This is a genomic window from Sphingomonas psychrotolerans, assembly GCF_002796605.1.
Lineage (GTDB): Bacteria > Pseudomonadota > Alphaproteobacteria > Sphingomonadales > Sphingomonadaceae > Sphingomonas > Sphingomonas psychrotolerans.
In genome coordinates this window covers 1,261,214-1,318,884 of record NZ_CP024923.1, presented here as the reverse complement: position 1 = coordinate 1,318,884, position 57,671 = coordinate 1,261,214, and the positions used below count along the sequence as shown (strand labels likewise).

The window sequence follows — 57,671 nt, the reverse complement described above, 5'->3', positions numbered from 1 at the left end:
GCCGGTGTCGTCGCCGGCCCGCTCGGACAGTCGATCACGACCGCGCAGCCCTATCTCGACCCCGCATATGCGAGCATTCCGGCCAATTGCCGGTTCGGCGCCAACGGCAACGGCGTCCGCCCGGCGGCCTGCACGGCGTTGACCACGGCCCAGGCCGCAGCGGCCGGCGCTGCGCTGGTCGCGGCGACCGGCGGCTCGGGCCTGATCACCCGCACGACCGAATATCGCATCGATCGCTTCGGCGTGATCTCCGCGCTCAACCTGGATCTCGGCGCGCACAATATCGAGATCGGCGGCTGGTTCGAGCACAACAGCACGACGCAGTGGCGTCGCTGGTACGGCGTAAACGTCAACGATCCCGCGTCGAGCACACCCTATATTCGGCCGCTCGAGGCAGCGCAGCCGCTCTTCACCCAATATCAGGGCGAGGCCCGCGTCAATCAGCTGCAACTCCATGTTCAGGACAGTTGGCAGGTTTTCGATCCTCTGCGTGTCCAGTTCGGGTTCAAGACCAGCGCGCAATGGGCCAATGGCTGGTTCCCGGTGCAGCCCAAAGCAGGCTCGCTCTCCGGGCTCGCGGGCGGACTGCCCCAGGGCAAGATCGACACCAAGAACTGGTTCCTGCCCGCGATCGGAGCGACCTGGGACTTCAACGGCCATGAGCAGGTCTATTTCAACGTCCAGAAGAACCTGCGCCAATATCAGGCCTATCTGGCCGGCGGGGGCGGCCCATGGTTCACAGGCAGCCAAGCGGCGTTCAATGCCTTCGCCGGCGAGGGCAAGCCCGAGAGCAGCTGGACCTATGAAGGCGGCCTTCGCACCAGCCGCAGCTTCGCGGAAGACGTCAGCCTCAACGCGCAGATCAACTATTACCACGTCGTCTTCAATAACCGCCTGCTCGCCATCTCGACCAATCCGGGCGGCATCGCCGGCGGCGGCATCACCGGTGGCACCTCGATCCTCGTCAATGTCGGCGACGTCCATACGGACGGCGTCGACCTCGCCTTCACGCTGCGTGTCGGTGCCTTCTCGCTCTACAATGCGACGTCGTACAATCTGTCGAAATATCAGAGCGACTATACCTCGACCGCCTCGGGAATCGGCGCTGCCACAGGCACCTGCATCGGCGGCTATCTCGTCACCGCCGGCGTGGTGCCGACCTGCGGCAAGCAGCTGCCTGGCACGCCGAAATGGATGAACAAGACCGTCGCGACGCTGTCTCTCGGCCCCGTCGAAGCGCAGGTGATCGGCGATTATGTGGGCCGACGCTACGCCACCTTCACCAACGACGCGAGCGTACCTTCCTACTTCCTCACCTCACTCCGTCTCGCCGCGCGGATGCCGGACAACATCCTTCCGCTGCGCAAGGCCGAGGTCGCACTCAACATCACGAACCTGGCCGACAAAAAGGGGATATCCACGCTGTCGATCGGTTCGGCTACCAACGGCTATTCGGCCTATCCGATCGCACCTCGACAGTGGTTCGTGACACTGTCCGGAGCGTATTGAAATTGCGGTAAAGGCGCGCGTGGGCCGGCCGGCGACGCGCTGGTCGTGCGCCGCGCCCGTCTCGGGCTGGCGCGATGCCTGAAAGCACGAGCCTGAGCGGGTGAACCTGCGGCAGCTTACCGCGCCGCGCCTGGTAGCTGCCGGTCGGGTTGCGGCCCACTTTCGGTCATCGAGCTTCACAGCCGCTTAGCACCCAAACGCGCGTTTTTGTTCAGCACTAGGGTGCGCAATTTTTTCCGCCGGCCCTTACATCATGAGATTGTAGCAATCGGAGCGGAGGGGGGGCGCAATGGAATCCTCCATCGGGCAGACGATCAAGCGGCTTCAGCGCGCCCTTCAACGCCGAGGCGTGTCGCGCGAGGATTCGGAGGATCTGATCCAGGAAGCGTATCAGCGCCTTGAGATTTACCGGCGCGACAAGCCGGTCGACCATGCGGAGGGTTTCCTCGTGCGCACCGCGATCAACCTGTCGATCGACGCCGTGCGCAAGCGGCGGCGCGCCAATCACGCCGACGAGCCGATCGAATCGCACATAATCGTCGATGAATCGCCTTTGCCTGATGAGGTTTATGCCTCGCGCAGACGTCTAGACAGGTTGAACGAAGGTTTCGCCGCACTCGATCCGATCACGCGACAAATGATCCGGGCGCAGCGCATGGAGGGGTTGAGCGTTGCGGCGATCGCTGCGCAACATCGCTTGAGCATGAGTGCCGTCGAGAAGCGACTCGCCAAGGGAATATTGTTTCTGGTGAATTGGATGGAGGGTTGGTGAGCCGGGTAGAAGCGCCCGAGACGCAGCACGACCGGCGCCAGCAGGCGCGGGCCGAAGCGGCCTTGTGGGTCGCGCGTGGGAACGCTTCGGATCCGACCATTTCGCCCGGGCTCGACGCATGGCTGGGCAACGATCCGCTGCGCGCCGACGCGCTTGGCCGGACGCTGGGCGTGTGGGACGAACTCGGCCAGGTCCTGCCCGACTGGAAGCGCGATGGGCCGGTGGTCGCGCCGGCCGCCCCGGTGGCGCGGCGCCGGGTGGCGGCGATGGCCAGCCTCGCCTGCGCGTTGCTGATCTGCGTGCTGAGCCTCAGTTGGTATTTGTCGCCGACGGTCTATCGCACGGGCGTCGGCGAACGGCGCGTCTTGGCGCTGGCGGACGGCACCCGCGTCACGCTCAACACCGGATCCGAACTGCAAGTGTTCCGACAGGGCAGCGAACGACGCTCGACACTGGTCAGCGGCGAAGCCATGTTCGACGTCGCGCACGATCCCGAACATCCGTTCGTCGTCGAGGCGGCGGGACGCTATGTCCGCGCGCTCGGGACCTCGTTCATCGTTCGCAACGACGCGCAGCGGCTCGACGTCACCTTGCTGACCGGCTCGGTCGATGTCGGCAGCATCGCCAACGCCGCAACCCGGCCGGTGCGGCTGACCCCCGGCGAACGCTATCGCGGCACTGGAACCTCGGCACCTTCGCTCGATCGGCCCAAGCTCGACATGGTCACTGCCTGGCGCCATGGCGAACTGGTACTCGATCAGACGCCGCTGCCCGAGGCCGTGGCGGAAATGAACCGATACAGCAGCCGCCCGATCGTGCTGCAGGGACCCGAACTCGCGCGGCTGCGGCTGAGCGGAGTCTTCCAGACCAGCGACAGCGTCAGCTTCGCCACCACGGTCGGTGCGATCTATGGCGTGCGCGTCGTCGACGGGCCTCGCGACCTGCGCATCGTCGCCAACGGCCCGCAGCCACGCTGACCTGCGCACCGGCAATTTGCCGGCGCGCGTAGATCCCCCAAAAATATTGTCGATTCCTGGTACGGTTCCGCGCCGGCCCAGCGTCCTTGGGATATCGAGGGGTCGGATGATCCCCCACGGAACGATGCTCCACGACTTCGTGTCGTGTGAAGACGTGTTCTGTATAGATGCGGAATTCAAATATTCCGCAAGTAAAGACTCACGCTAATCGCGATTATCCAACGGCATTAGATCTGAAGTCTTCTCATGAAAATTCAAATTACTTCGGAAAAGTTTGGAACTTTTTCGATTTTTCACTGAAGAGTCACAATAGGCAACTAGCGACACTCTCAACGAGTGACGGGCTGGGCGTGGCGGGGAGCATTCTTCGCGAGGGCGCCCGGCGACGGGGGATTTTGAATGACGTTCGCGCTAGCGCGGTCGGCGGGGGCTCTTGCCCTTTGCTGCTGCACGACCAGTCACGCTTATGCACAACAGGCCGAGGCGGCACCCGCCGAAGCCGTTGCCGATTCCGGCACCGACGGCCGTGTCGTCGACATCTATAATTTCCGCATCGAGGGAAACACCGTCCTGCCGCGCATGGCGGTCGAGAAAGCGGTGATGCCGTTCCTCGGCCCCAAACGCCCGATCGGCGATGTCGAGGCCGCCCGTGCCGCGCTCGAAAAGGCGTATCGCGGCGAAGGCTATGAGACCGTCGCGGTCGAACTGCCCGAGCAGGAAGTGAAGGGCGGGGTGTTCCGCTTCAACGTCGTCGAAACCAAAATCGGGCGCGTCCGCGTCACCGATGCCCGCTATTTCTCTCCGGAGGACATCAAGAAGTCGCTGCCCGCGCTCGCCGAGGGCTCGGTGCCCAATTACAAGGCGGTGTCGCGCGAGATCGCGGCGGCGAACAAGTCGGGCGACCGGCTGATCATGCCGACCTTGCGCGCGGGCGACACCCCGGGCGAAGTCGATATCGACCTCGCGGTCGAGGACCACGCGCCCTATCATGGCTCGTTCGAGATCAATGATCGCAGCAGCAGCCGCACCGAGCGCCTGCGCGCCTCGGCCTCGCTACGCTACACCAATCTGTTCCAGCTCGGCCATTCGCTGTCGCTGCAGGGGCAGATGACTCCGACCAAGCCCGATCAATCCTATGTGCTGTCGGGCTCCTATGTCGCGCCGATCGGCGGAGAGGGCTTCTCGCTGCTCGGCTATGTCGTGCGCTCGAACAGCGATGTCGCGGCGATCGGCGGGATCGGCGTGCTCGGCACCGGCACGATCGTGGGTCTGCGCGGACTGTACAGCTTCACCAGCGGCGCGGGCGCTGCGCAGCTGGTCCATCAGTTCACCGCCGGGATCGACTACAAGAATTTCGAGGAGAATCTGATCCTCGGCGCCGATACCGCGTCGACGCCGATCGATTACTATCCGATCACCGCGCAATATTCGCTGGCGCGCCGCACCGACAAGGACGAGCTAGATCTGTCGCTCGGCGTCAATGCCGGCCTGCGCGGACTGGGCGCCGGCGATCGCGGCTTCGGGCTCAAGCGCTTCAACGCCAGCGCCAATTGGGTCTCGCTGCGCTCGGAGCTTTCCTACCTCTACAAATATCCGGGCGACTGGCGCGCCGGGATCAAATTGTCGGGTCAGATCGCCGGCGGGCCGCTGATCTCGAACGAGCAATTCTCGGCGGGCGGGCTCGACAGCGTGCGCGGCTATTATGAGAGCCAGGAACTCGGCGACGATGGCGCGACGATGCAGTTCCAGATCGACAGCCCCTCCTTCTCGGACGGGGTGAAGTGGATGAACGAGATGCGCGTGTTCGGCTTCGTCGACGCCGGCATCCTCCACGTCCGCGACGCGCTGCAATCGCAGCAGAGCGTGACGAACCTGCTCAGCGTCGGTGCCGGGCTGCGCTTCCGCGCCTTCAAATATTTCAATGCGTCGACGCTGCTCGCGGCGCCGCTGCGCAACGAAGCCGGCTTGCCGATGGACGTGGGCGACCGCCTGCGCGCGCAGGTCCGCTTCTGGGCTGAATTCTAGGCTTTTTTCTTACCGGGTGACGGGGACCATCAATGGCTAAAAAGAATCTTCTGACGGCGGCATTCCTGCTGACTGCGCTGACGCCGGGCACGGCTCTGGCGCAGGATTGGTGGAATGCCGACTGGAGCGAGCGTCGCAAGATCACGCTCAACGCACCCGCGGTGCGCGGGCTGACCGAGGAAGTGAAGCGCGCGCCGGTGCTGGTGCGGCTGCATTCAGGGGTACTCGATTTCAGCAAGGTCAAGCCCGACGGCAGTGACCTGCGCTTCGTCGCTTCGGACGACAAGACCCCGCTCAATTATCATGTCGAGCGCTTCGATCCCTCGGCCGAGATCGCCCTGGTGTGGGTCGACGTGCCGTCGGTCGCGCCGGGCGCCAGCCAGAATATCTGGCTCTATTATGGCAGCGCGGCGGCCAAGGCCGTCGCCAATCCGGCCGGCACCTATGATGGCGAGCAGTCGCTGGTCCAGCATCTCGGCGACAATGGCGCGCCGACCGACGCCACCGCCAATGCCAACCGCGTTACTGCTTTCACCGGCAAGCCGACGGTCGAGGGCGTGATCGGCGGCGGCGCGACGCTGACCGCCGCCAGCCAGCTCCGCATCGCGCCGAGCGATTCGCTCAGCGTTGCCGCCGAGGGTCGGATGACCTTCTCGAGCTGGATCAAGCCCGCCAGTGCCGGGATGCCCGCCGATGCGGTGCTGTACACCAAGCTGAGCGCTGGTGGCGAAGCAGCGCCGCAGCGGCTGACGGTCGGGCTGCGCGGCAGCGTGCCTTATGTTCGCCTCGTCGGTGCCGACGGCACGCCCTCTGAAGCGCTTTCGGGCGCGCCGCTGCCGGGGGGCAGCTGGGCGCATCTCGCGGTCACCGCGGGCGACGGCAAGGTCACGCTCTACGTCAATGGCGGTCCGGTCGCCACGTTCGACGCAAAGCTGCCGGCGCTGGCGGGTGAAGACGTGATCGGCGCGGTGGGCGGCCAAGCCGGCTTCGTCGGCGATGTCGACGAGATCGGCCGCGCCAACACGGTGCGCTCGGCATCGGCGATCGCGCTCGCCGCGGGTTCGCAGGATCGCTCGGCGAGCTTCGCCAGCGTTGCCGCCGAAGGCGAGGGCGCCAGCGCCGGCGGGCATAATTACTTCGGCATCCTCGTCAGCGCGCTGACTCCCGATGCCTGGGCAGTGATCATCCTGCTCGGGGTGATGGGGCTGATCTCGTGGTTCATCATGATCCTCAAGGGCCGGCTGCTGTTCCAGACCGCCGGCGCCAATCGGCGCTTCCTGACCAGCTACACCCATGCCACCCGCGGCGAGGGCACGCATTCGGGGCTCAACTCTTCGGATCTCGCCGCATCGCAGCCGGCCTCGTCGCTGGCCCGCTTGTTCGAGATCGGCCAGCAGGAACTCAAGCCCCGGCTCGCCGAGGCGGCTTCCGGCCGCGGCGGTGATCGCCACGCCATCGCCCCGCAATCGATCGCGGCGATCCGCTCGGCGCTCGACGCCGGCCAGGCGCGCGAGGAACAGCGCCTCAACAAATGGATGGTGCTGCTCACCATCGCGATCTCGGGCGGGCCGTTCATGGGGCTACTCGGCACTGTGGTCGGGGTGATGATCACCTTCGCCGGTGTCGCCGCCGCCGGGGACGTCAACATCAACGCGATCGCCCCCGGTATCGCCGCGGCTTTGCTCGCCACCGTTGCTGGCCTTGCGGTCGCGATCCCTGCCTTGTTCGGCTACAATTACCTCCAGAGCCGCCTCGACGAAATCTCGACCGACAACCAGATCTTCGTCGACGAGCTCGAGAAGCGCATCGCCGAGACCTATCGCCCCAGCGCGTCGCACGCGCTGGCCGCCGAATAGGGGGCCGCGATGCAGGTCAAGGGCAAGGGCAAGAAGAAGCTCTACGACGATATCAACATCACGCCGATGCTCGATCTCGCGTACGTGCTGCTCGTCATCTTCATCATCATGACCACTGCCTCGGTGCAGGGCATCAAGGTCAACGTTCCCAAGGCCAGCAGCTCGGTGAGCCTGGCCAAGCCGACCACCAAGGCGATCACCGTCGACAGCGACGGGCAGGTCTATCTCGACACCTTCCCGGTGACGATCGACCAGCTCGAAAGCCAGCTGCGCTCGTTCAAGGCAGTGACGCCGGACTTTCCGGTAGTGATCAAGGGCGATCGCGTCTCGCAGTTCGGCCGGATCACCGAAGTCCTCGACGCCTGCTCGCGGGTCGGCATCTCCCAGCTCGGTATCGTCACCGAGCGCGTGAAGCCGAGCTGAGCTATGGCCGACGCCCTCATCCAACGGCGCGCGGACCGGATCCTGCCGATCGTCACCGGCGTCGGCCTGCTCCTGATCGCTGCCGTGGCCGTCTATCTGCTCTGGCCGGCGGCCAACCCCGCCGCGCAGCGCGAGCGCGTGATCCAGGAGATCACCGTGCTGCAACCGCCGCCGCCGCCGCCGCCTCCCGAGCCGGAGGAGAAGATCATGGAGGAGGAACCCGAGATCGTCGAACCGACCGACGATCCCAAGGTCCAGGAGGATGTCGACACCCCGGTCGAGACGCCGACCGACGCACCGCCTTCGCCCAATCCGTCTTCGGAAGCGGCCGGGCTCGATCGCGCCGCGGATGCGGGGTCGGACAGCTTCCGTCTCGCCGCGGGCAAGGGCGGCGGATTGTTCGGGCGCGGCGGCGGCGGCGGCGGCGGCGGGGGCTGGGGCGCCTTTGTCGAAACCCATGTCCGCCGGGCGCTGCAACGCGATCCGCGCACCCGCAGCGCCAACGGCTTCGTCCGTGTCGCGCTGACCATCGATCCCAACGGGCGCTTCGTCGGCGCTGCGCTGCGCTCGACCACCGGGGACAACAAGCTCGATGCCGCGATCCGCGACGTGTTGTCCGGATTGCCGCCGCTGGGCCGCGGCCGGCCACCCAAGGTGGAAGGCCTGACCAACGCCACGATCAACATGAAACGCACCGACGGCTGAGCCGGACGGCAACAAGAACGGAAATTTCCATGTCCCTTCGCACCAATCTGCTCGCCGGCGCGGCTTTGCTGACCGCGCTTGGTTCGCCGGTCACGGCGTTTGCCCAGACGACCGACGATATCGGCATCGAACTGCTCCAGTTGCTCGTCGACGAAGGCGTGCTGCCCCGCGAGAAAGCCGACCAGTTGCTCGCCAAGGCCCGTGACGCCGCGGCCTTGCGTGCCCAGCGCGAGGCACCGCGCACCGCAGCGACGATCGACGTGCCTTATGTGCCCGAAACGGTGCGCGCGCAGATCCGCGACGAAGTGAAGCAGGAAGTCGTCGCGCAGGCGCGCAGCGAAGGCTGGATCGCGCCCAGCACGCTTCCCGAATGGACCCAGCGGATCAGCATCAACGGCGATTTCCGGATCCGCTCGGAGCTGCAGAATTTCTCGAAGGACAATTTCCCGTTCTTCCCCGATGTCGGCGCGATCAACCGTGCACGCGGCGTCACCAATTCGGGCGGCTTCCCGCTGCTCAACTCGCTGATCGACCGCCGCCGGCTCAACTACCGCGCCCGGATCAACGTCGACGCCAACATCACCAAGGCCGTCCAGGTCGGCTTCCGCCTCGCCTCGGGCAACGAGCCCGGCGCGGTTTCGACCAACGCCACGCTCGGCAATTTCTTCCAGAAGGACGAATTCTGGCTCGACCGCGCTTTTGTCGCGGTGACCCCGCTCAAGGGCCTGACCTTCACGGGCGGGCGCATCGCCAACCCGTTCCTCGCCACCGACATGGTCTGGGACGCCGACATCAACCCCGAGGGCGTCGCCGCGACTGCGCGACACGGCTTTGGCGACAGCGTCGCGGTGTTCGGCACCGCCGCTTATTTCCCGCTCGAGGAACGGCTGCTGTACAATGACAGCTTCATGGTCGGCGGCCAGCTCGGCGTCGAGGCGAAGCCCGCCGACAACCTGACTTTCACGGTCGCCGGGTCCTATTATAATTTCCAGGGCATCCAGAGCCGCAAGAACGCGCCCGACGGGTCACGCCTCAACGATTACACCGCGCCGCTTTTCCTCGAAAAGGGCAATTCGGTGTTCAACGTCCGCACCGACGGACTGACCACGCTGGCCGGCCTGGCATCCGATTTCGATCTCGCCATCGGCCATGCCAGCCTGAACTACGATCACGGCGACCTGCGCTTCGGGGTGACCGGCGAAGTCGTCAAGAACCTCGCGCTCGACCGCGCCGAGATCGCGCTGCTGCGCGGCGAGCCTGGCGTCCCGGCCGGCGACCTTGGCTGGCAGGTCCGCTTCGATGCCGGCCACCCGCTCATCCGCGGCTTCGGCGACTGGCACATCTCGGCGGCCTATAAGCGGATCGAAACCGACGCGGTGGTCGACATCTTCGCCGATAGCGACTTCGGCCTCGGCGGCACCGATGTGAAGGGCTACGCGATCGAAGGCGCGGTCGGCATCTACGACAAGACCTCGATCGGGGTGAATTGGCTCAGCACCGACGCGATCAATCGTCCGCCTTTCTCGGTGGACGTGCTCCAGATCAACCTCGTCTCGCGTTTCTGAGGGGGCAATCGTGCGCAATACCCTCATCGCCGCTGCCTTGATCTGCTGTGCGAGCGCGCCCGCGCTTGCTCAACAGGCAGCCACTACCACCGCCAAGCCGCAGTCCGCTGCGGAGCGCATCGCAGAACTCGAAGGCCAGCTGATTCGGCAGGAGCGCATCGCCGACAATGCGCGCCAGTCGATGGAGGCGATGCGCGCCGAGATGAAGCTCAGGGACGAACTGCTGGTGCTCGGCCGCGAACGCAATGCCGAGCTCTATGCAGTCGCGATGGAGATCGCCGAGAAGCATGTCCGTCGAAAGGACTGGGAGCCCTTCACCCAGCATTCGCGCGTGCGGATGGAAAATCTGAAGCAGTCCTATGAGGACCGGCTTCGCGCGGCGCGGATCACCGCCGAGACGCTGCCGCCCAGCGTCCAGCAGCGCATGGATGCCGAACTGGGCACCGGCGCTGCGGCCAAGCCCGCCCCGCAACCGAACTAAATGACTCAGCGCAGGATGCCCGCCATGACCCGCACACTCCGTCGTTCCACGCTCGCCACGCGCGCTTCCGCCTTGCTGGGCGGGGGCAGCCTCGCCGCGCTCGCGCTGGCGGCGAGCTTCGCGCCGGCGCCGGCGCGCGCGCAGGATTTCGGCAGCATGGTGGGCATGCAGGCCGGCCGGATCACCGGCCCCAACGGCCAGGTCTCGGTATGGACCGGCGCCAATCGCCCGGTGATCGGCAAGGCCGAGGACGGTCGGCCGCTGATGACGATCAAGCAGACCCAGGAAAAGGCGCTGCTCGATTGGGAGGATTTCCGCCTCAAGACCAACGAGGTCCTCGAATTCCAGCAGCAATCGGCCAACTGGATCGCAGTCAACCGTGTCCATGGCAATCAGGCGGCGGAAGTGAATGGCGAGATCCGCGCGCTCGGCAAGGTCTATATCTTCAACGACAATGGCGTGCTGATCGGCAAGGACGCCAAGATCAACACTCGCGCGCTGGTGACCGGCCGCGGCTTCTCCGACGTCAACGTCGTCGGCAACACCACGACGATGGTGCAGTCGTCGGAAAAGGCGCTGCTCGACTGGAGCAACATGAGCCTGCAGGCGGGCGAAGTGCTCAAGTTCCAGCAGGAAAAGGCGAGCTGGATCGCGCTCAATCGTTCGTACAGCAAGGACGTCACCAAGATCGCCGGCGATGTCGCGGCAACCGGCAATATCTATCTGGTCGCCCCTTCCGGGCTATCGATCGAAGGCAAGATCGATGCTCAGCAGGTGGTCCTCTCCTCGCTGTTCGTGCGCGATGATCAGCTTTTCTCCAGCGCCGGGACCCCGTCGGGCGGCCTGCTCTCCTACGGGCGTAACGATAATGGCCGCCTCGACCCGACCTTCTCGAACACCTGGTATTATCCAGCCGGCGAGGGTGGCTATAACCCGTTCGGCAAGACCAGCTGGGCAAGTGGCAGCAATCTCTATGAACTGATGGATCCCGCCCCGGTGGTATCGGATCCCGGCGATCCGCTGCGCTACAATGTCACGATCGGCCGCAGCGGCGTCGTGACCACTGGCAAGTTCGGCAAGGTCATCCTCGCCGGCCCCAATGTCACCAACAAGGGCACGATCAATGTCTCGGACGAAGGCCAGGTAATCCTCGCGGCGGGCGAGAACGTCTATCTGCAGGCCAGTACCGGCGGCATGCTCGAGGCATATTCGGGCGGCTATAACGCGCTGGCCGGGATCCGGGGCAGCATTCCTTATTGGTATCCCACCCAGACCGTCACCGACGAGAAATGGCGCGCTTTCTACTCGCTGCTGCTCGGCAAGGAGCTGACGATCGGTCAGGTTCTCAGCGCGCAGGATTACAATAAGCTCTTCCAGAGCCGCCTCGTTGGCGGCGTCTATGTCGCAGGTGGCCTGGCGGGCCAGTATCTCAATCAGCAGCAGGCGTTGCGAGCGCGCGAGGTCGGCTATGCGGCGCGCAACGAAGGCATCATCAACGCAAAGCGCGGCGGCAGCGTCGATTTCCGCGGCCTCAGCCTCGAGCAGATGGGCGCCGTCGACATCACCTCGACGGCCTTGTTCCGCGGCGGCATCACCTTCAACGCCGCGGTTTACGATTATCGCGAGTACATCAACGGCGATGGAAAGGGCTGGGAGAATGCCGTCGCCGGCCATGGCAACGTCCTCTTCGGCAAGGGCAGCCTGACCCAGATCACGCCCGATCTCCAATCGACCGACAAGATCCCGGTCTCGGGCGGTACGCAGAGCGTCGGCTCGATCAAGATCAACGCCAACAGCGTGCACATGCAGCAGGATTCGATCATCTACATGCCCGGCGGCAAGATGAACGTCCTGCTCGATGCCGGCCAGTTCGTGTTCGACAACCACCAGGGCGCCGGTGCCAATGCGGGCAATGAGGACGGCACCCGCTTCCTGATGGAATCGGGCGCGACGATCGACCTGTCGGGCTGGAAGACCACGCTGGCGATGGGCTATCACCAGGTGACCGGAAAGCTGTTTGCCGCGCAGCTTGCGGACTCGCCGATCCAGAAGGACGGCCCGCTCTATCGCCGCGAAATTTCGATCGATCGGCGCTCGGGCACCAACCTCGCCAACTGGAACAGCTTCGACAATCTGTCGCAGGGGACGCTGGCGCAGTTCCTTACCGATGGCGGTTCGCTGGTGATGGATATCGGCGACGATTTCATCATGAAATCGGGCTCGGTGATCAACGTTTCCGGGGGCGTCACCACCTATCAGGACGGTTTCGTCTACACCACTTTGCTGCGCCGGCTCGACGGCACGATCATCGACATCCGCGAAGCCGATCCGGACGAGCTCTATATGGGGCTCGCCAATGAATGGGTCGATTACGACACCAAATGGGGCAAGCAGACGGGCTATTATATCCCGCTAATGTCGTCGGTGCAGGGCAAATACGAAACCAGCTACCAGCAAGGCGGCAAGGGCGGCACGATCAGGATCCTCGCGCCCGATACGGTGCTGCAGGGCACGCTGCGCGGCGAGACCGTCGCCGGGCGCTATCAGCGCGGCAACATCCCCGTGGGGGGAGCCTTCATCCTCAACAACGCCGGCGAGAGCGAAAGCGAATATGTCAGCAACAACATCCTGATCACTGCGCAGGAAAATGCGCTGAGTGCGCAGTTCGGCTTCCGGGACAAGCTCAGCGACAAATATGGCGAATTGTTCGGCGACGAATATGACCTCGAGACCGACGGCTATCGACCCGACACGGCGCGCAGATCCGACAATACCACGCTTGCCTCCGCCGATTTCTTCAATCGCTCGACGATGGGCAGCTATTCGCTGTCGCAGGGTGGACGGCTCGGCAACGTACTCGTCAACAATGCCTATCTGCCGCTCGACGGTGCGGCGGTGCTGGTCGAAGCCGGGGTCAATCTGAACCTCGCCAATGGCGCGTCGTTCGCGCTCGGCGCGGATCAGCGGCTCGAATTCCTCGGCAGCATCCGTACCGAGGGCGGCGACGTTTCGCTGTCGGGCATGGGCCTCAAGCTCGGCGCGGACACCAGGATCGACACGCGCGGTTCGTGGTACAGCGATTACGAAATCGACGAGCCGATCGCACTGAGCAGCGTGCCGCGTATCCACGGCGGCGACATCAGCCTCGTGGCCTCGGGTAGCGCGGCGCAGGCCGATGATGTCGGCATGATCCTGCCCTCGACCGCGGCGCTCGATTCGAGCGGCGGCGCCTGGGTCAATCGCGATGGCAAGATGACCGGCGGCAAAGGGGGCAACCTCAACATCACCGTGTTCAGCATGGACAAGAAGGACGCGCTCGGTCTCGGCGCGCTCGACAAGGCCCGCGCTTATGGCCTGGCCGGCAACGGCGCCTTCTCGCTGACCGTCTCCAAGCCGCTGGTGATCGGCAGCGCGCTTCCCGCGGTGGATCCCGAAGCGGGCGAAGACGTGCTGGAGAACATGCTGATCCGCCCGGAGTTCTTCCAGCGCAGCGGCTTCTCGGCGATTTCGCTGATGGCGCCGACGATCACGCTGGTCGACGGCGTCTCGGTCTCGGCGTCTAGCGCGACGCTCCAGCTCAAGGACCAGTCGCTGCACAATGGTCTGCCGCCGTCGTTCTGGACCGTGTCGGGCACCGACATCTACGACGTCGCCGAGGTCGGCTATCTCGCGCAGGATCTGCGTCCGGCGACACTGCGCCGCGGCATGGACATCGCATTGCTCGGCACCGTGGATTTGGGCGAAGGCAGCCTGCTTGCGACCGAAATCGGCGGCAAGATCGCGCTGACCGGCAACGCCGTCATCGCCGGCACATTGCTCGCGCCGGGCGGGGCGATCTCGATCAATGCCAGCGCCAATTCGAACGAAGGCACCTTCGTCCACTTGACTAAAACTGCGAAGCTGCTCGCGCCCGGTGCTTCGCTGATCACCAACCGCAGGATCGACGCGCTCGGCAAGGAGCTCGTCGACGGCGTCATCTACAATGGCGGCAGCGTCTCGCTGGAAGCCTTTAACCTGACGATCGACGGCGGTTCGCTGATCGACGTTTCGGGCACCAATGCGGTGTTCGATCTGCAGGTCGACGATGGCCGCGGCGGCGTGCTTCGCCGGCCGACCATGCTCGCCTCCAATGGCGGCGCGATCTCGATCAACGGCACGGTCCTCGCGATCAACGACGCGACCTATCGTGCCCAGGCCGGCGGCGCCGGCGCGCGCGGCGGCAGCTTCTCGCTCAAATGGCAGGCGCAGCTCGGCGACGGCGGCGGCGGTAGCGGTCCCTCCGCACAAGACGCGCTTGACCAGCTCGAACAATATGCCGGCTGGGGCTTCTTCGTCGATCTCGACGGCAATCCAATATCGTCGCTGGTCGGCGTCGATCTGAGCACGATCGACTGGGCCTCCGCCCTTGGCACGCCGCTCGATTTCGCGCCGGGCTTCACGCTCTCGCCCGAAGTCACGGCCTCGCTCGAGCAATATGAAGCCGCGGCAAAGGGCGTCCCGCCGATGCTGGTCATCGGCGATGCCTCCGGCATCGACCTCAACCCTCCCGCGATTCCCGACATCGATGGCAATCTGCTCAGCTTGCTGGGTGCCGTGGGCTTTACCCCGCCGACGCCGCCCGAAGGCCCGCCGAGCATCACCGTGCTGTCGCCGACCAGGATCGGCGAAGGCGGCTTCTCGTCGCTGTCGGTCGATGCGACCCCGGGGATGATCTTCGCCGGCAACGTGTCGCTGGGCGGCCGCAAGGCCGACGGCGCGTACGTGTTCGACACGATCAAGCTGGCCGGCCCGCAATTCCTCGCGATGGAGGGCGCCAAGGTCAGCCTCGAAGCGGGCGTGGTCCAGCTCGACGGCTCGGATATCGCGCTGAGCGGCGAGAGCGCCTACCTCACCGGCCTTGGCGCCTTCGGCGTCAACCGCGACAATGAAGACACCCAGATCCGGATCAAGGCCGGCACGCTGCTCCAGGTCGCCAGCGGTCGCTTCTACGGCTTCTCGGATACCAGCCTGATCTCCGGCGGCGACATCCGCTTCGCCGGTTACACGCTCGATGCGCAGACCGCCCCGCGCGGCACGCTGCACAGCACCGGCAAGCTGACCTTCAAGGCCGATCAGGTCTATGCCGGCACCGGCCGAAACTTCAACGTCACCTCCGATGTCGGGATCGAGATCCAGGCGCAGGACGATGGCGGCCCGATCAATGCCAGCCCCTATGAAGCCGGCGCCAGACTGACGCTGCGCGCGCCGACGATCCTCCAGGGCGGAACGCTGCGCTCGCCGCTCGGCACGCTCAACCTCGAAGTCTATGACAACGGCACCGAGGGTTCGGGCAAACTGGTCCTCGCCGCGGGCAGCCTCACCTCGGTCTCGGCCGAGGGTAAGGTCATTCCCTATGGCTACACTTCGAACGGCGACACCTGGCTCGATCCGTTCACCGGGCTCGAGCTGACCAGTTTGCCCACCAAGACCATCAACCTCACCGGCGACAGCGTCGATATCGCGTCGGGTGCAGTGCTCGACGTCAGCGGCGGCGGCGATCTGTTCGCGCGCGAATTCGTCCCCGGCGTCGGCGGCACGGTCGATTGGCTGACCGGCTATCGCGATGCCGACTTCAAATGGGTTTCATCTCCGGGCCAGATCTATGCCGTGCTCCCCGATTATGCCGGCAACATCGCCCCGATGGGCTTTGGCGGATCGCAGGTCGGGATCGGCGACAAGGTCTATCTGACGGGCGGCAGCGGCCTCAAAGCCGGCTATTATACGCTGCTTCCGGCCGAATATGCGCTGCTGCCGGGCGCGTTCCGTGTCACCGCCAACCATCGCTACGGCAATTTCACCGACGCGCCGATCGGCAAGATCGCCAATCTCACCGATGGCTCGACCATCCAGAGCGGCTACCGCGTCGACGGTGCCTCGGGTGCGCGCGACCAGCGCAATATCGGCTTCCACGTCATGCCGGGCACTGCGCTGCGGATGCGCTCGACCTATATCGAAACCACCGCCGACAAATTCTTCACGTCGGACGCGTTCCTGCGCAAGGCCCTGCGGGTCAATCGCCCGGTCTCGGAGGTCCCGCGCATTCCGCTCGACGGCGGCTCGGTGGTGTTCAAGGTCGGCGAGGCGCTCAACCTCAACGGCACGCTCAAATCGACGGCAGGCAAGGGCGGCCGCGGCGGCTTTGCCGACATTGCCGGCGGCAAGATCCTCGTCGCGGGCAGCGACACCGATCTCACGCGCTACGACGGCTATCTGATCCTCAAGAGCGACCAGCTCAACGCGTTCGGCGCCGAGAGCCTGCTGATCGGCGGCGTCCGCAGCCAAGGCGCGACCAACATGGAACTGACCGTGTCGAGCAGCGACGTGGTGATCGATAACGCCGGATCGGTGCTCTATGGACCCGAATTGCTGTTCGCCTCGCAAGGCAATATCGATGTGCTGGCAGGAGCGAAAATCGAGAGCCGGGGAGCGATCAGCGGCAGCTCGGGCGATCTGAGAATCCTCGCCACCACCCCCGCCTTCATCCACGACAACGATACCAGTTGGACCCCCGACGACGATTATCAGGTCCATGGCGTGCTCGATCGAGGCGCGGTGCTGCGGGTGTCGAGCGGCAAGCAGGTCGATATCCTTCGCGACAGCGCCGGCGTGACTGCGATGAACGCGCTGCGCGCCGATCCGCAGGCATTGGCCGCGCTCAACCTGGCTCGCGCCAGCAAGGGGCTTGCGCCGATCGACGTCAATGGCGGATTGCTCAACATTGCCGATGGCGCCTCGATCGTCAGCAGCCAGTCGGTCGCGTTCGACGCCACCAACGATACGCTGCTCGCCACCGGCGCGACGTTGCAGACGAAGCAATTGAGCGCTTCGGCATCGCAGATCAGCATCGGCGCGGTGCCTACCGGCACCGGCGGGCTGGTCTTTGCCGGCGGGGCGCTCGGCTCGCTCGGCAACGCCACCGATCTGACGCTCAAAAGCTATGGCTCGATCGACCTCTACGGCGGCGTGACGCTGGCGGCGGGGGGCGGGTTGCGGCTCGACACCAGCCAGATTCGCGTCCTCGACGCGGCCGGCGGGGTGGCGAAGATCAGCGCGAATATTCTGACGCTCGCCAATTCGGGCGGCGGCACGCGCCAGGCGGTGGCGGGCGATGCGACGCTGCGCCTCGACGCGACCAATCTGTACATCGAAGGCGACGACAAGTGGCTGTCGGGCATCGCCAAACTCGACATTCACGCCACCGAGCGGGTGATCGGCCGTGATGACACGACGCTCTTCGTGCCCGGCCAGATCGCGATCTACTCGGGCGGGCTGACTACCGAAAGCAGCGCGCGGCTGTTCCTCGACGCCACCGGCGCGATCGACGTCACCTTCAACGGCAATACCAGGCTGCCGGTGTTTCAGTCGTTCGGCGGCACGCTCGGGCTGGTCGGCGCCTCGGTGAACTATTCGGGCCAGACCCGCATCACCGGCGGCACGATCAGCCTGCAGGCGCGCAGCGGCGATGTCGTGCTCGCGCAGGATTCGATCCTTGACGTCACTTCGAACGTCAGCCGCTTCTACGACAAGAGCGTCGGCGTCAGCGCCGGCACCGTCAACCTCATCGCCGATGCCGGCGACGTGGTCGCGCAGAAGGGCTCGCTGATCGATGTTTCGGGGACGGCGGCTGGCGGCAATGCCGGCACGCTGTCGATCCGTACCGGCCAGGGCGAAGCCCGCCTGGGCGGGACGGTGCGCGGCACGTCGGAGGCCGGCTATGCCAGCGGGTCGTTCAATCTGCTCACACAGAGCCTCGGCGATTTCGCGGGTTTCAACAGCCTGCTCGACGCCGCCGGCTTCCGCCAGAGCCGCCGCTTCGAAATCAACAGCGGCGACGTCACCATCGGCGGCACCGTCAATGTCCAGAACTTCGCAGTCATCGCCAATGACGGTTCGGTCAACGTCACCGGCACGATCCGGACGACCGGGCGCAACGGCGGCACCATCCAGCTGTCCGCAGCCGAAGACGTCGTGCTCGCGTCCACCGCCAAATTGCTCGCCAATGCGGGCGCGGCAGGCGGGGCAGGGGGCACCGTGATGCTCGAGACCACCGGTCGGGGCGGCGGGGCGATCTCGACCGCTTCGGGTTCGCTGATCGATGTCGGCGGCAGCGGCGAGGGCGGCCGGCTGGTTCGCTTCCGCGCACCGCAGCTCGGCAGCGATATCGCGATCGGCCAGCTCGGCGGGACGATTTCGGGTGCGCGCTCGGTGATTGCCGAAGGCTACCGCGTCTATGACGGCGTTTCGGTGATCGACCAGAATGTCATCGATCTGGTCCAGGGTGATGCGATCGCGTTCATGGCGGCCAATGCCGATGCCATTCGCAACCGCCTCGGCACAGGCGTCACGCTGACCGCCGGGATCGAACTGCGCAGCGACGGCGACATGACGCTAGCGACCGATTGGGACTTGTCGGGCGTGCGGTTCGACGGCGCGGCAGGCGTACTCACGTTGCGCGCGGCGGGCGATCTCAAGATCGACGCGGACCTCACCGACGGCTTTGTCGGCAACACGCTGATGAACGGCGACAGCTGGGCGTTCAACCTGACCGCCGGTGCCAATATCGAGAGCCCGGATTCGATGGCGGTGCTGTCGCAGGGAATGTTGAACGGCGCCGGTTCGGTGATCATCGGCGGCAAGCCGGATACCATTGAATATTATTACGATCCCGAATTCGGCAACGAGAACCGCCTGTATCTGATCGACGAATTCGGCCGCTTCGTGCGCGATCAGGATCCCAACGCGCAGGTCGGCTATATCGAGCTGACCCGCGACGCCGACGGCCAGTATCTCGATCCGTCGAGCGGCCAGCCGATCGCCAAGGACCCGTTGACCGGCGACTATGTCGATACCGGCGCCTATGCGCGACGGCCGCTTCCGTGGCTGGTGCTCGACAATAGGGGTTATCCGTCGGTGCGCGCCGACGGCAGCCTCGGCTCGGTCAGCGTCGATGGCATGGGCAATATCGACTCCGATCTGCGCGATTTCATCCAGTGGAACAACTCCACCGGCCACACCGTGCGCACCGGCACCGGCGCGATCAACGTTGCCGCCGGGCGTGACCTGATGCTCCAGGAACGCGCCTCGGTGATCTACACCGCGGGCCAGAAGACGGCCGATCTCGCGGGCTTCACCATCCCCACCGACGCCCAATACGGCCAGAGCGGCGGCGATCTGCGCATCCAGGTCGCCGGCGATATCAACGCCAGCGGCCTTACCCCGCAAATGCCGAGCGGCTATCAGAAGCAGGCTGGCCGCATCGACCAGATCACCGGGCTGTTCAGCCCCGACGGCAATGGCGGGTTCGAACAGACGACGTGGTGGATCGATTACGGCGCGTTCCAGGGCGGGATCGGCGCGCTGGGCGGCGGTAATGTCGATATCGTCGCCGGCGGCGATATCGACAATCTGGGCGTCGCCATCCCCAATAGCGGCCGCACCACCGGCAACACCGTCAAGCTCGACAACGGCTTCAACACTCCGATCGCGCTGACTCTCACCGGCGGCGGCAACCTTGCGCTGCGCGCCGGCGGCAACCTCTATGGCGGCGCCTATTACGTCGCCTCGGGCACCGGCGATCTTAACGTCGGCGGCAGCATCCTCGCCGGCTCGACCGTCTATGCCACGCCCACCCTGTCCTGCGCCGCCGGCTGTGACATCCAGGCGGATTACCGCCTCACCGCGGCACATTACGACCTCTATACGATGTTCTTCACGTCGTCGGGCCAACTCGACATCAAGAGCGGCGGCGATCTCAACATCGAGAGCGTGATGGACCCGCTGATCAACCATGCGGGCGATTATCAGGATTACCGCTTCGTCAGCTACACCGATGCGGCAAGCGCGCGGCTGTTCTCCGCCGGCGGCGACGTCACCTTGTGGAACAACGGCCTCAACATCAGCCTCGCTTATTTCGCCTCGGGACCGACCAAGGCGTATAACCGCCCCGAACCGGTGCTGTTCTACGGCAACACTTCCCGCCCGATCACCGGCCGCGCCTCGATCGGCTGGGATCTCTACCCCTCGACGGTCACTGCGGTTGCGGCGACCGGCGATGTCCGCGTGCTTGGCGGCATGACCCTGCTGCCCTCGGCCACCGGACAGCTCGACCTGCTCGCCGGCGGCAACGTCTTCATCGGCTACGGCACCCAGGCGGTCGATCCGTTCCTGCCCAATCTGACGCTGGGCGAAGAGGCGCAGAATTATCGCGGCAGTTATGAAGGCATCTTCATGAGCCAGGCCAAGATGGAGCTGATCCGCACCCCGACCAACCAGTCGCCGCTGTTCGGTAATACGCTCCATCGCGAGGTGTTCCGGGCCGCCGGCGGCGGTGGGGCCTATCCGGGGGTGAGCTACTTCACGGTCGACAATCTGCCCGATCTGCATGTCGGCGATACCCAGCCGGTGCGCATCTATGCCGCGGGCGGCGATATCGTCACTTCGAACATGGCCGTGCTCGAAATCCCCAAGCAGACCTGGCTGCAGGCGGAGGGCAATATCTATTTCCCCTCTTATGCGCTGCAGCACAACAATCCGAACGATGTCAGCATCGTCCGCGCCGGCAGCGGCATCTATTTCGACCGCAATTTCGCGCCGCAGGTCGATGGCCCGACCGCGAGCAGTTTCGGCCACATCACGCTGAGCGGCCCGGGCCGTCTCGAAGTCGAGGCCGGTACCGATATCTGGCTGCCGAGCAACGCGCTGGGCATCTCGACCCAGCGGGTCAAACTCTTCACCTTCGCCGGCAATGGCAACCAACATCCCTCGGGCGCGCAGGATTGGCATCCCGACGAGAAGGCGGCGGACATCGCGATCAGCACCGGCTTCAACGAGACGCCGTCCTACCAGGCGTTCGAGGATGCCTATCTCAACCCCGGCAAGGCCGCCGGCATGGCCGACTATCTGCGGGAAGACGATACCGGGCTGTCGCTCTATCTGTTCGACCGCGAATATGCGCGGGCCGAGGGTGCGACCGGCGAGTTCGCCACGCCCGAGCCGCGCGAAGGCCTGGTCAATTACGTCCGCCGCCTCCAGGGGCTCGATCCGCTCGAGACCAAAGCCGGGCAGCGCGCCTATCTCGACACTGCGTGGAGCTATTGGAACACCCTCTCGAGCGACTTCAAGACGCCCTATTACCGCAGCGTCCTGTTCCTCGAACTGCGCACTACCGGCCGCGAAGCCAATGATGCCGCCAACGAGCGCTACAACACCAGCTTCCGCGGCTATAAGGCGATCGAGACGCTGTTCCCCGGCGCGCAGAAGGACACCAAGACCGCGCTTGCCGAAGGCGAATCGCGCTGGGCCGGCAATTTCGAAACCTATGCCAGCCGGGTGATCTCCAACGGCGGCGGCAAGATCGAGTTCGTCATCCCCGGGGGGGCGATGACGCTCGCCAATGTCGCGGCGAGCCCCGCCGAGACCGGCCAGCCCGCCTTTGAAGGCGATCGCGGCAATGCGCTGCGCGCCGGCGTGGTCACCAACGACGGTGGCGAGATCAACATCCTGGCGCATAACAGCGTCGCGGTGAACCAGTCGCGCATCCTCACCAGCAAGGGCGGCAACGTCCTGATCTGGTCGTCATGGGGCGACATCGCCGCGGGGCAGGGGGCCAAGACCTCGATCAGCCCGCAATTCTACAATTACGCCCTCGACAATTGGGCCCGGATGAACCGCGAACCCGCCGGCCTGCCGACCGGTGCCGGCATCGGCACCGTCGCGACCCAGCCGGGCACACCGCCCGCCGACGTCGATCTGATCGCGCCGGCTGGCATCGTCGATGCCGGCGATGCCGGCATCCGCGTCTCGGGCAATTTCAACGTCTACGCGATCGAGGTGCTCGGCACCGACAATATCGATGTCGCCGGTGTCCAGACCGGCCTGCCGGTGCCGCCGGCCGCGCCGCCGACTTCGCTCGATACCGGCGAAGTCGGCGCCAAATCGGCCGCGGTCGACAAGGCGCTCGACGAGGCGGTGTCGCAGGTGCGCAAGAATGCTGCGATCGTCTCACCCTCGCTGATCGAAGTGCGGGTGACCGGCTATGGCAATTGCGGTGGCGATCAGGATCCGTGCCCGGGCGAGCGCGACACCATTTCCCAGGCGCCGGTGCTGATCATGCCCCACGGCCGGTCGGCGCCGACCCAGGTGGCGATGCGCGGCGATGTCGTGGCGCAGGTCGCCTTCAACATCGACGAACAACCGCTCGACGATGCGATCCGCGCGGTCGGCCGGGCCTCCGGGTTCAACATCCTCTACGATGCCGCCAAGACGAAGACCCGGACGACGCGGGCGCTGCGCGGCAACATGACGCCTGAAGAGGCGCTACGCCGATTGCTCTCGACCGAGAATCTGGTGCCGGTGCGGATCGGGCCGCGCACCATCATGCTTCGCCGTCAGACGATCTGACGACGAGCGGGCGGAGTTTACTCCCTTTCTCTCCGCCCGCGAACCTTCCTGACATCCAAGGAAATCACCGTGTCCGAATTGCCGCCACTGCCGCTTTTCTATCGCGCGCCCGAAGCGCTTTCGCTCCAGCGCCACCAGGATTGGCGCCTGAAAGAGGGCGATTACGGCTTTGCCGCTGCAACGCCCTATGTGCCAGTGGTGGTCGGCGAGTTCGTCGCCGCGGCGCGCCATTATCCGATCCTGTTCGTGGATGCCGCCGTGGCATCGCCAGTGGCATTGCTCGGGCTGGGCGAGGACAATCTGTTCGTCACCGACGGGGTCTGGGCCGAGGGCATGCACATTCCGGCCTATGTCCGCCGCTACCCGTTCGGCTTCGTCGCCACCGACGATGCCGACCAGTTTGCCCTGATCGCCGATGCCGGTTCTGATCGCTTCGACCCGTCGGGCGAGGAGGGCGTCGCGTTGTTCGAAGACGGCAAGCCCAGCGCGCTGACTCGCCAGGCGCTCGAATTCTGCGAAGCCTATCGCCGCGATGCGACGGCTACCGGCGCACTCTGCGAGGCGCTCAAGGAGAACGACCTTCTCGTTCCGCGTCGCGCCGACATTACCTTGCCCGGTGGCCGCAAGCTGGGCGTTGACGGGTTCCTGGTGGTCGATGCAGCGAAGTTCGCCGCGCTTGAAGATGCGACGGTTCTCGCCTGGCACAAGAATGGCTGGTTGGCGGTGATTCACTATCACCTCGCCTCGCTCGACCATTTCAACGCGCTGCTCGTCCGTCAGGGGGCGTTCGCCACCGCCGCCGAGCCGTCACAGGCCGATGCTACCCCGACCGCCGCTTGATCTTCGATCTCTTGTGAGAGCTTTTGCCATGATCCTTCGTACTGCATTTTGCGCCCCCGCCTTGCTGATCGGCTCACCCGTCTTCGCCCAGACCGCCCCTTCCGCGCCCCCCGCCGTCGCTCCGCTCGGCGGTCCGGTCGTTCCCGGCGTCTGCCTGCTGTCGCGCGAGGCGATCTTCGCCAACGCCGCTATCGGCAAAGCCGCGTCGGCGCGTCTCAAGAAGATGTCCGACGATGCCCAGGCGGAGATCGCCGCCGAGCGCGCGCCGATCGAAGCGGATCTAAAGGCCTTTCAGGCCGAAGCCACCAAGCTAACCCCCGACCAGCGCCGCACCCGCGACCTGGCGCTGTCGGCCCGGCTTCAGCCGCTCCAGACCAAGGCGCAGCAGCGCTCGACTGCAATCGAGGCCGCGCGCGCTAGCGAAATGCAGCAGATCGCAGACGCTGCCCAGCCGGTCATCGCGTCGGTCTATAAACAAAGAAAGTGCGGATTGTTGTTCGATCGCAATTCGGCGCTGGGCGGCAATTTCGCCAACGACCTGACCGCCGATGTCGTGCGCGGCATTGACGCGAAGTCGGGTGCGACCGGAGGATAGGATCAGTTACGCGTCTGATCTTCGCTAGGGAAGCCGTCATGAACCCGAGCCGGAGCAGATCGCGCGACCGGCAGCTACGCCCAGCGTCTGACACCGTCAGGCCGCCATATTTCGCCTTCCAGTTGTAGAACGTCGCGTAGCTGATCCCGTGCTTGCGGCACAGACCGCCGTCTTCACGCCAGACTCGTGCTCGCGCAAACCCCAATGATCTGATCCTCGGTAAAACGGCTTCGCCGCATCGCTCGTCTCCATCTGACGAACTAACTTACAATGGCATGAATTCCGGGGAGCAGGTCACGGCCACCAAGGCATGCCACTGCGTCCAATCAAAGCCGAAAGAATTGTGGGACGAAATGTGGAGGTGAATTCGCCCCTATCGTCGGAAACGGCGGTAATCCGCCGTTCTCCGCTTGACGATGGTGACCCCTACGGAAGCCGAACGGCCGGAAGTGCGGGGGCTGCCTGTCGGCTCTGGGTCGCGAACTCATAGTAGCCGCCGTTCGAAAGCAGCGGTGCCCGAACGATTGACCGTGGCCACTGGCCCAAAGATGGATTGCTCATATCGACGACCCAACTTGCCGTATGTTGATGCCGTGCTCGCGGTCGGCGCGCGACGGCGATCTTAAAACTGTCACCTGGAGCCCCTAATTGCCTCGGTTTTTCCGGGATCTGGGGTTCATGGTGCTTGCGTCGATCCGAAATCAGCATCTTGAAGGCGCGCCCCCCGGCTATGACTGGTATGCGATCCAGATGGCCCTGAAGCGCTATCTGCGTGGCCGTGGCGCCCGGCACGATATCGTCGAGGATGTGAGCCAGGAGACGCTTGCCAGGTTGGTCGAGCTGGCCGGCACGCAGCAGATCGGCAGCGTGTTCTCGCTCGCCTTTCGCATCTCGGACAACCTCCTGATCGATGTGCATCGCCGCGACAGCCGCCTTGTCGGCGAGCCTGACGAAGAAGTGCACAGCGACCAGCCGTCGCTCAATCGGATCCTCGATTCACGACGCGCGATGGAGGTGTTCAGTCGCTGTCTGAAGAAGATGCCTCCGCTTCGACGCGAGGTGCTGCTGCGCCGACGGCTCAATCAGGAAAGCTGCCGCGCGATTGGAGACGATCTTGAATTGAGCGCAAAGGCGGTCGAGAAACACATCACACGCGGGATGATCGATCTGCGCAAAGCGCTCGAACAGGCCGGCATCGATCTGGCGGGACGGGATTGATGGCTCAGGAAACGCACGTGATCGACCTGCAGGCCGCACAATGGGTCGACCGCATGCGCCGCCCCGTGCTCGACAGCGACACTACCGCCGACTTCGATCGCTGGATCCTCAAGGATCCGCGCCATATCGAAAGCTATGCGCGCATGCAGACGCTGTGGCAGTCAGGCGGCCTCGAGGCAGCGTTACGCGGCATCGCGCCGCTGCCCCAAGCCGGCAATGACGACGCACCCGGTAAGGAGGCGCTTGCCCGCGGCCGCAACAGAGGTTGGCGGCGCATGGGTCAGGCTGCCGCATTGGCCGGCATTCTCGTCGTCGCGGGGGTCGCCGGCGCCCCGTCGCTGGTGACGGAAACGCAGTACGCCACCGCGCGCGGGCAGACCCGCACGGTCGCGCTGTCGGACGGCTCGACGATCCGCATGAACGGCGACACCCGTATCGCCGTGCGCATGGCGCCATGGTCCCGCCAGGTCGAGCTCCAGCGGGGCGAAGCGTTTTTCGATGTTGCGCATGAGCGGCTACGCGGTTTCGCGGTCGATGCCGGTGGCGCCAAGGTCTCGGTGCTCGGCACCGCGTTCGACGTGGACCGCGTCGATCGCGACACGCGCGTCATCCAGGTCTATCGCGGGATGGTTGGCGTCCATGCCGGCTCGGGGCGACAATGGCGGCTGCCGGCGGGAAGCGGCCTCGAACTCGAGGGTGAGCGTGTCCGCAGCCTGAAAGGGAGCGGCGACAAACGGCCCGACTGGACCCAGGGCTGGTTCGAAGCGAACGAGACGCCGGTTCGGCAACTCGTACAGAGGCTCAATCGCTCGATCGACCGCCCGATCGTGCTGGCAGATCCTTCCATCGGCGCGTTGCTCGTCACCGGGCGCTTCCCCATGCGTGAGCCGAAGAGCGTGCTGGAGATGGTGAGCGTCGTCCACGATCTACGCTGGCGCGCGACGAGCGATCGCTATGTGCTCAAGCGATAAGTGTAAGGGCGCGGTGACATGAGAATATCACAGTAAAGACTCGAATTTGTAAGAAGAAAAACTGTGTCGGGTTTCACCCCCGTGACCCGTCTCTCGCATGAACCGTTTGTAGTGGGGGTATTTCTTCGATGTTTGTTGTGAACCGGCCCGCCGTTTCGGCGCTGGCCCTTGCCGCCGCGACTCTGTGCGCCGCACCCGCCGCCGCCGCACAGCGCTATAGCTTTTCCATTCCCGAACAGGATCTTGCACAGGCGTTGCAGCTATTCTCGCGAGTGACCGGTATGCCGGTCGCCGCCTCGCCCGACGTGCTGCGTGGCCGCCGCAGCCGCGCAGTGTCCGGTATGATGTCTGCTACGGAGGCGCTTGCCGTGCTGGTGCGCGGCGCGGAAGTCCAGACGCAGGTCCGCGGCGGCTCGGTCATCGTCAAGCCCGCGCCGGCGCGGGCCCAGGTCGCAGCTGCCCGGCGGCCATCACCAACCAGGGCGCCACAGGCACAGGCACAGACCGCCGCGCCGCAGGAGGAAGAGCCGGCCGCCGAGGATATCGTCGTCACCGGCTATATCGCGGCGGCGCAGGAGTCCCTCGAGACCAAGCGTCGTTCGGCAATGGTGTCCGATACCGTCACCGCCGACGACATGGGCAAGCTGCCGGCGAACAACGTGTCGGAGGCGCTCGCCCGTCTGCCCGGCGTCAACGGCGTGCGCGATCCCGCCACGGGGGAAGGCGATCGCATCACCGTTCGCGGCCTCTCCACAGAGCTCAACAATTATTCGGTCAACGGCGTGCGCGTCGACGGCGCCGGTTCGCGCGACAGCAACTTCTTCCGCGGCGTGCGGCTGTCGGTGCTGCCGCCAGACGGCGTGAAGCAGATCACCGTCTACAAGACGCTCACCCCGGATCGCGACGGCGACGCGCTCGGCGGATCGATCGACATCACCACGCCGACAGCCTTCGACCAGAAGCCGACCTATGCGCGCATTTCGGCCGAAGGCGGCATGCTCGACAAGTTCGATCACCGCAAATACGGTCAGGTGTCAGCTGCCCTCTCGCGTCAGTTCAGCGAACATTTTGGGGTCTTCCTCGCGGGCAACTGGAGCCGGCGCAAATCGCAATATGAGCAGAACGGCGTCGACGGCGATAATCAGCCGGACACCTGGTACTCGAATAGCGAGACGCTCGGCTGGGACCCGAACCGCTTCGTGATGCGCGGCATGGATCTGGGGATCGGCGATACCGATGTGAAACGCTGGGGCTTCAACACCAGCATCGACTATCGCTCCGATCACCACGACCTGCACCTTCGTGGCCAGTACAGCGATTATCAGAAGCAGCAATTCCGCAGCCGGCTCAATTTCCGCAACGACACGGGCCGAAATTCCACGCGACTGGTGCAGGTCGATCCGACCGACGCTAGCCTTGTTCAGCCCGAAGACGGCATCCTGCGGACCGATGCCAGGCTGGGCCGCGTCTATCGCTACACGACCAGCCAGATCGTCGATCAGGACCGTGACGGTCTGATCACCGATGCCGACCGCAAGGGAAAGTCGTTCTACAGCCTCGCGGGTGGCTCCGGCGTTTGGGATCCGCAGGGTTTCCGCCTGCGCCGCTTCTGGGAAGCGAACAACGAAAGCGGCAATCTCGCTACCGCCAACGCCGGCGGCGTGTCGCGGTTCGGCGATTTCACCGTCGATTACGACCTGTCCTATTCCCAGTCGCAGGACAATCTCGACGACGGATACACGCTCGAGTTCCGCAGCGACAAATATGGCTGGTTGGGCAACAAGGGCGTGCTGTTCAGCAGCTCCGGGGATTCGCGCTTCCCCAAGTGGTTGCTCAACCCGCAGGGCATGAACGCGGTGCAGGATCCCGCGCAATATGCGTTCAGCAGTCTGGAAGGCGAGGTCGGCGGAAGCCAGCAGAAATTGTGGCAGGCACAGACGAACCTCCAATGGGCGCCGGATGTGGAATGGCTGCAGTCGGTCAAGGCAGGTGGCAAGCTCTACGATTCGCGGCGTCGCAATTTTTCGGGCTCGTTTCTTGACCTGAACGCCGACGGCACCATGGCCGACTTCTCGCAATTCTACGGCAAGAACGTCACCAGCCTGTTCGGCGGCGCCTATTCCGGTCTCTACCGGCTCGGTCAGACGATCGACAATGCGAAGATGCTTGCCGAGTTGCAGCATGCGGAGAGGGGCGAAAGCAGCTTTTTCGAGGGCTTCGCGGTGGATCCTTCCGACGCCCAGATGTCGAACGAGGAGAGTTTCCGGTTCAACGAGCGCGTGATCGCCGGATATGCCATGGCGACCGCGGCCTTCGGTCGTGCCCAGATGATCGCCGGCGTTCGGGTCGAGGCGACCCGCAACAAGGTCGAAGCCTATAATCTCGATCCGGTGCAGGGCGAACGCTTCACCACCGACCGGTCCAGCTTTACCAACGTGCTGCCGTCACTTCACGTCAATTTCGACTTCGATCGCCGCACCAAGCTGCGTGCCGCAGTGTGGACGAGCTTCGCGCGTCCCGACATCGCACGCATGAGCTCCGCCCGCGAATACGCTTATGATACCGACCCCGATGGCGACGGCACGGACAACCCGACCTCGCAATGGGTGCTTACCGGGATCAGCCAGGGCAATCCGAACCTGAAGCCGATGCGCTCGCTGAATCTCGACCTTTCGCTGGAGCGCTATAACGGGAAAAGCGGCGCCTATTCGGCGGCTTTGTTCTACAAACGCATCACCAACTTCCTGTTCCGTTCCTCCTCCAGCAACATCCGCAACGGTACGGTGGGTGAAAATGTCGACCCTGCCGGCGTGATCATTTCCATGCCGAACAACGGCGAACGGGCGACGGTCTATGGAATGGAGGTCAGCGGACAGCAGGTGCTCCACTGGCTACCCGGGGTGTTCGGCTCGCTCGGCATCGGCGGCAACCTGACTCTGCAGCGCTCCAAGGCGGTGACCGGCCTTTCCTGGCATCCGGAGGGCTATACCCTGCCGTTGATGGAGACGCCCGACACGATCGCCAATCTGCAATTGTTCTGGGAGCGCAAGGGCTGGGAAATCTATGCCGCCTGGAACTATCAGGGGAAGTTCCTCGGGGGCATCCAGGATTTCGGCAACAATCCCTATCAGCAGGCCTACAGCTTCCTCGATCTGACCTTCCGCAAGTCGTTCCTGAAGACGTCTTCGGTCCAGCTCCAGGTCCAGAACCTGCTCGACGGCCCGACCTATTGGGAAACGGTGTCGTCGGGCAAGGGAGCGAGCCGCGCCTATACCAAGAACGGCCGCACGATCTCGCTTGGTGTAAACCTGATCTTTTGAAGGAACGATGATGACTTCTCATCGCTTTGTCGGCGCCCTGTTCCTCGGCGTCGCTCTCCCGCTCGCGCCGTCGCAGGCGCAAACTCCGCCGGTGCAGCCGCAAGATGCCAGGCTCGCTGCCGCCACGCTGAAGCCCGAACGTATCGTGCTCAGTCTCACCGCCGATCCAACGACGGAAATGGCCGTGACCTGGCGCTCGGCACCGGGTGCCGTGGGCATGGTGCAATATGCGAAGGCCACCAGCAGCCCGGACTTCGTAAAGACGCCGATGACGCTGGCAGCCACCACGGACGATGCCACGCTGCCGGTGCGTGAGGACCCGGCCTTCCGTGCCGCCTATCATTCGGCGGTGCTCAAGGGTCTGGAGCCCAATAGGGTCTACGCCTATCGTGTCGGCGACGGGGCGCAATGGTCCGAATGGTTCCAGTTCCGCACGGCGCGCAAGGACGCCGCGCCGTTCCGCTTCATCTATCTCGGCGACATGCAGAACCAGATCCTGTCAGAGGCGTCGCGCACGCTGCGCATGGCGTTCCGGCAGGCGGGCGATGCCGCCTTCACGATCCATGCGGGCGATCTGGTCAACCGGCATGACAGCGATGCCGAATGGGGCGAGTGGTTCGCGGCCGGCGGGTTTCTCTATGCACAGACACCGCAGATGCCGACGCCGGGCAATCACGAATATGTCCGCGACGAAGCCGCGCGCGCCGGCTCCTCGATCACCGGCCAATGGCGCCGTCAGTTCACCTTGCCGGATAACGGCCCTGCAGATCTGCCGGCGGGGCGAGAGACCAACTGGTACACCGATTATCAGGGACTTCGGCTGATCTCGGTAGATTCGATGCAGGTCGATCGGGACGAGGTCGCGCGCAAGTCGATCGTGGCGTGGCTCGACGGGTTGCTCGCGCACAATCCGAACCGCTGGACGGTGCTCTTCCTGCATTTCCCGCTGTTTTCGAGTGATCCCGGCCGCGACAATCCGAAGGTGCGCGCGGCGTTGAAGCCGCTGATCGACAAATACCATGTCGATCTTGTGCTGCAGGGCCACGACCATGGATATGCACGCGGCGCAATCGGGCCAAACGGTCCGTCCGCCGACAAGGCCGGCTCTACTTATGCCGTCTCGGTGGCTGGCCCGAAGATGTACGAGGTCGCGCCGCTCGCCTGGGCCCGAAAAACGGCGTCGCGCACCCAGGCTTACCAGGTCATCGACGTCGCGCCGAACAAACTGACCTACCGCGCCTATACCGCGACCGGCGAGCCGCTGGACGCGGTAACCCTGCGCCACCGCCGATGATCGCGCGGGGGGCGTTCAAGCGGTGGTTCTTGCTCGACCTGTCGCGCTAGTCTGCGCCTGTCTGATCGGATTGCCCTGAAGTTCAAACGAGCATCGCCGTTTCCACACCTGCCGCGTCGCGGCGCACAGCGCGGTGTGAACCCCCGACAAGTCCCAAGGTCGGCCTCATTTCTGTCCCGGCGGATGAACATCAACCTGTGGCAGCTACAAGACGCCAGGCTCGGTCGCTGAACGGCTGGATTGGTCGCATGGCAGTCTCGAACTGTGTCACGCCCCTCCTTAAAATCTCGCACGGAGTGTGGGGAAAATGTGGGGTAGCTGCTGACGAGTGGCAAGATTGTGCAGTAAAATCATATCGATATAGAAGAATATGGGATACCTCCCGCTCCGCCGAACTCAGTGACTTGGCCAGACTCTGTGATCTGAGATCGGTGGGGAAGGGAAGGGCGGCTTTGCGCCCAAAAGCCGACGATCGTCGATCGTGAGGCGGCGCTCCGAAGCGGTCATCCGCCCGACCGGCTGCCGCGTCCAGACATCATCGCAATCCATAGCTTCCCGGTATGACCTAGAGGAACCGCGATTTCCCGCGGCACGCGGCACGCGGTTGGTATATTGCGAGAACGGGTCCGCAGCCGCGACAAAAAACCGGATCGGCTTGAAAAAGACGGACGGCCGTTGCGGACGGCAAGGCCAGACGATGTGCCGATCGTCTATGCGCCTTTTAGATAGTATTCCTTCTGCGCAGGGTAGTAGTCCTCGAACGACGGCAGCGTCTTGCCCTCGCGGGCGGCGACCAACATGTCGAGATAGTACTCCCAGCCCGGGCCCACGTCGCCCGCGAGCTTCCGGTCGGATAGGTGCTGCACGAAACGCAACTCCGTCATGTCGTCCGTCTGCGTCAACGTCATCTCGATGCGCCACGCTCCGAATTCATCATTCATTGTGAGGACGAGGAGGCGCGGCGCCTCGCATTCTTCGATCGTCACCTCCGCCCAGGGCTGGTCCTTCTCATGGACCAGTTGCAGCCGCACGATCTTGCCGGGGCCAGCATCGCCTTCCCACGGACCGAACCATCGCGCGGTGCTCTCGGATGTCGTTACGCTTGTCCAGACGTCATCGATGGGTGCGCGGAAGATGCGCGTCAGGATCAGGTCGTTGCCGACGACGTGGCCGGTAGGCTGAGGGCTCATGCTGTATCCTTCTTGCTGTCTTTGACGCGTTTGAGAGCCACACTCACTTGCCTCTCCGAGACACGTCCACATTCACCCGTTACGGCAGCTGTTATTGCGGCCGAGTGCGTTGCTGTCTGTGCCTGTAACCTGTTGCGACGGCCTGAACGACAATGGGTGAAACCCGCCGAGCGAAACGCGCCACCTTTTACCCGTAGTCGTGGCACCCAAAATAACGACGCGCCACCGACGCTGATTGTCTGGGGACCACGTGACGGCTACATGCCGGAAGGGTCTGCCAAGGCTTATCTGCGCGATCTGCCAAGCGCCGAACTGCACGTGCTGGAGGGCGGACACTGGCTGCTGGAAACGCACCTCCACGAGGTGGCAGGCCTGATCCGGCCGTTTCTGAGGTCGATCGCGGCCAGACCCGACTGAACGCCGGCGGCGAGGCGCCGTCTTGAGGAGTGTTCCCGGTGCATTTCGATGGCTTGATAGAGATCCGAGGTATCAACCCGCTGGTTTTCGTGAGCGCCGAGCGCGCGAACGAGATCCGGCCGGGCTGGCGCAGGCCAATGCCGGTCCTGGTCCAGCTGAACGGCAAGCCAACCCCCGCCTGGCGCATCAACATGATGCCGGCGGGGGACGGAAGCTTCTTCCTCTATCTCGATGGCCGGCTCCGCAAGCAAGCCGAAGTCGATGTGGGTGATATGGTCGCGGTTTCGGTCCACTTCGATTCCGATTACAGGACCGGGCCTCAGCACGCGATGCACCCGGCGTTCGCAGCGGGACTGGAGAGCAGCCCGGATATCAAGGCGCGGTGGGAAGCCCTGGCGCCCAGCCTGCAAAAGGAGGTGCTGCGCTACCTCGCAAACCTGAAGTCTGATGCCGCAAGGACGAGGAACGTCGAACGCGTCATGCGTGTCCTCGCCGGTGCGAAAGAGCGCTTCATGGCCAGATACTGGAACTAGCTCCCAGTGCCGTTCGGTCAGTCGCTTTTTCTAATGTTCAACTGATAACAACTTATTTCCACTCTATGCCACACTAGCCGACAGGTGACGACGGCACAAATTCACCCTCAATCCGCGGCAGCTAAGCGCCCAATTGTGGTCGTTCCGAGCTGTCCTGTGGCATCCTGAAAGCCGCCGTTCCGTTAGCCGATCCTGGGACGCAGACCAATGACACAGTCTTGGACATGATGAGACAGACTGACCCGCTCCGCGACGTCTCAGCCCCGCTATCCGCTTCGGCCCCCGTCCTTATCGAGACGTCGAACGCCTCGACCTCGCTGCTTGGAGGAACATTGCGGCGGAACCAGACATTGCCGCCGGTCCACCAGCGGGCACCAATTCGGATCGGGCCGAGCAGCACGGCGCCGGCGAAGATCACCAATCGTCGCCAATCAACGGGCTGTCGGCGACCTCCGCACCCTTCGTGATGGGCTTCGCCTGGAGCAATCGGCTCATCGCCTAGCGTAGCGTTCTGATAGAGAGGGACGCGAGGCGGTGCAGCGCGGGCGCAACGTCACCCGTGGTCCGGGACCGGCGGGGAGCTTCCTGCGCGAGCGTTACGACGCCGGCGATTTCGAGCAGGGCGAGGGCGTGTCAGGCGCTTCATAACGCATCGCTCGGCCAGGCGTTCGTAGCCGGTCCCCGTCCTCGTCGTGTATTTGATAGAGGTCAGCATAGATGCCGCGCTCTTTGATTAACTGCGCGTGGTTGCCCAGCTCGACAATCGCGCCGTCATGGATGACGGCGATGCGGTCCGCGTCACGGATCGTGGCGAGGCGATGCGCGATGATGAGCGCGGTGCGGCCGTGGCAGAGGCGGCGTAGCGCGGCCTGGATCCGGCGCTCAGTGCTGATGTCGACTGCCGATGTGGCTTCGTCGAGAACGAGTATGACAGGATCGGCGAGATAGGCGCGGACGAGGCAGACAAGCTGGCGCTGGCCTTGGCTGAGGTTCGTGCCGAGCGGTCCGACCTCTGTCTGATAGCCATGCGGCAGCGTGCGAAGGATTTCGTCTGCGCCGAGTTCGTGTGCGGCTTCGATCAGTTCGGCGTCGCTCGCCCCGGGTTTGGCGAGCCGCAGGTTTTCGAGCGCGGTGCCGCCGAACAATACATTGTCCTGCAGCACCACGCCCACCTGTTTCCGCAAACTCGCCTCCGAGACATGGCGGATGTCGTGGCCGTCGAGCAGCACCGCGCCGGTATCGACGTCGTAGAAACGTGTGAGCAGCTGGACGAGCGTGCTCTTTCCATGGCCGGTGGGGCCGACGATCGCCAGCACTTCGCCGGGTGCGACGCGGAGGTCCAGGTCGCGGATCACCGGGCGCGCGGGGTGATAGCCGAAGCCGATATTGCGGAAGTGGATCTCGCCCTTGAGGCGTGGAAGTTCGAGCGCGGCGGGGAGTTCGCGGATTTCGGGCTCTGTGTCGAGCAGCAGGAAGATGCGCTGGGCGCAGGCCGAACCACTGGCGAAGCGCTCGAACAGGTCGCCGAATTCCTGGAGCGGGGCGAGGAACAAGAAGACGTAGAACAGGCTCTGGGTGAGATCGCCTAGGGTGAGCGTACCGAGCGCGATGTCGCCGCCGCCGATGACGAGAGTGAGCGCGAGCCCGGCGGTAGTGAGCAGTCCGGTGAACGGCGCGAACCAGCCCGAGCTCGCGCTGCCCGCGATCAGCGTCGTGTTGAAGTCACGGAGCAGGCCGCGATAGCGCTGGAGATTCTCCGCCTCGCGCCCGACCTGCTTGATCAGCCGCACGCCGGCGACGGTTTCGACCAGATGCGCAGTGAAGCGGCTGCGATTCTCGGCGACGCGGCCCCAGCTGCGCTGTGACAGCCGCTTGAACGCGATCGTCGCGAGCAGCAATACGGGCACCACGAGTGCGAGCCCGTACAGCAGGACGGGGGCGATCGCCCAGAGCAACACTGCCGCGAGCACCAGCCGCAACACCGCGGAGAGGAATTGCGGCGGGCATTGGATGAGCATCGGCTCGAGCGTGTCGACGTCGCGGTCGGCGCGCGAGATGATCCGGCCTGCCTTGGTCCGATCGAAATAGCCGACGCTGAGCGACTGGACATGCGCGAAGACGCGGCTGCGGATGGCGCCCAGCAATTCGGTGGCGGCGCTGCCGGCGAAATATTGCGAGAGGCCGCCGAGCGCGAAGCGCAGTGCCCAGGTGGCGGCGAGCCCGGCGCAGGCGAGTGCGACGAGGTCGGCGTCGAACGGGTGCAACGCGCGGTCGATCACCAGCCCGATCAGCAACGGGCGGGCGAAGATCGCGAGAACTTGCACCAGTTCGATCGCGATCACGGCTGTGATGAGCCCGCGCACCGGGTGGAGCAGCGGCAGAAGCTGGCGGACCATGCCGCGGTCGAGTGCCTTGTTGGCGAGCTTCTCCTCGAGCTCGAGATCGGAGAGCGGGCGATCACCCGCCAGCACGTTCATAGCCCCATCAATGCGCGATAAGCGGGGCTGGCGGCGATCAGTTCGGCATGCGCGCCCTGCGCGGCGATTCCGCCATCGGCGAGCATCACCACGCGGTCCGCGGCGAGGATCGTCGGCAGGCGACTCGATACGATCAGCATCGTCACCGGGCGCCCGGCGATGTCGCGGCGGCGGCGGATATTGTCGATCGCGCGACGCTCGGTGGCGGCGTCGAGCGCGCTGGTCGCATCGTCGAGGACGAGCAGATCAGCGTCGGCGAGCAATGCGCGAGCGAGGCAGAGCCGTTGGCGCTGGCCGCCGGACAGGGTGATGCCGCGGTCGCCGACCTTGGTCTGGAGACCGTCGGGCAGACGTTCGAGCAACTCGCCAGCCGCGGCTTGATCGAGTGCAGCCTCCAGCTCGGCGTCGCTAGCGTGCGGGGCGGTGACACGGAGATTTGCCGCGAGCGTGTCCGAGAACAGGAAGCATTCCTGCGGCAGAACGTGGACGCGGCGGCGCAATTCGCTCAGGTCGAGTTCGCGCACGTCGCGCCAGCCTGCTCCGTCGGAACCGACCTGCACCGCGCCCGCCCCGGCCTCAATCAGGCGTGGAAACAAAGCGGTGAGGATGCTCTTGCCCGATCCAGTGGCGCCGACCAGCGCGACGATCTCGCCGGGTTCGATGCGGAGCGAGAGGTTGTGGAGCACTGCGGCGCCGTCGCCGAGCGGCGCGACCGAGACGCCCTCGAGACGGCAACCGAGCGGGCCGGAGGGGAGGGGCCGGGCGCCCGAGACGATTTCGGGCTGGGCATCGAGCACTTCCCAGATCCGCGCTGCCGAGGCGCGGGCGTCGGCGACGATCTGGAGCAGGGCGCCGATACCCTCGATCCGCAGTACGAGGGTGTTGACGACGAGCAGGGCGCCGACCAGCGCGCCGAGGTCGAGCCGGCCATGGCCGACCAGCCATGCGCCATAACCGAGCACCCAGGCATGGCCGAGCGCGATCACCGCCTGGGGGAGCGGGACGCTGCGCGCGGCGTGGGCGATCGCTTTGCGCGTCTCGCGCCGGAAAGTGGCGATGTGCGCGTCGAAACGGGCGATCCGCGCGTCCTGAAGCCCGAAGGCCTTGATCACGCGGACGCCGTGGACGCCTTCCGACAAATCCTGCGTGACTGCGTCATAGGCCGCGCCGATCTTGCGATCGAGCAGCACCAACGCGTCGGCCTGTGCGGCGAGCATCGCGATCCCGGTCAACATTAGTGCGAGCGGCACCACGCCGAGCCACGGCGAATACCAGCAGAGCAGCGCAACCGAGATCAGCACCACCACGCCGGTCTCGAACATCTGGCGCCAGAAGTTGATCAGAGCGTCGCGCACCTTGTCGGCGTCGCGGGTCATGCGGGTGACCATCTCGCCGACGCCGTGGCGCCAGTGATAGGTCAAATCGAGCCGCTGGACCTGGATCATGATCCGCTCGCGCAGATGCGTGAGCAGTTCCTGGCCGATCCATAGCGACATCAGCCCGGCGCCGTACTGGACGATCGCGCGCGCCGCCGACAGGCCGAGCAGCAACGCGACCCAGAACCATGCGCGGTCGTAATCGAGTCCGGCGGGACCGGCGACAACCAGCTTGCCGACCCCCGCTTCGTGTACTGCGCGGCCGACCAGCCCCTGCTGCGCGATCAGCGCGAGATTGACTCCGAACAGCATCGTCGCGGTCAGCACGAATCGGACCGGCATGCGGCGATAGATTGCGAGGCAACGCAGCAGGGGCGCGCCGGAGGCGACCGTCTCCGGCGCGCTCGTCGTCATCAGCATATGCTGAGGTCAGACGGCGATGCGGATCGTCTGCGCGGCCTCGAGCGGGCGGGCATCAGCCCATTGCCGCACGTCGAAGCTGGTCGGGATGAACTTCCAGCGATAGAGGAAGTCCGTGAAGTCCTGCAGCGCGGTAAGCGATTGCTGGGAGAGGTCGGTGCGCAGCCGCGTCTGCGCATCGTCGCCATAAGCGACCGACACCCAATATTCGCTCGCATTGGTCTCGCGTGCCAGATAGCGGCGCACGTCGGACGGATGGTCCTGCGCCCAGGCTTCGGCGCGCAGCACCTGCTCGACGATCGTCACTGCCGCGTCGAAATGATTGTCGAGCAGATGTCCGTCCACCGCGAGGGCGCGCGGGGTACCGTTGTTGGCGCGGATCAGCGGCTCGGGATGCGCGCCGGTGTCGATCACCGTCGTCAGCCCGAACTGGTGCGCGACCTGCGCGCCGTGTGCGCCCTTGAGGAAGATCGCATCGACCTCGCCACGCAGCAACGCCACGACTTCCTGATTGTTGTTGCGCCCGCGACGGCCGCGCGCAGCGAGGGTGCCGTTGACGTTCTCGACCGCGTGATCGCTGTAATGGCTCTCAATATCCTGATCGACCAGCTCGACATCGCCGACGCTGAGCCCTTCGAGGCTGAGTGCGTTCTCGAGCCCGCGCAGCGCTTGGGCACGGGTGAAGTCGATCTCGACATGCTTCCAGTTGGGCAGGCCGAAGCGGCGGCCCTTGAGATCGTGGACGCTCTCGATGCCCGATTCGGGGCTGGCGAGGATCAATTGGGTCTCGTCGGCCCAGGACAGGCCGAGCAGTCTCGTGTCGCGGCCGAGCGCGCGGGCGCTGATCGCGGGTATGTTGCCGCCATGGCGCACCGAATTGCGCACCTTGTGGCTGAAGTGCGATTCCCGCGTCGTGAAGTCGTTCGATTCGAGGATCGATTCGACCTTGGTACCCTGCACCCTGAAGGCGTCTTCCAGCCAGCCTTGCTGGATGGCGATGCCGAGCCCGGTGGGAACGGGGCAGCGCGTGTACCAGAGCGTGTCGAGCGAATTTGCCATGGAATGTTCCTTCGTCAGGCGGCGGAGAGGAGATCGGCGGGCGCCGCGGCGCCAATCGCCGGGCGCGGCAGCGCGAGGTGATCGCGCAGCGTCGTGCCGGCATATTCGGTGCGGAACAGGCCGCGGCGCTGGAGCTCGGGGACGACGAGGTCGACGAACTCGTCGAGCGAACTCGGCAGCAGCGGTGGGATCAGGTTGAATCCGTCGGCGGCGTCGCGCTCGAACCAGTCCTGGATCTGGTCGGCGATGTCGACGGGCGTGCCGATCACCACGCGGTGTCCGCGCACGGCGTTGAAGCGCAGGAAGAGCTGGCGGATGCTTAGGTTCTCGCGGCGGGCGAGCGCGGTGAGCTGACGCCAGCGGCCCTTGCCGTTTTCGGGCTCGGGCAGATCGGGGAGGGGACCGTCGAGCGGATAGCCGCTGACGTCCTGTCCCATCAGATTGAGGTCGCCGGAGAAATCGACCGCGGCTTCGAGCGCGGCGAACTTGTCCTGTGCTTCCTGCTTGCTGGTGCCGATCGCGAAGGACAGGCCGGGCATCACCTTGAGCGTATCCGGATCGCGGCCGTAACGCGCCATCCGGCGCTTCACATCGGCGTAGAAGCCCTGCGCGTCCTCGATGAACTGCGCGGCGGCGTAGATCATTTCGGCATATTTGGCAGCGAACTCGCGGCCGACCTCCGAATTGCCCGCCTGCGCGAACACCGGATGGCCCTGGATCGGGCGAGCGACGTCGAGGACGCTGCTCAGATGGAAATAGCGGCCGTCGTGGTGGACCGGATGCACGTCGTTGGGGTCGAGATAGAGCCCGCTCTCGCGATCGGCATGGTCGAACGCGTCGTCCTCCCAGCTGTCCCACAATGCGCGGGCGACATCGACGAATTCCGCGGCGCGCTGATAGCGCTCGGCATGGCTCGGGGGCTGATCGATCCCGAAGCTGCTCGCCGCGCCGTCGGCAAGCGAGGAGACGATGTTCCAGCCGATCCGCCCGCCGCTGATATGATCGAGCGAGGCGAAGCGGCGCGCGAGCGAATAGGGGTGATCGAAATTGGTGTTGACCGTCGCGACGATCCCGATCCGCTCGGTGACCGCGGCGAGCGCGGCCGAAAGCGTCAGCGGCTCGAAATCGAGAAAGGCGTGGCGCCGCTCGATCCCCCTGGTGCTGCCGCCCGCCTGACCGACGAAATCGGCGAAGAAGGCGACGTCGAACTTGCCGCGCTCGGCGGTCCTGGCCAGCTCGGCCCAATAGCGGAAATCGGGCCTTCCGCTATTGGCCGCGCCGGGCTGGCGCCATGCGCCGGGATGGTGGCCGTGGCGGGTGAGGAAAACCCCGAGAGCGAGCTGACGTTTGCTGGTCATGATCGCTCCTCTCACTCGGCCGCGACGGCGGTGGCGTAGTGGATGGTGCCGTCGTCGGAGACGCTGGCGTCGGGCGGGACGAGCTTGCCCATCTTCCATTGCTGTTCGAGAACGCCGGGGCCGAAGGGCTGCGAGCCGCCGAGCGCCGCGGCGAGGATCTGGAATTGCGCGCCTTCCTCGAGCAGCACGATGTTGTTCACGAGGTCGCGCAGGCCTTTCCAGCTCCACACCGTCGCGCCGCCATTGGCCTCGACGATGCCGGGGACTTCGCGGTCCGCCTCGATTGAATCGAGGATGAAATCGACCTCGGGCTGGCGGCGGTTGATGTAGACCGGCAGCTCGCTGCTGAAGCGGAAGCGGCGATTGGGGACGTAGAGTAGAGGCAGCTTGGCATGCGCCTGCGAATAGGCGCCGAGATGCGGGGTGTGGACGTGACTGATCGCCTGGACGCCTGCATGCGTGCGGAACAATTTGGCGTAGCGCGCGGCGCCGCCGGGGTTGTTGTGCCAATAGCTCTTGCCTTCGAAATCGATCACTGCGGTCTGCGGCTGGTCGGGATCGTCGGCCCAGAGTCCCAGATAGTTGAAGGTGATGATCTTGTCTTCGCCGGGGATGCGCACGGCGATGAACAAGGTGCCGCTCGCCGAGATGGTGCGCGTCTCGCGCAGCAGGCGGAAGGCTCGGCGTGCGTCCTGCTCCTGTTCGGCGATGAAGGCGATGGTTTCGGGCGAAAGACCGGATTGTTCGGACATGATGGCGTCTCCTCTCAGGCGGCTTCGGAAATGGCGGGTTGCGCGGCGAGCGCGCGCGCGGCTTCGAGCGGTCGCGGGTCGACCCAGTCGGCCAGCGCGAAATCGGCGTCGAGGAAGCCGTGGGTGAACAGGAACTTCTTCTGCTGCTCGAACAGCGTCAGCCGCTCGGCGTCGAGCGTCGGGTGCAGGCCTTCGTGGAGATGGCGATAGGCCTGATCGACTGCTTCCGGGCTGCCTTCGGTCTCGAATTCAAGGATCTCGCGCAGCTTGCCGGGCTCGGCCTTGACCCAGTCGGCGGCGCGCAGCGTCACTGCGAGGAAGCGGACCAGCACGTCGAAATGCTCGTCGAGCAGAAGCTGGTGGACGGTGATCGGGCGCGGCGTGCCGTTGTTCACGCGGAAGCGGCGATCGGGCAGCGCGTCGAGATCGACTGCGACGGTGAGCCCGACTTCGCGCGCGCCGTCTAGCGCCGAGGCGCCCTTGACGTAGATCGCGTCGACATGGCCGGAGACCAGAGCCTCGATCGGCCAGAGCCGGTTGAGCCCGGTACGGCGCGGCGCGAGATCGCGGCCGCTGCCGCCGATGTTGCGCAGACGATCGGGCACCTCGATCAGATCGACGTCGTCGAGGGTGAGCCCCGCCGACGCGAGCGCGCCCTTATAGCCGGCGAGCGACATGCCGCGCGCGATACTGGTGCCGCGGACATGGCTGGGAATGTCGTTGTGCGACCAGCCGGGAAGCGCGAGACGGCGGCCCTTGAGATCGGCGGCGCTCTGGATGCCGGTGTGCGGCCGGGTGAGGATCAGCTGGCTCTCCTCGATCCAGGTGAGCCCGACGAGCCTGGTCGGCTCGCCCTGCGCGCGGGCGGCGATCGAGAGCATGTTGCCGCCCTCGCGGATCAGCGTCGGCAGGCGGTGATCATAATGGTGTTGCCCGAGTTCGGAGCCCGACTCCTGCAGCGTGCGCAGCGTGATGCCGTCGGCAGCGAATTCGTCGGTCAGCCAGCCGAGCCTGAAGGCGATACCGGTCGCGGTCGGGACGGGACAGCGGGTGAACCACAATTCGTCCAGCGTTGTCGCCATTGCCTTGCTCCCGTGCAGCTGATGCTGCGAAACAAGGAGCAAAGAGCGTGCCAAGGCTGCGCTTGGAGGGGGACCGCACCTATCGCGCTCCGGAGCGGCGCGGCGTTGCGTGATATTGATCAGCCGTCGTGCTGCGTTTTCACCGCTGCGTCAGATCAGCCCGAAATTTTTGAGGTGCGTGCGCACGACATTGCGCGTGACGCCGAGCGCGGCGGCGGTCTTGATCTGGTTGGAGGCGCAGCGCTGGAAGGTCTCGGTGACGACGGTGCTGACCAGCCGGTCGAGCAATGCGTCATGCTCGCCCTTGAGCAAGATATCGACCAGCGGACGGACGATATCTTCGAGCTCGGCCAAGGCCGGGTCGATTGCCGCCAAGGGTGCGACGGGTTCGCCATAGACGATCCCCGACAGCCCGAGGTCAGGGATCTGGATCACGCCGTCCTGGCAGACGAGAGTCGCGCGGTAGATGGCGTTCTCAAGCTCGCGGATATTGCCCGGCCAGTCGTGGCGGTAGAGCGCCTCCTCGGCGGCGGGACCGAGATCGAGCCGGCGCGGCTGGATCTTGTCGCCATAGACCTGAAGGAAGTGTCGCGCGAGCGGCAGGATGTCGGCGCGGCGCTCGCGCAGCGGCAGCAGCGGCAGCGTCACCACTTGCAGGCGATAATAGAGATCGGGGCGGAAACTGCCATTCGCCACCGAACGGTGCAGATCCATATTGGTCGCGGCGATCACGCGGACATCGAGCGGGATCGGCGTGCGCGAGCCGAGCCGGACCACTTCGCGCTCCTGCAGCACGCGTAGCAATTTTACCTGCAGCGAGAGCGGCATCTCGCCGATTTCGTCGAGGAACAGGGTGCCGCCATTGGCCGCCTCGAACCAGCCGGGACGGGCGAGATGCGCGCCGGTATAGGCGCCCTTCTCATAGCCGAAGAGCTCGCCTTCGATCAGCGATTCGGAAAAGGCGCCGCAATTGACGGCGACGAAGGGGCCATTCGCGCGGTCGCTGAGCGAATGGACATAGCGCGCGACCAGCTCCTTGCCGGTGCCGGTCTCGCCGATGACGAGGATGTTGGCTTCGCTCGGCGCGGTCTTCTCGATGAGCGGGATCAGCGCGCGCGATTGCGGATCGGAGAAGACGAAGGCGCGGGCCCGGGGGCCCACCGAATGGTGCTTCTCCGAATCGAACGCGAGAACCGGGCGCCCTCCCGGCTGCTTGCGCTCCGACAGGCCGATTTCCAGGTTTTCGACCATTTCCTCGTGCGGGACTGCGACCATAGATCCCTCCAGATCCTTGTCGCACAAGGTACCAGCAAATACCCTACTGGATAAGTAGGAAATACGTGGCCGGCCCTAGCTGAGCTTTATACGGGCTCCAGCGAACCGGCATCGGCCGCGGCCCGACGCCGCAACGCGGCCTCGAGCGGGCGCGGGTCGATCCAGCGATCGACATCGACTGCCTCTTCGAGAAAACCGTGGTACCAGAGGAAGTTGGCTTGACTGCGCAGCATCTCGACGCGGTCGCCGGAAAGATCGGGATGCAGCGAGCGGTGGAAATCATTGCGATAAGCGGCGCCTACCGCAGCGATCCCGGCGAGCGTCTCCTGCGCCAATATGTGCTGCAGCCGGGGCAGATTGGTCGAGGCCCAGTCGGCGGCACGCAGCGTCTGTTCGAGGAAGCCCACCACCAGATCGAAATGCTGCTCGATCATATGCTCGTGAACGGTGATCGGGCGCGGCGTGCCGTTGTTCACACGCGCGAGGCGGCTCGGATAGGCATCGAGGTCGACTCCAACCGTCAGGCCGAGCCGCGCTGCGGTTTCGGCGGCGGCGGCGCCTTTTACATAGACGGCGTCGACCCGGCCGTCCGCCAGCCATTCGAGCCCGAGCCACAAGCGGCGCATGCCGGCCGAGGTCGGCTGCTCGACCGGGGGTGCGGGAAGATCGACCATCCGGACATCGTCGAGATCAAGCCCGCCGAGCGTGAGCGCACCCTTGATCCCGTGCAGCGCCATGCCGCGCGCGATGCTCTCGCCGCGGGTGCGGGCGAAACCGGGGAGGGCGAAGCGCAAGCCCTTGAGGTCCGCCGGCTCCATGATCCTGGTGTCGGGGCGGACCATGATTGCTTGTCGCTCGTCGATCCAGGTGAGGCCGATCACCCGGGTGGGGGCGCCGTCGGCGCACGCGGCTAGCGCCTGGATGTTGCCGCCTTCACGGAACAGGTATCGCGCCTGTCGTTCGGGATCGGCGGAGACGAGATTCAGTCCAGCTTCGCGGACGCGTCTGACGGCGATGCCGTCGCGGCCGAACGCCTCGGTCATCCAGCCGAGCGACCACGCTACGCCCGAGGCCGCGGGTACCGGGCAGCGGGTTATCCAGATGCACTCTGGCCCGGGAGCAGCATTGCCTGCCGACATTCGCTTCCGTCTCCCGATATCCGGCGGTGCTCGGTGCGGGCTCAGCAAACCGCATGCCAACCTGTCCGGCAAGCCGTGCGGACGACGATCTCGCGCAAACCGCTGCATTTCGCGCAACCGCGCGGCCGGGACTGCTCCGAATTGCGCAATCGGCCGGCTCGAAACCAGCCGCCGACGTCCGCCTCCCTCCTGCGCGCCGATTGGCACGTGAAGTGCATCGATCGCCCGCAAAGGAGAAGCGCAGCGTGGCGATCCAGAAACCCAAATCGATCAAGGCCTGGGCCATCGGCGCGGTGGTGCTGATCGTCGCGGTGGCGTTGGCGGCGTTCCAGTTTCGCGGCGATGGCGATAGCGGCGGTAAACCGAAGACGGTCACGATCGCGGGGATCGCCTACCCGTTCGAGGGCAAGCAAATATATAACGGCCTGACTGCTGTAGTCATCCGCGACGGCTGGTTAAAAGCCGAGCTCGCAAAGCGCGGCGTCGCGCTGGCGCTGACCCCGGTGCCGACCGCGGTGGGCGGACCGCTGATCAACGAGGGCTTCTCCGGCAAAAGGATCGACTTCGCCGCTTATGGCGATTTCCCGGCGATCATCGCGATTTCGGGCGGTGTCCCGCTCAAGCTCGTCGCGCCGATGGGGCAGGGGCTGCATTCCTATCTGGTCGTGCGCAACGGCCTTGCCGCCAGCAATATCGCCGATCTCAAGGGCAAGCGCATCGCGCTCCACCGCGGCCGGCCGTGGGAACTGCCCTTCTCCAAGCTGATCGACGCCAACGGGCTCAAGCAAAGCGACTTCAAGATCGTCAACATCAACCCCGCGGCGACGCCGGCTGCGCTCGCCTCAGACAATGTGGACGCCGCCTTCCTGCTCTCCGACGGGCTGCTGCTCGAGCAAAAGGGGGCCGGGCGGGTGATCTGGTCGACCAAGCAGGCGCCGGCGGACTGGCGGATGCGTGCCGAATTGTTCGGCCGCGGCGATTTCGTCGACGAGAATCCTGAGCTGACCCAATTGGTGGTCAACGCCTATATCCGCGCCGCCGCCTGGTCGGCGCAGGAGGCGAACCGCGACCGCGTCATCAAGGATGCGGCGCGCGGCGCGATGCCCGTCGAGATCATCGCGCGCGACTATGCCAATGACGGCATCCCGTGGCGCGAGCGCTTCTCGCCGACCTTCACCACCGAATTGGTCGACCATTACCGGTCGGTCGCGGATTATGCCTTTGCGCGCGGACTGGTGCGCAACAAGGTCGATGTCGACAAGCTCATCGACCGACGCTTCGTGGCGCCGGCGCTGCGCGACGCCAGGCTCGAAAGCTTCTGGAGTCCCACGGCACCCGCGCCGGCCCAGGCGCAGGCCGTGGCGCCCAAGGCCTCCTGATGGCGAGCGCAGCGCTCCCCGCGCTTGTCGCGCCGGTGCCGCGGCGGCAATCGCCGCTCGCCTCTTTCCTTGCACCGATCTTGCTGCTGGCGCTGTGGCAGCTTCTCTGCCTGAGCGGCCTGTTTCCGCCGCAGGTGCTTGTTCCGCCGAGCGAAGTCGCGCGCACGCTCTGGCAACTGGCGGAAACCGGCGAGCTGCAGCGCCATGTTGGCGAGAGCATGACGCGGCTCGTGCTGGGCTTCGCGATCGGGGCGCTGGCCGGGCTCGCTTTCGGCGCGGCGATCGCCTTGTCGCGGCTCGCCGAGGCGGCGTTCGGGCCGTTCTTCTTCGCGGTGTGGCAAGTGCCGGTGATCGCTTTCGTGCCGATGCTGGTGATTTTCTTCGGCATCGACGAGCAATTCAAGGTGGCGATCGTCATCCTCGCCGCGTTCTTCCCGGTGGCGCTCGCCGCGTTCGACGGGATTCGCGGCGTTCCCAAGGCGTGGTTCGAAGTCGCGCGGGTCTATCGCACCCGGCTTCCCGACCTGATCCGGCGAATCCTCGTCCCGGCGACCTTGCCCGCGGTGGTTACCGGGCTGCGCGTCGCGCTGACCCGCGCATGGGTGGTGCTGATCGCCGCCGAGTTGCTCGCGGCGGACAGCGGCATCGGCCAGATGATGGAGATGGGGCGCCAGATGTTTCGCATCGACGTGGTGCTCGCCGGTGTGTTGGTGAGCGGCCTGATCGGCTTCCTGCTCGATCGGGGCGCCAAGGCGATCGAGCGCCGCGCGTCGCGCTGGAGGGCGGCATGACCGCGCTGCTTTCGCGGGGTTGGGCGCGCGCCGGCATCGGGCTGATCGCGCCCGGGCTGTTTCTTTTGTGGTGGCAAGTGCAGGCGCAGTCGGGTGGGGCGCATGCGCTGGCCTTTGCGCCGCTCCAGTCGGTCGGCGCGGCGTTTGTCGAGCTGGCGGTGCACGGGAGCCTGTTCTCCGACATGGCCTCTACCTTGTCGCGCAGCCTGAGCGGTCTGGCGATCGGCGGGACGCTGGGGATCGCGCTCGGCGTGGCGATGGCGATCTGGCGGCCGCTCGATCGCTTGCTCCATCCCTTGCTGCAGGCGATTCGTCAGGTGCCGCTGATGGGCTGGCTACCGCTGCTCGGGCTATGGGTCGGCACGGGGCAGGGAACCGAGTTGATCGTGGTCAGCCTGTCCGCCTTCTTCCCGACTTTGCTCAATAGCTTCGAAGGCGTCGCCGGGGTCGAGGGGCGCTTTGTCGAGGTGGGGCAGATCTATGGCTTCACCCCACTTCAGCGCTTCCGGCTGATCCTGCTGCCGGCGGCGATGCCGCTGATTCTCACCGGGCTGACTCAAGGGCTCGCTTTCGCGTGGATCGCGTCGATCGCCAGCGAGATCCTGCTCGGCGTCGGCGGCGGGCTGGGGGTGACGATGCAGCTCGCCCAGATGCAGCAGCGGATCGACATCATCCTTGTCGCGATCCTCGTCACCGCCGCGCTCGGCTTCACCATCAATCGCCTGTTCCTGCGTCTCCGCCAGCATCTGCTGCGCTGGCAGGCGCCCCTGCGCTGAGAAGGAGAATCCCATGATCCACGAAGTGCTCGCGAGACCGGCGCCGACCGGCGGCCCGGCGGCAAGCGGGGCGCTGGCCGTCCGCGACCTGCACAAGAGCTTCACCATCGGCGGCGCGGCCCGCACCGTGCTTGAGAATATCAACCTCGACATCCGCCCGGGCGAGTTCGTCAGCATCGTCGGCGCTTCGGGCTGCGGCAAGTCGACCCTGCTGCGGCTGATAGTCGGGCTCGACGATGATTATCGCGGCGAGATCCGCCTCGACGGCGAGCGGATTTCGACCACCAGCCTCGATCGCGGCATCGTCTTCCAGGACCATCGCCTGTTTCCGTGGATGACGCTCGAGCAGAATATCGAGCTCGCGTTGCTCAACACCGAGGTGCCCAAGGCGCGCCGCGGCCAGATCGTCGCCGAGCATATCGCATTGGTGAATCTGACCGGCTTCGAGAAAGCCTATCCGCACCAGCTTTCGGGCGGGATGGCACAGCGCGCGGCGATCGCCCGGGCGCTGGTCACCGAGCCCAAGCTCCTGCTGCTCGACGAGCCGCTCGGCGCGCTTGACGCACTCACCCGGGTCCGTGTGCAGAACGAGCTTCAGCGCATCTGGATGACCCAGCGCTCGACTATGCTGATGGTTACGCACGACGTCGAGGAGGCGCTGTATCTTGGCGACCGGGTGGTGGTGATGGCTCCCGATCCGGGCCGCATCCGGCGCATCGTCGAGGTCGACCTGCCGCACCCGCGGGACCGCGCCGCGCCTTTGCTCCACCGACTCAAGGACGAAATCTTGGCAGAACTTACCGCCGCACCGGGTGGGCCGTCGAACCTCGTACATCTTCCCGGGCGGGAGGCGCGCTGATGGCCCGCACCCCCGATCACCCCGTCGAACCTTTGTTCGTCGATCGCTGGTCGCCGCGCAGCTTCACCGGCGAGCCGGTGCCCGATGCCGTGCTGGCGAGCGCGTTCGAGGCGGCGCGATGGGCGCCGTCGGCCTCGAACGTCCAGCCTTGGCGCTTCCTGATCGCGCGGCATGGCGATGCGCATTGGGACATTTTCGTGTCGCTGCTCGCGCCGCGCAACGCGCTCTGGGCGTCGCGCGCGTCGGCACTGATCGTCGTCCTGTCCGAGCTCAAGCTCGAACGGCGCGGCGCGATCGTCGACAATGACTCGCACAGCTTCGACGCAGGCGCGGCATGGACCAATTTCGCGCACCAGGCGCTGCTGCTCGGCTGGCACACCCACGGCATCGGCGGCTTCAATCGCGATGCGGCACGCGAGAAGCTGGCGGTGCCCGGGGACTTCGCGATCGAGACGATCGTGGCGCTCGGGCGGCAAGGCGCGCTCGATACGCTTCACGCCGATTTCCACGCGGGCGAGAGCCCCAGCACCCGGCGGCCGATCGCCGAAACGGTGTTCGCGGGCCGGCTCGGCCAGCCAGCCTTTGCAAGCGAGAGGGATGCGGCATGACGATTCAAAGCTATTGGCAACTCGATGTCGCCGAAGATGCGGCGCGATCGGAACCCGGAGCCCGGCAATCCGAGCTGTTCCGCGATGTCCGTACGCCCGCGTTCAACCGCTACGATTATTACGCGCAGGTCGCCCAGGCGGCGGCGCAGACTGCGTTCGACGGCCTGTTTCTGCCGCACCGCCCGCAATCCGACGACAGCGGAATCGTCGCGGCGGCGATCGCACGCTCGGCGGCGCGGCTTGCCTTGATCCCCGAATTCCCCGCATCGGCGGGCTCGGCGGTCTATGCCGCCAAGCAGGCAGTGAGCTTCCAGCGCCAGACGCACGAGCGGCTCGGCTGGGCAATCGCGAGCGCGGCCGGCAGCGCCGCACGCGCCCGCGACGGGGATCACGTTCCAGAAGAGCAGTTGCACGCCCGGACCGAGGAATTTCTGGCCGTCGCGCGCGGCGTCCACGCCGGACAGCCGTTCGACTTCGCCGGCCAACATTTCGAAGTGAAGGGGGGCGGGTTCCAGGCGCCGCTCAACCGCGTCGCCTTTCCCAAGGTATTCCTGCAGGGCGAGAGCGAGGAAGCGCTCAGCCTCTCGGCGCGTGCCGCCGACGTCCACCTGTTCGCGGCGGCTCCCGCTTCGGACCTTCGCGGCCTCATCGAGACGCTGGACGCGCTCGCGGTGCGCGCCGGTCGTTCGGTGGCGTTCGGCGTGATCCAGCCGGTGCTGGCGCGCGACAATGCCGCGGACGCGCAACGGTATGCCGAGAGCGCGGGACTTCCCGGCGCGGCGATCACCGGCACCTACGCCGAGGTCGCGCAGCGGCTGGCGGATCTTGCCGTGCTGGGCCTGCGCCATTTCGTCCTGGCCGCGCCGTCCTCGCTCGAGGAGGCGTATCGCATCGGCCAACATGTCCTCCCCCGCTTCCGCGCGCTCACCGAGCGCGTGGCGGCCGCTGCTTGAGGTGTTCGCATGACCATCGATTTCTACTGGCGCCTGCCCAGCCATGGCTGCCACGGCAGCCTGCGCGATACCGCCTATGACCGTGGCGACTGGTCGCCGACAGGCACGCGCAATATCGCGCCCGGGCTCGACCGTAACGGCGCGGACGATGGCTTCCGCTATGTCGACCATCTCGGCGCGATTGCGAAGGCCGCCGAGAGCGTCGGCTTCATCGGCGGGCTGATCCCGTCCTTTCCCAACACCGACGATCCGTGGGTGATCTCGCCGCTTCTCGCACGCGAGACCAAGGCCTTCCGCTTTATGATCGCGTTCCAGCCGGGGTTCCTCAATCCGGTGCACGCCGCGCGGATGTCGGCGAGCCTCCAGCGCGCGACCGGCGGGCGCACGGTGTTCAACATCATCACCGGCGGTGGCGGGCCCTCGCAGCTCTGGTGGGGCGACAGCTTCAGCCATGACGACCGTTATGGCCGCACCACCGAGTTCCTCGATGTGTTCAAGGGCGTGTGGGGCGGGGAGGGCTTCTCCTATGACGGGCGCTTCTATCAGGTGCGCGACGGCGGCCTCTCGCCATTGCTGGCGCGCGAGGAGATACCCGAGATCTGGTTCTCGGGCTCGTCCGACGCGGCGCTACAATCCGCCGCGAAGCACGCCGATTATTATCTCTCGTGGCTCGAGCCGTTCGACCAGCTCACCGACAAGTTCGCGCGGGTCAAGGAGCGCACCGCCGCGCTGGGCGGCGAGCAGAAATGCGCGGTGCGCGTCGATCTGGTGGCGCGCCCGACCGAGGAGGAAGCCTGGGCCGAGGTCCGCGCCGGCTTCGAGAGCCTGAGCCCCGAGCGGCGGCGGCAGGCGCGCGGGGGGCCGACCGACTCCGTCGGTGCGGCGCGCCAACAGGCGCTCAAGCCCAGCGAGGCGACGCGCTATGACGAGTTGATCGTCGCGCCCAATCTGTGGGGCGGGTTCAGCCTGCTGCGCGGCGGGCCGGCGCTCGGCATCGTCGGCAGCTACGAGCAATGCGCGGCGCGGCTCGAGGAACTGATCACACGCGGGACCGACGCTTTCATCCTCGCGGGCACGCCGCATCTCGAGGAGGCGTACCGCGTCGGCGAGGAGGTCCTGCCGCTGCTCGGCCGCAGGGAAAGCGGGGTGCTGCAAGCCGCGGAGTGAAGTCGCCAGACAATGAAAAGGGCGCCGTGGCATATCACCGGCGCCCTTTTTTGCACCCGGGAAGCTCAGAAGCGGACGATGAACGAGACCCCATACGTGCGCGGATCGGCCCAGGCGACAGTGTCGCCGGTAATCGTCTGCGCCGCGTTCGCCGCGGGCAGCGCGTGGTTGAGATACTCGGTGTCGAGCAGATTGTTGACGAACGCCGTGAGCGTGTAGCGCTCGTTCGCCGCGGTGTAGCTGATCCGCGCATTAGCGATGGTGTAGCCGCCCTGCGTCAGGAAATAGCGATTCACTACCTCCTGTGGCGTGATGTAGTAGAATTGCCGCGAGGTGTAGCGTGCGTCCGCCGACAGATCGACGCTGCCGCTCTGGCCGAGCGGGATGGTGTAGGTCGCGCTGCCGTTGAGCGTCAGTTTCGGCGCGCGGACGAAACGGGCGCCGGACAGGTCCGCGCCGCCGTTCACCACCTGCAGCTCGTCATATTTGGTGTCGAGGATGCCGACCGCGCCGGTGAGCCGCAGCCCTTCGACCGGCGCTGCCTCCAGCTCGATTTCGGCGCCGTTGACGTGCGCCCTGGCGGCATTTTGCAGGTACGACACGGTTGCGCCCCCCACCGCGCCCGGATTGGGGCCGACCACGTTGATCTGCACGTTGCGATAATCATAGTGGAACAGCGTGGCGTTGAAAGTCAGCCGCCGATCGAACCATTGCGACTTGTAGCCGAGCTCGAAGGCGTCGAGTTCTTCCGGCTCGACCGTGGCGAGTGCGACCGGCAAGGTCGCCGCGGTGTTGAACCCGCCTGATTTCACGCCGTGCGAATACTTGAAATAGAGCAGATTGTCGGGCGCGACGGTCCAGGACGGTGTCACGTCGTAGGTGAAGGCGTCCCAAGTCTTCCTGAGATCGCCGGCGAAGGTGCCGGCGCCGCCGAACGTCCCGGTATAGCTGTCCCACCAATGCGCATAATTGCTCCACGAGGTTGCCGCGCCCGGCGAGGCGCTGCGATCGAAGTCGAGCGTCTTGGTCTCGCGGGTCCAGCGCGCGCCGACGGTGAGCTTCGCCGCATCGGTGAAGTCGAAGGTCGCGCTGCCGAACGCGGCGCCGCTCTCGGCCCGGTGGTCGTAGCTGGTCAGGCTGTAGGCCGCGGGTGCGGTGCTGCCCGGCCGGGCGGGAACCGAGCCCGCGGGCAGGGTGGCGGACCAGGCGTTCGAGACGATCTTCTCGTTGAAATAATAGGCGCCGAGGATCCAGTTCAGCCGATCCGCCTGCGGCGAGGCAAGCCGAAGCTCCTGCGTCCATTGCTGGCTGCGCGCCTGCGTGTAGCTGCGCGAGATTTCGAGCGGGGTATAGTCGCCGTCGCCGGCGCCGCGGGTCTTGAAACGCTCATAGCCGGTGATCGAGGTCAGCGTGAGCGCGCCGACGTCCCAGTCGAGGTGGAGCGAGCCGCCAAACTGCGACGCGCGGCTGAACTCGCCCGCATTGGTGTTTATCTCGTCCTTGTCGGTCGAGGGCACATAGCCGTTCCGAAACACGCCGCTGGGAGCGTAGCTGGCGGTCGTCCAATAGGTGCCGTCGGTTTCATAGTCGCGATAATGGAGGCTGAGCAGCGCCTCGAACCCGGGTGCGGGCGCGAGCAGCACTTGCCCGCGCACCACATTGTCGCGAACCGCGTTCGATTTTTCGCCGGTGAACAGGTTGGTGAAACGGCCTTCGCGATCGTCGATGCGCGCCGAGATGCGCGTCGCCAGCACGCCCGGCACGATCGCCACGCCAAGGCCGGTTTCGGCGATCTTGTTGTCGAAGCTGCCATATTCGAGCTTCACGTAATTTTGGTCTGCGCCGTCGGTCAGCGAGGGGCGCTTCGACATGACGTTGATCGCGCCGCCGGTGGTGTTCTTGCCCCAGAGCGTGCCCTGCGGGCCGCGGAGCACTTCGACCCGCTCGATGTCGAACAGCGGCAGGCCGGTGGCGCTCGCGTTGCTGATATAGACGTCGTCGAGATAGAAGCCGACCGGATTGGCGAGGTCGAGCTGCTGCTGGCCGGCGCCGACGCCGCGGATCCACCAGCGCGGGCGGCCATGCTGCTGGGTGCCCGCCGACGCATTGGGCACCAGATTGAGCACTTCGTTCGCCGAACGGCCGACTCCGCCCTCGGCGAACATCTCCCGACTCAGCGCGGTGACGGCGGTCGGCACTTCCTGAAGGCGCTGCTCGCGGCGCTGAGCGGTGACGACGATGTCGTTCGTGCCGGCCCCGGCGGGATCGTCCTCGGGATCGGGCGCCGTGACCTCGTCGGTCTTGGTCTCAGTTTCGGCCTCGGGTTCATCGCGGGACGCGGCTAAGGTTGGCATTGCCCCGGCCAGCGTCAGCGCCAGCGCGCTCGTATGCGCGGCGAGGGACAGGACAGAGCGATTGGGCAAGTTGGGCAAGATATATCCCCCGATGGTTCGGCGTGATCGCGCCGCGGTCGAGGGGATGTGAGCAAGGGATGTGCCACAAGGGTTAAGCGTTTAAATCAAATCTATATCGATTTGATGCGCCTTGATATCGACGGATTGGGTGGTGGTAACCCAACACCAGCCAGCGCGTGCTGCTGCGTCTGCAACACTCGCGAACGGCAGCTATCGGAGTTCAAATGCGAAACCTGCCGGTCTGCAAATGATGCTGTGGACGGCTTTCCAACCTCCCGCGCTAACGTGGGGAGTTGGAAGGAGAGGACGATGGAAGAGATTACGACGATTGGTCTGGATATCGCAAAGTCGGTCTTTCAGGTGCACGGCATTGATGCGTTGGGGAAGGTGGTGGTGCAGCGGCGGCTGACATGAGGGCGGCGGTTGGCCTTTTTGCCAAGCTGCCAGGTGGTCGGATCGATGGCGGTCATACGCTGCGCCCGGCGCAATGGTACCAAACGGCCCTGGCTGGTTCAGCTGATGGCGCGGCGGTCGGTCAAGGTAGCGGCCGTCGCGCTCGCGAACAAACCGCCAGGATGGTGTGGGCACTGATGATCAGCGGCGAGCGATACAGAGAACCTGCGGTGGCAACCGCGTAGGATCAGGCGTAGCGAGCGCCGACGATGTTGGGAAGGGCGGACAGGAGCTGACGCACAAAGCCGGTTGATACCGCCGGGGCAGGAAAACCCATTTGGGCCGTGCACCTCGAGTGCGAGCTAACGATCGGGACCTGAACCGCGCGAATGGCATTATGGCCAGCGGCGCATGACAAGGCCGCATTACAGGTCGAATACATGGCCGCACAACCAGCGCAATGCGGATGCTCAGAAAACCTCTTGCCAACGGAGAGCCGTCCACACACGGCCCACAAACTGCACGGCCGCTAGTGGGTGAGTTGCCTGTCGGCCATGCGCCCCACTTTCGGCGTTCGGCGGACTTGGAGACGTTCCCAAACCTGCACGTCAATATGCTGCGGTGAATCGTCTGCGACTGTGGCGATGCTCTTCGAGCTCGTCGACCATGGCGATGGCGTAGTCCGCAAAGCTGATCTTGCTATCGCCGGTTTCATCGACGACCAGCTGATCACCGCCGAGCCGAAACGTGCCGGTGCGCGGGCCTTCGAAGATGAACGCGGCTGGCGAGAAAAACGTCCAATCCATCTGGCTCTCATGTCGCAGTGCCTCAAGGAAGGTGATGCCATCTGCCGCGATTTCCCGCCACTCTGCCGGGAAATCGGGCGTGTCGAACAGACGCTTGCCGGGGGCAACCTCAAGGCTCGCCGCCCCACCCGTCACCAGGAGGCGACCGACTCCGGCGTCCTTTAGTGCGCACAGCAAGGTTTCGGCAGGAACGTCGAAGTGGAGCGCGCTGATGACCGCATCGCTGCCTCGGATCAGCCCCGACAGCGCCCTGGCGTCAGATGCATCACCGGCAACCGGCTGAATGGATTCTCCTTTTGGAATCGCGTCGGGTTGCCGGGCGATAGCGCGCACTTGATGTCCTCGCGCGGCAAGCTCCTTCGTAATTTCCGAACCCGCGCGACCGCTCGCGCCTAAAACCGCGACGTGCATGAGAGGCTTCCTTTTCAGTTTCTACTGTATACCAAGTCGGGTATGGAGACCGACTATGCAAGACGGCACTTTTTCCTCCCTTGGTCACCTTCAGGAAACCCGCAGGGGCAATGCCTATGCGCGGGATTGTCCCACCCGACAGCTGCTGGATCTGATCGGCGACAAATGGAGCGTCCTGATCCTCCTGTTGCTAGGCGAGGAGGAGGTGCGCTTCAGCCGGCTGAAGCAGCGGATCGACGGCATATCGCAGAAGATGTTGAGCCAGACGCTCAAATCATTGGAACGTGACGGACTGGTCACCCGTCATGCGGTGGCGACGGTGCCGGTGACAGTCAGCTATCGCATCACACCGCTCGGTCGAGAACTTCTCGGCGCCTTGCAGATGATGATCGACTGGGCTGAGACGCGTATGCCGTATGTTGCGGATGCGCAGCGGGAATTCGATCGGCGCCTTTCAATCGCCGACCATCGCGAGGCCTTGTAGATGCCGGAATTGGATTACACCGGCTCGCCACCCTGGATTCGCGCCGCCGCATGATGCGGTATGACGGGCTGCGATGTTGACTAGGGTCAGGACCGTTCGCATCGGCGGCAGCATAGAGCCTGGTCAGGCCTAACCCGTCGAGCGCTGAAAAGATGTTGAGCGTGATCTGGCGCATCGGAATCGAGCAATCGAAGCCCAGCAGGCCTGCTTCTTCGAGAGGCATGATAAACGAGGTGCCCTCGCGTTCCCGGAACATGGCAAGAGCGCCCGGCAGACACCTGGCCGCCAGCATGGGGTCGGGAGCCGTGCAGAACACATACTCGCCGCCGACCAGTTCGGGTTTCATGCCGGCGATCATCGCCGAGGTTTCGCGTACCACCATCGTTCGTTCCTTTCAGCCCTGCGGAGCCAGCTTCATGACGATGAGGCCACTGATGATGAGTTTGAAGCCGACATGCGCATCGCGCCGACGTGCTCGGCGTATGGCGAGAGAAGTGAGAACTTACCTCTTGACCGTATTACATTCATGTATCACCAATACAGCTGGCAGGCGAGCGGGGGCCGCCGACGGCGCGACATTTTCTCCGGAGGCTCTATGGGGTTACCGATCTTTGCTCTTTCGGTCGGCACGCTCCTCGGAACGGCGGCGGCTGCGCAAACTCAGGCCGTCCCTTTCGCGTCTTCGCGCCCGCAAGAGGCGGCGATCACCGCCGCTCCGCTTCCCTATCGCGAGGAAGCCGTGACGTTCGACGCTTCGCCCGGCGTTCGCCTCTCCACTCCCGTTTCCGGCCCGTCATTCCGCGACAGCCTGGCCCGGCGCGACGCGTCGTCCCCGATCGTCCGAGCGCGCGTGGCGTGATCCACGCCGCATAAGGTGAGGTTCGCCCGTCTAAGCAAGCCACCAAGGGATATCGGAACATGAATCGATCATATCGCCCTACGCGACGGGAGTTCTCCATCCTGTTGTCAGGAAGCTTGGCAGTTCCGGCGGCGGCAGCCGTTTCCAAACCCCGCCGCTCGGAAGCCGCGCGATTGCGCAGGTACGCTGAGGCGACCCACCCGCGCGGCTGGATAGCCGCCGCAGACCCGGTTTGGCGAGCAGGGTGGGATCGCCTCGCCGCTGAGGCTGACACCATGAACTCCGAGGCCTATCTCATGGGCCTCATGGCGCGGTTGGCTTGGTTCCATGACGGCCACACGACGATGTACGTGGATGGGCGTGTGGGACCAGCGGGAATGATCAAGGCGCCCGGCTTCGACCTCACCCTTCCGATTGCCACCAACCCCTTCTTCGACGGACTCTACGTCACCGCGGCCAAGGGAGAAGGCGCGCCTCTGCTTGGTGCACGGATCACGCGTGTGGATGGAGTCGCCATTGAAAAGGTCCTGAGATCCTTCGCGGCCATGTGGCCCGGCAACAACGCCACCCGGGCCCACCATGACGCGGATTTGATCCTGAGACCTGCGGTCCTGCGCGGCGCGCGATTGGCGCCGCCCGCCGGCGTCTCGGCGCCGGTCACGATCGAGGCTGAGGTAGGCGGCTCGCTCGTCAAGGCCGTGCTGATCCCGCGCGCGGACGGGCGCGAGGGGCTAGTCCCGCTTCCCCGAAAGCCGTTCCCGGTCGAAACGTGGCGGCCGGGGCTCGCGCCCAACTTCGCCCACGCAGAAGGCCGCACATTGGTCATTGCGTTCGACCGCCTGTTCGCCAGCAAGGACTCGATCCTGGCCTTCGTGCGAGAAGCGTTTGCGGCTATGGAGGCCCCCGCGATCGAACGGGTCGTACTCGACCTGCGCCGCAACGACGGCGGCGACAACCGCATGGGCGAGGGCCTGAGGAAACATCTCGAACGGTCCCGCTTCAACCGCCCCGGCGGGCTCTATGTGCTGATCGGACCTCACACCTTTTCGGCTGCCCAGAACCTGACATCGAGGATCGAGCGGGAGACCTGGGCTGTGTTCATGGGCGAACCCTCCGGGGGCGCCCCCAATCACGAGGGCGATGCCAGGCCGTTTCAGGGCGACGGGTTCAGCGCATACGTGTCGACCCTGCCATGGTTCGACTCCCACCCCTATGACAAGCGGATCTGGACCATGCCCGACATATTGGTCCCGCTCCGGTTCGCCGATTGGACGGCGGGCAGGGATCGGGCGATGGAAGCAGCTTTCTCCCATGCCAACGATCAACCGCTCGACGACCTTAGCGATCAGCACACTAACTATTCCGAGCGGCCGAGCCAGAAGATGGAGTGGAAGCCGTTCTGGATGTTATAGGGGCGCAGTCAGCCGGCCCCAACCACCCAATAGCGTATAGCGCCACCTTTGGCTGAACGAACATCCGACTTCGGGAACTCGCGCGCCGCTCGGGAATGGCCGACATTGGGCGCATAGCAGTCGCGAGCTGTGCCGCTCCGGTTTCCGTCTAATGACTCCGCATTTTCTAGGCCGGTTCTCGTGAGGCCGCGTGGGGGTACTGAGGCGCCGGCGTAGCCTCCGCCTGTCGAACGTCCATGGTGGGGTCACCTCGCATTCGGCTGTGGCAAGATTAGCCGCGGGTAGCAAAAGA

39 protein-coding genes and 2 pseudogenes (1 of these 41 cut by a window edge) are annotated in these 57,671 nt (G+C 65.3%); 28 read left to right on the top strand and 13 right to left on the bottom strand.

Features of this window, described 5'->3' with window-relative positions:
- The 12 genes from CVN68_RS05930 to CVN68_RS05875 form a co-directional block, all read left to right on the top strand.
- Positions 1-1,509 carry the 3' portion of a TonB-dependent receptor gene (locus CVN68_RS05930; protein WP_100281380.1) on the top strand. 1,056 nt of this gene lie to the left of the window's left edge, so 1,509 of the gene's 2,565 nt are visible here — the last part of the coding sequence; the start codon falls outside the window, past its left edge; it ends in the stop codon at positions 1,507-1,509.
- Positions 1,510-1,858: 349 nt separating this feature from the next.
- A complete protein-coding gene (locus CVN68_RS05925) occupies positions 1,859-2,281 on the top strand; it encodes an RNA polymerase sigma factor (RefSeq protein WP_158298757.1) in 423 nt (140 codons plus the stop codon).
- Complete coding sequence (locus CVN68_RS05920; protein WP_100281378.1) at positions 2,278-3,258, top strand: FecR family protein; 981 nt, start codon at positions 2,278-2,280, stop codon at positions 3,256-3,258. Before CVN68_RS05925 ends, CVN68_RS05920 begins: the two co-directional genes overlap by 4 nt.
- 399 nt (positions 3,259-3,657) lie before the next feature.
- The gene (locus tag CVN68_RS05915; protein ID WP_100281377.1) at positions 3,658-5,283 is read left to right on the top strand and encodes a ShlB/FhaC/HecB family hemolysin secretion/activation protein; all 1,626 of its coding nucleotides are present in this window, start codon (positions 3,658-3,660) and stop codon (positions 5,281-5,283) included.
- A 32-nt stretch (positions 5,284-5,315) separates the two neighbouring features.
- Positions 5,316-7,139 carry a DUF2341 domain-containing protein gene (locus tag CVN68_RS05910; protein ID WP_100281376.1) on the top strand — a complete coding sequence of 608 codons (1,824 nt, stop codon included), beginning with the start codon at positions 5,316-5,318 and terminating at the stop codon, positions 7,137-7,139.
- 9 nt (positions 7,140-7,148) lie between these two features.
- Complete coding sequence (locus tag CVN68_RS05905) at positions 7,149-7,562, top strand: ExbD/TolR family protein (protein ID WP_100281375.1); 414 nt, start codon at positions 7,149-7,151, stop codon at positions 7,560-7,562.
- Positions 7,563-7,565: 3 nt separating this feature from the next.
- Positions 7,566-8,267, top strand: coding sequence for a TonB C-terminal domain-containing protein (locus CVN68_RS05900; protein WP_100281374.1), 702 nt, complete (start codon positions 7,566-7,568; stop codon positions 8,265-8,267).
- Positions 8,268-8,296: 29 nt separating this feature from the next.
- Positions 8,297-9,832 (top strand): putative porin, encoded by a 1,536-nt coding sequence (locus CVN68_RS05895; RefSeq protein WP_100281373.1) that lies wholly within the window; start codon positions 8,297-8,299, stop codon positions 9,830-9,832.
- Positions 9,833-9,842: 10 nt separating this feature from the next.
- Positions 9,843-10,313, top strand: a complete 471-nt coding sequence (locus CVN68_RS05890) for a hypothetical protein (protein ID WP_100281372.1) — start codon at positions 9,843-9,845, stop codon at positions 10,311-10,313.
- Between the two features lie 24 nt (positions 10,314-10,337).
- Positions 10,338-22,751 (top strand): filamentous haemagglutinin family protein, encoded by a 12,414-nt coding sequence (locus CVN68_RS05885; RefSeq protein WP_158298756.1) that lies wholly within the window; start codon positions 10,338-10,340, stop codon positions 22,749-22,751.
- 69 nt (positions 22,752-22,820) lie between these two features.
- Positions 22,821-23,591: a SapC family protein gene (locus CVN68_RS05880; protein WP_233503597.1), complete on the top strand. Its 771-nt coding sequence runs from the start codon at positions 22,821-22,823 to the stop codon at positions 23,589-23,591.
- 28 nt (positions 23,592-23,619) lie between these two features.
- Positions 23,620-24,186 carry an OmpH family outer membrane protein gene (locus tag CVN68_RS05875; RefSeq protein ID WP_100281369.1) on the top strand — a complete coding sequence of 189 codons (567 nt, stop codon included), beginning with the start codon at positions 23,620-23,622 and terminating at the stop codon, positions 24,184-24,186.
- A gap of 76 nt (positions 24,187-24,262) precedes the next feature.
- Here CVN68_RS05875 and CVN68_RS05870 read toward each other — a convergent pair.
- A pseudogene (locus CVN68_RS05870) lies at positions 24,263-24,425 on the bottom strand (transposase); the annotation flags it as partial.
- A gap of 409 nt (positions 24,426-24,834) precedes the next feature.
- Between CVN68_RS05870 and CVN68_RS05865 the strand changes: the two are divergent.
- The 4 genes from CVN68_RS05865 to CVN68_RS05850 all read left to right on the top strand — a co-directional run bounded on the left by CVN68_RS05865 (position 24,835) and on the right by CVN68_RS05850 (position 30,989).
- The gene (locus tag CVN68_RS05865; protein ID WP_158298755.1) at positions 24,835-25,404 is read left to right on the top strand and encodes an RNA polymerase sigma factor; all 570 of its coding nucleotides are present in this window, start codon (positions 24,835-24,837) and stop codon (positions 25,402-25,404) included.
- Positions 25,404-26,375 carry a FecR family protein gene (locus CVN68_RS05860; protein WP_100281367.1) on the top strand — a complete coding sequence of 324 codons (972 nt, stop codon included), beginning with the start codon at positions 25,404-25,406 and terminating at the stop codon, positions 26,373-26,375. The genes CVN68_RS05865 and CVN68_RS05860 overlap by 1 nt, the downstream gene beginning before the upstream one ends.
- A 128-nt stretch (positions 26,376-26,503) precedes the next feature.
- Positions 26,504-29,695: a TonB-dependent receptor gene (locus CVN68_RS05855; protein WP_100281366.1), complete on the top strand. Its 3,192-nt coding sequence runs from the start codon at positions 26,504-26,506 to the stop codon at positions 29,693-29,695.
- A gap of 10 nt (positions 29,696-29,705) precedes the next feature.
- Positions 29,706-30,989 (top strand): purple acid phosphatase family protein, encoded by a 1,284-nt coding sequence (locus tag CVN68_RS05850; protein ID WP_199560219.1) that lies wholly within the window; start codon positions 29,706-29,708, stop codon positions 30,987-30,989.
- Between the two features lie 710 nt (positions 30,990-31,699).
- On the opposite strand, the gene CVN68_RS05845 is transcribed toward CVN68_RS05850, so the two are convergent.
- Complete coding sequence (locus CVN68_RS05845; protein ID WP_100281364.1) at positions 31,700-32,179, bottom strand: SRPBCC family protein; 480 nt, start codon at positions 32,177-32,179, stop codon at positions 31,700-31,702.
- Between the two features lie 156 nt (positions 32,180-32,335).
- On the opposite strand from CVN68_RS05845, the gene CVN68_RS05840 reads away from it, so the two are divergent.
- Together CVN68_RS05840 and CVN68_RS05835 are read left to right on the top strand one after the other, a co-directional pair.
- A complete protein-coding gene (locus tag CVN68_RS05840; protein WP_199560218.1) occupies positions 32,336-32,596 on the top strand; it encodes an alpha/beta fold hydrolase in 261 nt (86 codons plus the stop codon).
- A 38-nt stretch (positions 32,597-32,634) separates the two neighbouring features.
- Positions 32,635-33,129 (top strand): YdeI/OmpD-associated family protein, encoded by a 495-nt coding sequence (locus CVN68_RS05835; RefSeq protein ID WP_158298754.1) that lies wholly within the window; start codon positions 32,635-32,637, stop codon positions 33,127-33,129.
- 596 nt (positions 33,130-33,725) lie between these two features.
- On the opposite strand, the gene CVN68_RS05830 is transcribed toward CVN68_RS05835, so the two are convergent.
- The 8 genes from CVN68_RS05830 to CVN68_RS05795 form a co-directional block, all read right to left on the bottom strand.
- Positions 33,726-35,606, bottom strand: coding sequence for an ABC transporter ATP-binding protein (locus CVN68_RS05830; RefSeq protein WP_100281362.1), 1,881 nt, complete (start codon positions 35,604-35,606; stop codon positions 33,726-33,728).
- Positions 35,603-37,396: an ABC transporter ATP-binding protein gene (locus tag CVN68_RS05825; protein WP_100284234.1), complete on the bottom strand. Its 1,794-nt coding sequence runs from the start codon at positions 37,394-37,396 to the stop codon at positions 35,603-35,605. The genes CVN68_RS05830 and CVN68_RS05825 overlap by 4 nt, the downstream gene beginning before the upstream one ends.
- A 15-nt stretch (positions 37,397-37,411) precedes the next feature.
- A complete protein-coding gene (locus CVN68_RS05820; protein WP_100281361.1) occupies positions 37,412-38,461 on the bottom strand; it encodes an ABC transporter substrate-binding protein in 1,050 nt (349 codons plus the stop codon).
- Positions 38,462-38,475: 14 nt separating this feature from the next.
- Positions 38,476-39,819, bottom strand: a complete 1,344-nt coding sequence (locus tag CVN68_RS05815) for an LLM class flavin-dependent oxidoreductase (protein WP_100281360.1) — start codon at positions 39,817-39,819, stop codon at positions 38,476-38,478.
- Between the two features lie 11 nt (positions 39,820-39,830).
- Entirely contained in the window at positions 39,831-40,571 is a 741-nt protein-coding gene (locus CVN68_RS05810) for a class II aldolase/adducin family protein (protein ID WP_100281359.1), read from the bottom strand.
- A 14-nt stretch (positions 40,572-40,585) separates the two neighbouring features.
- Positions 40,586-41,653 carry an ABC transporter substrate-binding protein gene (locus CVN68_RS05805; protein ID WP_100281358.1) on the bottom strand — a complete coding sequence of 356 codons (1,068 nt, stop codon included), beginning with the start codon at positions 41,651-41,653 and terminating at the stop codon, positions 40,586-40,588.
- Between the two features lie 150 nt (positions 41,654-41,803).
- Positions 41,804-42,928 carry a sigma-54 interaction domain-containing protein gene (locus tag CVN68_RS05800; protein ID WP_233503596.1) on the bottom strand — a complete coding sequence of 375 codons (1,125 nt, stop codon included), beginning with the start codon at positions 42,926-42,928 and terminating at the stop codon, positions 41,804-41,806.
- Between the two features lie 86 nt (positions 42,929-43,014).
- Positions 43,015-44,067: an ABC transporter substrate-binding protein gene (locus tag CVN68_RS05795; RefSeq protein WP_100281357.1), complete on the bottom strand. Its 1,053-nt coding sequence runs from the start codon at positions 44,065-44,067 to the stop codon at positions 43,015-43,017.
- Positions 44,068-44,312: 245 nt separating this feature from the next.
- On the opposite strand from CVN68_RS05795, the gene CVN68_RS05790 reads away from it, so the two are divergent.
- The 7 genes from CVN68_RS05790 to CVN68_RS05760 are packed head-to-tail and all read left to right on the top strand — an operon-like array spanning position 44,313 to position 50,600.
- The gene (locus CVN68_RS05790) at positions 44,313-45,446 is read left to right on the top strand and encodes an ABC transporter substrate-binding protein (RefSeq protein WP_233503595.1); all 1,134 of its coding nucleotides are present in this window, start codon (positions 44,313-44,315) and stop codon (positions 45,444-45,446) included.
- Entirely contained in the window at positions 45,446-46,237 is a 792-nt protein-coding gene (locus CVN68_RS05785; protein WP_100281355.1) for an ABC transporter permease, read from the top strand. Before CVN68_RS05790 ends, CVN68_RS05785 begins: the two co-directional genes overlap by 1 nt.
- Positions 46,234-47,013, top strand: a complete 780-nt coding sequence (locus tag CVN68_RS05780; RefSeq protein ID WP_233503594.1) for an ABC transporter permease — start codon at positions 46,234-46,236, stop codon at positions 47,011-47,013. The genes CVN68_RS05785 and CVN68_RS05780 overlap by 4 nt, the downstream gene beginning before the upstream one ends.
- A gap of 13 nt (positions 47,014-47,026) precedes the next feature.
- Positions 47,027-47,872, top strand: coding sequence for an ABC transporter ATP-binding protein (locus tag CVN68_RS05775; RefSeq protein ID WP_100281354.1), 846 nt, complete (start codon positions 47,027-47,029; stop codon positions 47,870-47,872).
- Positions 47,872-48,480: a nitroreductase family protein gene (locus CVN68_RS05770; protein ID WP_100281353.1), complete on the top strand. Its 609-nt coding sequence runs from the start codon at positions 47,872-47,874 to the stop codon at positions 48,478-48,480. The genes CVN68_RS05775 and CVN68_RS05770 overlap by 1 nt, the downstream gene beginning before the upstream one ends.
- Entirely contained in the window at positions 48,477-49,433 is a 957-nt protein-coding gene (locus tag CVN68_RS05765; RefSeq protein ID WP_100281352.1) for an LLM class flavin-dependent oxidoreductase, read from the top strand. Before CVN68_RS05770 ends, CVN68_RS05765 begins: the two co-directional genes overlap by 4 nt.
- Positions 49,434-49,442: 9 nt before the next feature.
- A complete protein-coding gene (locus CVN68_RS05760; RefSeq protein WP_100281351.1) occupies positions 49,443-50,600 on the top strand; it encodes an LLM class flavin-dependent oxidoreductase in 1,158 nt (385 codons plus the stop codon).
- Between the two features lie 65 nt (positions 50,601-50,665).
- Here the strand turns inward: CVN68_RS05760 and CVN68_RS05755 are convergent, their stop codons facing one another.
- Entirely contained in the window at positions 50,666-52,954 is a 2,289-nt protein-coding gene (locus CVN68_RS05755; RefSeq protein ID WP_233503593.1) for a TonB-dependent receptor, read from the bottom strand.
- A gap of 1,061 nt (positions 52,955-54,015) precedes the next feature.
- The gene (locus tag CVN68_RS05740) at positions 54,016-54,624 is read right to left on the bottom strand and encodes an NAD(P)-dependent oxidoreductase (RefSeq protein ID WP_100281349.1); all 609 of its coding nucleotides are present in this window, start codon (positions 54,622-54,624) and stop codon (positions 54,016-54,018) included.
- Positions 54,625-54,679: 55 nt separating this feature from the next.
- Here CVN68_RS05740 and CVN68_RS05735 point away from each other — a divergent pair, with 55 nt between their 5' ends.
- Complete coding sequence (locus CVN68_RS05735; RefSeq protein WP_100281348.1) at positions 54,680-55,108, top strand: winged helix-turn-helix transcriptional regulator; 429 nt, start codon at positions 54,680-54,682, stop codon at positions 55,106-55,108.
- Positions 55,109-55,340: 232 nt separating this feature from the next.
- Here CVN68_RS05735 and CVN68_RS24425 read toward each other — a convergent pair.
- Positions 55,341-55,454: pseudogene (locus CVN68_RS24425) on the bottom strand (ACT domain-containing protein); the annotation flags it as partial.
- A 108-nt stretch (positions 55,455-55,562) separates the two neighbouring features.
- Here CVN68_RS24425 and CVN68_RS05725 point away from each other — a divergent pair.
- A complete protein-coding gene (locus tag CVN68_RS05725) occupies positions 55,563-55,967 on the top strand; it encodes a hypothetical protein (protein WP_158298753.1) in 405 nt (134 codons plus the stop codon).
- 275 nt (positions 55,968-56,242) lie between these two features.
- The gene (locus tag CVN68_RS05720; RefSeq protein WP_100281345.1) at positions 56,243-57,379 is read left to right on the top strand and encodes a S41 family peptidase; all 1,137 of its coding nucleotides are present in this window, start codon (positions 56,243-56,245) and stop codon (positions 57,377-57,379) included.
- Positions 57,380-57,671 lie beyond the last annotated feature (292 nt).

Bases quoted from the DNA above. Each gene is read 5' to 3' on its own strand.
- CVN68_RS05735 (WP_100281348.1), top strand. From the start codon at position 54,680: ATGCAAGACGGCACTTTTTCCTCCCTTGGTCACCTTCAGGAAACCCGC.
- CVN68_RS05765 (WP_100281352.1), top strand. From the start codon at position 48,477: ATGACGATTCAAAGCTATTGGCAACTCGATGTCGCCGAAGATGCGGCG.
- CVN68_RS05905 (WP_100281375.1), top strand. From the start codon at position 7,149: ATGCAGGTCAAGGGCAAGGGCAAGAAGAAGCTCTACGACGATATCAAC.
- CVN68_RS05875 (WP_100281369.1), top strand. From the start codon at position 23,620: ATGATCCTTCGTACTGCATTTTGCGCCCCCGCCTTGCTGATCGGCTCA.
- CVN68_RS05915 (WP_100281377.1), top strand. From the start codon at position 3,658: ATGACGTTCGCGCTAGCGCGGTCGGCGGGGGCTCTTGCCCTTTGCTGC.
- CVN68_RS05775 (WP_100281354.1), top strand. From the start codon at position 47,027: ATGATCCACGAAGTGCTCGCGAGACCGGCGCCGACCGGCGGCCCGGCG.
- CVN68_RS05860 (WP_100281367.1), top strand. From the start codon at position 25,404: ATGGCTCAGGAAACGCACGTGATCGACCTGCAGGCCGCACAATGGGTC.
- CVN68_RS05795 (WP_100281357.1), bottom strand. From the start codon at position 44,067: ATGTCGGCAGGCAATGCTGCTCCCGGGCCAGAGTGCATCTGGATAACC.
- CVN68_RS05740 (WP_100281349.1), bottom strand. From the start codon at position 54,624: ATGCACGTCGCGGTTTTAGGCGCGAGCGGTCGCGCGGGTTCGGAAATT.
- CVN68_RS05885 (WP_158298756.1), top strand. From the start codon at position 10,338: ATGACCCGCACACTCCGTCGTTCCACGCTCGCCACGCGCGCTTCCGCC.
- CVN68_RS05895 (WP_100281373.1), top strand. From the start codon at position 8,297: ATGTCCCTTCGCACCAATCTGCTCGCCGGCGCGGCTTTGCTGACCGCG.
- CVN68_RS05800 (WP_233503596.1), bottom strand. From the start codon at position 42,928: ATGGTCGCAGTCCCGCACGAGGAAATGGTCGAAAACCTGGAAATCGGC.
- CVN68_RS05770 (WP_100281353.1), top strand. From the start codon at position 47,872: ATGGCCCGCACCCCCGATCACCCCGTCGAACCTTTGTTCGTCGATCGC.
- CVN68_RS05760 (WP_100281351.1), top strand. From the start codon at position 49,443: ATGACCATCGATTTCTACTGGCGCCTGCCCAGCCATGGCTGCCACGGC.
- CVN68_RS05820 (WP_100281361.1), bottom strand. From the start codon at position 38,461: ATGGCAAATTCGCTCGACACGCTCTGGTACACGCGCTGCCCCGTTCCC.
- CVN68_RS05855 (WP_100281366.1), top strand. From the start codon at position 26,504: ATGTTTGTTGTGAACCGGCCCGCCGTTTCGGCGCTGGCCCTTGCCGCC.
- CVN68_RS05850 (WP_199560219.1), top strand. From the start codon at position 29,706: ATGACTTCTCATCGCTTTGTCGGCGCCCTGTTCCTCGGCGTCGCTCTC.
- CVN68_RS05810 (WP_100281359.1), bottom strand. From the start codon at position 40,571: ATGTCCGAACAATCCGGTCTTTCGCCCGAAACCATCGCCTTCATCGCC.
- CVN68_RS05910 (WP_100281376.1), top strand. From the start codon at position 5,316: ATGGCTAAAAAGAATCTTCTGACGGCGGCATTCCTGCTGACTGCGCTG.
- CVN68_RS05805 (WP_100281358.1), bottom strand. From the start codon at position 41,653: ATGGCGACAACGCTGGACGAATTGTGGTTCACCCGCTGTCCCGTCCCG.
- CVN68_RS05785 (WP_100281355.1), top strand. From the start codon at position 45,446: ATGGCGAGCGCAGCGCTCCCCGCGCTTGTCGCGCCGGTGCCGCGGCGG.
- CVN68_RS05755 (WP_233503593.1), bottom strand. From the start codon at position 52,954: ATGCCAACCTTAGCCGCGTCCCGCGATGAACCCGAGGCCGAAACTGAG.
- CVN68_RS05830 (WP_100281362.1), bottom strand. From the start codon at position 35,606: ATGAACGTGCTGGCGGGTGATCGCCCGCTCTCCGATCTCGAGCTCGAG.
- CVN68_RS05845 (WP_100281364.1), bottom strand. From the start codon at position 32,179: ATGAGCCCTCAGCCTACCGGCCACGTCGTCGGCAACGACCTGATCCTG.
- CVN68_RS05720 (WP_100281345.1), top strand. From the start codon at position 56,243: ATGAACTCCGAGGCCTATCTCATGGGCCTCATGGCGCGGTTGGCTTGG.
- CVN68_RS05815 (WP_100281360.1), bottom strand. From the start codon at position 39,819: ATGACCAGCAAACGTCAGCTCGCTCTCGGGGTTTTCCTCACCCGCCAC.
- CVN68_RS05825 (WP_100284234.1), bottom strand. From the start codon at position 37,396: ATGACGACGAGCGCGCCGGAGACGGTCGCCTCCGGCGCGCCCCTGCTG.
- CVN68_RS05725 (WP_158298753.1), top strand. From the start codon at position 55,563: ATGCGCATCGCGCCGACGTGCTCGGCGTATGGCGAGAGAAGTGAGAAC.
- CVN68_RS05900 (WP_100281374.1), top strand. From the start codon at position 7,566: ATGGCCGACGCCCTCATCCAACGGCGCGCGGACCGGATCCTGCCGATC.
- CVN68_RS05780 (WP_233503594.1), top strand. From the start codon at position 46,234: ATGACCGCGCTGCTTTCGCGGGGTTGGGCGCGCGCCGGCATCGGGCTG.